54 protein-coding genes (1 of these 54 only partly in view) are annotated in these 56043 nt (G+C 66.6%); 16 read left to right on the forward strand and 38 right to left on the reverse strand.

Annotated features, from left to right (window positions below; genetic code table 11):
* The 5 genes in view from glyQ to CFB81_RS13905 are tightly spaced (at most 45 nt apart) and all read left to right on the forward strand, a layout consistent with a single transcriptional unit that may run on beyond the window.
* A protein-coding gene (gene glyQ / locus CFB81_RS13885; RefSeq protein ID WP_006488593.1) for a glycine--tRNA ligase subunit alpha crosses the window boundary here: on the forward strand, window positions 1–199 show its 3' portion. 806 nt of this gene lie to the left of the window's left edge; 199 of the gene's 1005 nt are visible here — the last part of the coding sequence; its start codon lies off the left edge, out of view; its stop codon occupies window positions 197–199.
* 22 nt (window positions 200–221) lie between these two features.
* Window positions 222–2321: a glycine--tRNA ligase subunit beta gene (glyS, locus tag CFB81_RS13890; RefSeq protein ID WP_069619610.1), complete on the forward strand. Its 2100-nt coding sequence runs from the start codon at window positions 222–224 to the stop codon at window positions 2319–2321.
* A 10-nt stretch (window positions 2322–2331) separates the two neighbouring features.
* The gene (gene gmhB, locus CFB81_RS13895) at window positions 2332–2895 is read left to right on the forward strand and encodes a D-glycero-beta-D-manno-heptose 1,7-bisphosphate 7-phosphatase (protein ID WP_069619609.1); all 564 of its coding nucleotides are present in this window, start codon (window positions 2332–2334) and stop codon (window positions 2893–2895) included.
* A gap of 43 nt (window positions 2896–2938) precedes the next feature.
* Window positions 2939–3703, forward strand: a complete 765-nt coding sequence (locus tag CFB81_RS13900) for a 1-acyl-sn-glycerol-3-phosphate acyltransferase (RefSeq protein ID WP_069619608.1) — start codon at window positions 2939–2941, stop codon at window positions 3701–3703.
* 45 nt (window positions 3704–3748) lie between these two features.
* Window positions 3749–4636, forward strand: coding sequence for a M48 family metallopeptidase (locus tag CFB81_RS13905; RefSeq protein ID WP_089435603.1), 888 nt, complete (start codon window positions 3749–3751; stop codon window positions 4634–4636).
* A gap of 108 nt (window positions 4637–4744) precedes the next feature.
* On the opposite strand, the gene gloA is transcribed toward CFB81_RS13905, so the two are convergent.
* A complete protein-coding gene (gene gloA, locus CFB81_RS13910) occupies window positions 4745–5128 on the reverse strand; it encodes a lactoylglutathione lyase (RefSeq protein WP_006477863.1) in 384 nt (127 codons plus the stop codon).
* 325 nt (window positions 5129–5453) lie between these two features.
* On the opposite strand from gloA, the gene CFB81_RS36885 reads away from it, so the two are divergent.
* Together CFB81_RS36885 and CFB81_RS13920 are read left to right on the forward strand one after the other, a co-directional pair.
* Entirely contained in the window at window positions 5454–5885 is a 432-nt protein-coding gene (locus CFB81_RS36885; RefSeq protein ID WP_089435604.1) for an STM2901 family protein, read from the forward strand.
* Window positions 5885–6238, forward strand: coding sequence for a DUF1493 family protein (locus tag CFB81_RS13920; RefSeq protein WP_089435605.1), 354 nt, complete (start codon window positions 5885–5887; stop codon window positions 6236–6238). The genes CFB81_RS36885 and CFB81_RS13920 overlap by 1 nt, the downstream gene beginning before the upstream one ends.
* Here the strand turns inward: CFB81_RS13920 and rsmA are convergent.
* Genes rsmA through CFB81_RS13940 form a run of 4 tightly spaced genes read right to left on the reverse strand, consistent with a single transcriptional unit; the run spans window position 6235 to window position 11875 of the window.
* Window positions 6235–7056, reverse strand: a complete 822-nt coding sequence (gene rsmA, locus CFB81_RS13925; RefSeq protein WP_089435606.1) for a 16S rRNA (adenine(1518)-N(6)/adenine(1519)-N(6))-dimethyltransferase RsmA — start codon at window positions 7054–7056, stop codon at window positions 6235–6237. The genes CFB81_RS13920 and rsmA overlap by 4 nt on opposite strands.
* Before the next feature lie 47 nt (window positions 7057–7103).
* Window positions 7104–8093 carry a 4-hydroxythreonine-4-phosphate dehydrogenase PdxA gene (gene pdxA / locus CFB81_RS13930; protein WP_089435607.1) on the reverse strand — a complete coding sequence of 330 codons (990 nt, stop codon included), beginning with the start codon at window positions 8091–8093 and terminating at the stop codon, window positions 7104–7106.
* Window positions 8094–8104: 11 nt separating this feature from the next.
* Window positions 8105–9463 carry a peptidylprolyl isomerase gene (locus tag CFB81_RS13935; RefSeq protein ID WP_089435608.1) on the reverse strand — a complete coding sequence of 453 codons (1359 nt, stop codon included), beginning with the start codon at window positions 9461–9463 and terminating at the stop codon, window positions 8105–8107.
* Window positions 9464–9514: 51 nt separating this feature from the next.
* On the reverse strand, window positions 9515–11875 hold the full coding sequence (locus CFB81_RS13940; protein ID WP_069619603.1) for an LPS-assembly protein LptD: 2361 nt from the start codon (window positions 11873–11875) through the stop codon (window positions 9515–9517).
* A 223-nt stretch (window positions 11876–12098) separates the two neighbouring features.
* On the opposite strand from CFB81_RS13940, the gene CFB81_RS13945 reads away from it, so the two are divergent.
* The gene (locus CFB81_RS13945; RefSeq protein ID WP_069619602.1) at window positions 12099–13148 is read left to right on the forward strand and encodes an aminoglycoside phosphotransferase family protein; all 1050 of its coding nucleotides are present in this window, start codon (window positions 12099–12101) and stop codon (window positions 13146–13148) included.
* 22 nt (window positions 13149–13170) lie between these two features.
* Window positions 13171–13893, forward strand: coding sequence for an N-acetylmuramate alpha-1-phosphate uridylyltransferase MurU (gene murU / locus CFB81_RS13950; RefSeq protein WP_089435609.1), 723 nt, complete (start codon window positions 13171–13173; stop codon window positions 13891–13893).
* 217 nt (window positions 13894–14110) lie between these two features.
* Here the strand turns inward: murU and CFB81_RS13955 are convergent, their stop codons facing one another.
* Window positions 14111–15982 (reverse strand): ABC transporter ATP-binding protein/permease, encoded by a 1872-nt coding sequence (locus tag CFB81_RS13955; RefSeq protein WP_089435610.1) that lies wholly within the window; start codon window positions 15980–15982, stop codon window positions 14111–14113.
* A gap of 173 nt (window positions 15983–16155) precedes the next feature.
* Between CFB81_RS13955 and CFB81_RS13965 the strand changes: the two genes are divergently transcribed.
* The gene (locus tag CFB81_RS13965) at window positions 16156–16551 is read left to right on the forward strand and encodes an acyl-CoA thioesterase (RefSeq protein WP_006485741.1); all 396 of its coding nucleotides are present in this window, start codon (window positions 16156–16158) and stop codon (window positions 16549–16551) included.
* Between the two features lie 39 nt (window positions 16552–16590).
* Here CFB81_RS13965 and CFB81_RS13970 read toward each other — a convergent pair whose 3' ends face one another.
* Entirely contained in the window at window positions 16591–17073 is a 483-nt protein-coding gene (locus CFB81_RS13970) for a nitrate reductase associated protein (protein WP_089435612.1), read from the reverse strand.
* A 119-nt stretch (window positions 17074–17192) separates the two neighbouring features.
* Here CFB81_RS13970 and fdhD point away from each other — a divergent pair, with 119 nt between their 5' ends.
* Window positions 17193–18017, forward strand: coding sequence for a formate dehydrogenase accessory sulfurtransferase FdhD (gene fdhD, locus CFB81_RS13975; RefSeq protein ID WP_069619629.1), 825 nt, complete (start codon window positions 17193–17195; stop codon window positions 18015–18017).
* Between the two features lie 51 nt (window positions 18018–18068).
* Here the strand turns inward: fdhD and CFB81_RS13980 are convergent, their stop codons facing one another.
* The 18 genes from CFB81_RS13980 to CFB81_RS14065 form a co-directional block, all read right to left on the reverse strand.
* Window positions 18069–18836, reverse strand: a complete 768-nt coding sequence (locus CFB81_RS13980) for an enoyl-CoA hydratase (RefSeq protein WP_089435614.1) — start codon at window positions 18834–18836, stop codon at window positions 18069–18071.
* Window positions 18837–18927: 91 nt separating this feature from the next.
* Complete coding sequence (locus CFB81_RS13985; protein WP_089435615.1) at window positions 18928–20127, reverse strand: acetyl-CoA C-acyltransferase; 1200 nt, start codon at window positions 20125–20127, stop codon at window positions 18928–18930.
* Window positions 20128–20149: 22 nt separating this feature from the next.
* Window positions 20150–22585, reverse strand: coding sequence for a 3-hydroxyacyl-CoA dehydrogenase/enoyl-CoA hydratase family protein (locus tag CFB81_RS13990; protein ID WP_089435616.1), 2436 nt, complete (start codon window positions 22583–22585; stop codon window positions 20150–20152).
* A 118-nt stretch (window positions 22586–22703) separates the two neighbouring features.
* Entirely contained in the window at window positions 22704–24491 is a 1788-nt protein-coding gene (locus tag CFB81_RS13995) for an acyl-CoA dehydrogenase C-terminal domain-containing protein (protein WP_069619596.1), read from the reverse strand.
* A gap of 56 nt (window positions 24492–24547) precedes the next feature.
* Window positions 24548–25147 carry a TetR/AcrR family transcriptional regulator gene (locus CFB81_RS14000; RefSeq protein WP_006477846.1) on the reverse strand — a complete coding sequence of 200 codons (600 nt, stop codon included), beginning with the start codon at window positions 25145–25147 and terminating at the stop codon, window positions 24548–24550.
* 200 nt (window positions 25148–25347) lie between these two features.
* A complete protein-coding gene (clsB, locus tag CFB81_RS14005; protein ID WP_069619595.1) occupies window positions 25348–26622 on the reverse strand; it encodes a cardiolipin synthase ClsB in 1275 nt (424 codons plus the stop codon).
* Entirely contained in the window at window positions 26619–27113 is a 495-nt protein-coding gene (nudB, locus tag CFB81_RS14010; protein ID WP_069619594.1) for a dihydroneopterin triphosphate diphosphatase, read from the reverse strand. Before nudB ends, clsB begins: the two co-directional genes overlap by 4 nt.
* Before the next feature lie 159 nt (window positions 27114–27272).
* Entirely contained in the window at window positions 27273–29075 is a 1803-nt protein-coding gene (gene aspS, locus CFB81_RS14015) for an aspartate--tRNA ligase (RefSeq protein WP_006477843.1), read from the reverse strand.
* 67 nt (window positions 29076–29142) lie between these two features.
* Entirely contained in the window at window positions 29143–29793 is a 651-nt protein-coding gene (locus CFB81_RS14020) for a DUF502 domain-containing protein (protein ID WP_006477842.1), read from the reverse strand.
* A 61-nt stretch (window positions 29794–29854) separates the two neighbouring features.
* A complete protein-coding gene (locus tag CFB81_RS14025) occupies window positions 29855–30208 on the reverse strand; it encodes an FmdB family zinc ribbon protein (protein ID WP_089435617.1) in 354 nt (117 codons plus the stop codon).
* Between the two features lie 96 nt (window positions 30209–30304).
* Window positions 30305–30931, reverse strand: a complete 627-nt coding sequence (locus CFB81_RS14030) for an SAM-dependent methyltransferase (RefSeq protein WP_089435618.1) — start codon at window positions 30929–30931, stop codon at window positions 30305–30307.
* Window positions 30932–30948: 17 nt separating this feature from the next.
* Complete coding sequence (gene ubiB / locus CFB81_RS14035; protein WP_089435619.1) at window positions 30949–32526, reverse strand: ubiquinone biosynthesis regulatory protein kinase UbiB; 1578 nt, start codon at window positions 32524–32526, stop codon at window positions 30949–30951.
* Between the two features lie 12 nt (window positions 32527–32538).
* Complete coding sequence (locus CFB81_RS14040) at window positions 32539–33165, reverse strand: SCP2 domain-containing protein (protein WP_006487883.1); 627 nt, start codon at window positions 33163–33165, stop codon at window positions 32539–32541.
* Between the two features lie 163 nt (window positions 33166–33328).
* Complete coding sequence (locus tag CFB81_RS14045) at window positions 33329–34363, reverse strand: Tim44 domain-containing protein (protein ID WP_069619591.1); 1035 nt, start codon at window positions 34361–34363, stop codon at window positions 33329–33331.
* A gap of 41 nt (window positions 34364–34404) precedes the next feature.
* Entirely contained in the window at window positions 34405–35136 is a 732-nt protein-coding gene (ubiE, locus tag CFB81_RS14050; RefSeq protein WP_006477837.1) for a bifunctional demethylmenaquinone methyltransferase/2-methoxy-6-polyprenyl-1,4-benzoquinol methylase UbiE, read from the reverse strand.
* 52 nt (window positions 35137–35188) lie between these two features.
* On the reverse strand, window positions 35189–35602 hold the full coding sequence (locus tag CFB81_RS14055) for a gamma-butyrobetaine hydroxylase-like domain-containing protein (protein WP_089435620.1): 414 nt from the start codon (window positions 35600–35602) through the stop codon (window positions 35189–35191).
* Window positions 35599–36042 (reverse strand): HIT family protein, encoded by a 444-nt coding sequence (locus CFB81_RS14060; RefSeq protein WP_011546191.1) that lies wholly within the window; start codon window positions 36040–36042, stop codon window positions 35599–35601. Before CFB81_RS14060 ends, CFB81_RS14055 begins: the two co-directional genes overlap by 4 nt.
* Before the next feature lie 85 nt (window positions 36043–36127).
* Complete coding sequence (locus CFB81_RS14065) at window positions 36128–40153, reverse strand: DUF3683 domain-containing protein (protein ID WP_089435621.1); 4026 nt, start codon at window positions 40151–40153, stop codon at window positions 36128–36130.
* 598 nt (window positions 40154–40751) lie between these two features.
* On the opposite strand from CFB81_RS14065, the gene ilvA reads away from it, so the two are divergent.
* Window positions 40752–42275 carry a threonine ammonia-lyase, biosynthetic gene (ilvA, locus tag CFB81_RS14075; protein WP_089435846.1) on the forward strand — a complete coding sequence of 508 codons (1524 nt, stop codon included), beginning with the start codon at window positions 40752–40754 and terminating at the stop codon, window positions 42273–42275.
* 12 nt (window positions 42276–42287) lie between these two features.
* Window positions 42288–43112, forward strand: coding sequence for an NADPH-dependent 7-cyano-7-deazaguanine reductase QueF (gene queF, locus CFB81_RS14080; protein WP_089435622.1), 825 nt, complete (start codon window positions 42288–42290; stop codon window positions 43110–43112).
* Between the two features lie 184 nt (window positions 43113–43296).
* On the opposite strand, the gene CFB81_RS35455 is transcribed toward queF, so the two are convergent.
* The 9 genes from CFB81_RS35455 to CFB81_RS14115 all read right to left on the reverse strand — a co-directional run bounded on the left by CFB81_RS35455 (window position 43297) and on the right by CFB81_RS14115 (window position 49234).
* Entirely contained in the window at window positions 43297–43512 is a 216-nt protein-coding gene (locus CFB81_RS35455) for a hypothetical protein (protein WP_124505017.1), read from the reverse strand.
* Window positions 43509–44219 (reverse strand): hypothetical protein, encoded by a 711-nt coding sequence (locus CFB81_RS14085; protein ID WP_143328593.1) that lies wholly within the window; start codon window positions 44217–44219, stop codon window positions 43509–43511. The genes CFB81_RS35455 and CFB81_RS14085 overlap by 4 nt, the downstream gene beginning before the upstream one ends.
* Window positions 44220–44373: 154 nt before the next feature.
* On the reverse strand, window positions 44374–44811 hold the full coding sequence (locus tag CFB81_RS35460) for a hypothetical protein (protein ID WP_143328594.1): 438 nt from the start codon (window positions 44809–44811) through the stop codon (window positions 44374–44376).
* A gap of 50 nt (window positions 44812–44861) precedes the next feature.
* Window positions 44862–45041 carry a hypothetical protein gene (locus CFB81_RS14090; RefSeq protein ID WP_143328595.1) on the reverse strand — a complete coding sequence of 60 codons (180 nt, stop codon included), beginning with the start codon at window positions 45039–45041 and terminating at the stop codon, window positions 44862–44864.
* Window positions 45042–45308: 267 nt separating this feature from the next.
* Window positions 45309–45662 (reverse strand): DUF1493 family protein, encoded by a 354-nt coding sequence (locus CFB81_RS14095; protein WP_089435625.1) that lies wholly within the window; start codon window positions 45660–45662, stop codon window positions 45309–45311.
* Window positions 45650–46096, reverse strand: coding sequence for an STM2901 family protein (locus CFB81_RS14100; protein WP_089435847.1), 447 nt, complete (start codon window positions 46094–46096; stop codon window positions 45650–45652). The genes CFB81_RS14095 and CFB81_RS14100 overlap by 13 nt, the downstream gene beginning before the upstream one ends.
* A gap of 250 nt (window positions 46097–46346) precedes the next feature.
* Entirely contained in the window at window positions 46347–46733 is a 387-nt protein-coding gene (locus CFB81_RS14105; RefSeq protein ID WP_050016655.1) for a RidA family protein, read from the reverse strand.
* A 78-nt stretch (window positions 46734–46811) separates the two neighbouring features.
* A complete protein-coding gene (locus CFB81_RS14110) occupies window positions 46812–48293 on the reverse strand; it encodes an amidohydrolase family protein (RefSeq protein ID WP_089435626.1) in 1482 nt (493 codons plus the stop codon).
* A 2-nt stretch (window positions 48294–48295) separates the two neighbouring features.
* The gene (locus tag CFB81_RS14115) at window positions 48296–49234 is read right to left on the reverse strand and encodes a MurR/RpiR family transcriptional regulator (protein ID WP_089435627.1); all 939 of its coding nucleotides are present in this window, start codon (window positions 49232–49234) and stop codon (window positions 48296–48298) included.
* A gap of 120 nt (window positions 49235–49354) precedes the next feature.
* Here CFB81_RS14115 and CFB81_RS14120 point away from each other — a divergent pair, with 120 nt between their 5' ends.
* Complete coding sequence (locus CFB81_RS14120) at window positions 49355–50635, forward strand: amino acid deaminase (protein ID WP_089435628.1); 1281 nt, start codon at window positions 49355–49357, stop codon at window positions 50633–50635.
* Between the two features lie 156 nt (window positions 50636–50791).
* Complete coding sequence (locus CFB81_RS14125) at window positions 50792–51373, forward strand: DJ-1/PfpI family protein (RefSeq protein WP_089435629.1); 582 nt, start codon at window positions 50792–50794, stop codon at window positions 51371–51373.
* A 68-nt stretch (window positions 51374–51441) separates the two neighbouring features.
* Here CFB81_RS14125 and CFB81_RS14130 read toward each other — a convergent pair whose 3' ends face one another.
* Together CFB81_RS14130 and CFB81_RS14135 are read right to left on the reverse strand one after the other, a co-directional pair.
* A complete protein-coding gene (locus tag CFB81_RS14130) occupies window positions 51442–51888 on the reverse strand; it encodes a MarR family winged helix-turn-helix transcriptional regulator (protein ID WP_069620876.1) in 447 nt (148 codons plus the stop codon).
* A 54-nt stretch (window positions 51889–51942) separates the two neighbouring features.
* Entirely contained in the window at window positions 51943–53538 is a 1596-nt protein-coding gene (locus tag CFB81_RS14135) for an MDR family MFS transporter (RefSeq protein ID WP_089435630.1), read from the reverse strand.
* Window positions 53539–53644: 106 nt separating this feature from the next.
* On the opposite strand from CFB81_RS14135, the gene CFB81_RS14140 reads away from it, so the two are divergent.
* Entirely contained in the window at window positions 53645–54487 is an 843-nt protein-coding gene (locus CFB81_RS14140) for an EcsC family protein (RefSeq protein ID WP_089435631.1), read from the forward strand.
* Here the strand turns inward: CFB81_RS14140 and CFB81_RS14145 are convergent.
* Entirely contained in the window at window positions 54457–55419 is a 963-nt protein-coding gene (locus CFB81_RS14145; RefSeq protein WP_089435632.1) for an alpha/beta hydrolase, read from the reverse strand. The two genes, CFB81_RS14140 and CFB81_RS14145, sit on opposite strands and share 31 nt — an antisense overlap.
* Before the next feature lie 89 nt (window positions 55420–55508).
* Window positions 55509–55943: a CHRD domain-containing protein gene (locus CFB81_RS14150; RefSeq protein WP_089435633.1), complete on the reverse strand. Its 435-nt coding sequence runs from the start codon at window positions 55941–55943 to the stop codon at window positions 55509–55511.
* Window positions 55944–56043 lie beyond the last annotated feature (100 nt).

Genomic DNA, 56043 nt, shown 5'->3' on the forward strand with positions numbered 1-56043 from the left:
GCGGGCAGCATACATCGGCCGCATCCGCGCGCTGTCGCGTCTCGTCGCGCAGGCTTACTACGACTCGCGCGAGAAGCTCGGCTTCCCGATGCTCGGCAACCCGCCGGGCGTGCCGGGCCTCACCACCGACGCCCAGGACGCCGCGCAGCCGGCATGGGCGCCGCCGCTCAAGGTCGAACGCAAGATCGATCAGGTCTGACGAGACGAGATTCAATCCAACCATGACGCACAATCATCCCGCCCCCCTGCTCGTCGAACTGCTGACCGAAGAGCTGCCGCCGAAGGCCCTCGCGCGCCTCGGCGACGCATTCGCCGAAGGTGTCGCACAACGCCTCGCCGCGCGCGACCTCGTCGAAGGCGAACTCGTGTTCGAGCGCTACGCGACGCCGCGCCGCCTCGCGGTCGTCGTGCAGAACGTGCGCGCCGTCGCACCCGACAAACAGGTCCGCGAAAAGGTCCTGCCCGTGTCGGTCGCGCTCGACGCCGAAGGCAAGCCGACGGCGCCGCTCGCGAAGAAGCTCGCGGCGCTCGGCCACCCGAACGCGTCGATCGCCGATCTCGAGCGCGCGCAGGACGGCAAGGCCGAAGCATTCTTCATCAACTACTCGGCGGCCGGCGCCACGCTCGCCGACGGCCTGCAGGCCGCGCTCGACGAAGCGCTCGCGAAGCTGCCGATCCCGAAATTCATGACGTATCAGCGCCCGGACGGCTCGGACGTGAAGTTCGTGCGCCCGGTGCATCGCCTGACGGTGCTGCACGACGACCGCGTCGTGCCCGTCACCGCGTTCGGCGTCGATGCCGGCGATACGACGCTCGGCCACCGCTTCCTGTCCGACGGCCTCGTCGCGATCCAGCATGCGCATGCATACGCGGACACGCTGCGCGACAAGGGCCGCGTGATCGCCCACTTCGCCGATCGCCGCGAAACGATCCGCACGCAACTGAACGAACATGCGAACGGCGACACGGTCGTGATGCCCGAATCGCTGCTCGACGAAGTCACGTCGCTGGTCGAATGGCCGGTCGTCTACCCGTGCCGCTTCGAGGACGAATTCCTGCAGGTGCCGCAGGAATGCCTGATCCTCACGATGCAGACGAACCAGAAGTATTTCGCGCTGACCGACGTCGCCGGCAAGCTGCGCTCGCGCTTCCTGATCGTGTCGAACATCGAGACGAAGACGCCGGGCGAGATCATCGAAGGCAACGAGCGCGTCGTGCGCCCGCGCCTCGCCGATGCGAAGTTCTTCTTCGAGCAGGACAAGAAGAAGCCGCTCGCCGAGCGCGTGCCGCAACTCGCGAACGTCGTCTATCACAACAAGCTCGGCTCGGCGCTCGCGCGCGTCGAGCGCCTCGAGGCGCTGGCCGGCGAGATCGCCCCGGCGATCGGCGCCGATACCGCGCACGCGAAGCGCGCCGCGCGTCTCGCGAAGGCCGACCTGCTGACCGACATGGTCGGCGAGTTCCCGGAGCTGCAGGGCACGATGGGCACGTACTACGCGCGCCACGACGGCGAAGCCGACGACGTCGCGCTCGCGTGCGCCGAGCACTACCAGCCGCGCTTCTCCGGCGACGCGCTGCCGACCACGCCGGTGTCGACCGCCGTCGCGCTCGCCGACAAGCTCGAAACGATCGTCGGCATCTGGGGCATCGGCCTCGCGCCGACCGGCGAGAAAGATCCGTTCGCGCTGCGCCGTCACGCGCTCGGCGTGCTGCGCCTGCTGCTCGAGAAGCAACTGCCGCTCGATCTCGTATCGCTGCTGCGCACGGCCCACGCACGCTTTGACGGCGTGCCGGGCGTCGCCGAATCCACCGACGCGATCTTCGCGTTCTTCATGGATCGCCTGCGCGGGCTGCTGCGTGAGCGCGGCTATTCGGCCGGCGAAATCGACGCGGTGCTGAGCCTGAACCCGACGCGCATCGACGATCTCGTCGCGCGCCTGGACGCGGTGCGCGAATTCACGCGCCTCGCGGAAGCGGAAGCGCTCGCGGCCGCGAACAAGCGGATCTCGAACATCCTGAAGAAATCGGAAGGCGGCGCGAACGGCGCGGTGCAGCCCACGCTGCTCGTCGAGGCGGCCGAGAAGGCGCTGCACGAACAGCTCGCGGCCGTCACGCCGCACGTGCAGTCGCAGCTCGAGGCGCGTGCGTACACGGGCGCGCTGTCGGCGCTCGCCGCGCTGCGCGCGCCGGTCGACACGTTCTTCAACGACGTGATGGTCAACGCGGAAGATCCGGCGCTGCGCGCGAACCGTCTCGCGCTGCTGTTCGCGCTGCACCAGCAGATGAACTGCGTCGCCGACATCTCGAAGCTCGCCGCATAAGGGCCGCACGATGCCGACCAGCCCCAACCGAAAGCTCGTCGTCCTCGACCGGGACGGCGTGATCAACGTCGATTCGGATGCGTTCATCAAGACGCCCGACGAATGGATCGCGCTGCCCGGCAGCTTCGAGGCGATCGCCCGGCTCAACCACGCGGGCTATCGCGTGGTCGTCTCGACCAACCAGTCCGGCATCGGTCGCGGGCTGTTCGACATGGCCGCGCTCAACGAGATGCACCTGAAAATGCATCGCGCGGCGGCCGCGGTCGGCGCGCGCATCGACGCGGTGTTCTTCTGCCCGCACACGGCGGAGGATCACTGCGACTGCCGCAAGCCGAAACCCGGCATGATGCAGATGATCGCCGAGCGCTTCGAGATCGATCCCGATCACACGCCGGTCGTCGGCGATTCGCTGCGCGACCTGCAGGCCGGTGTCGCGGTCGGCTTCCAGCCGCACCTCGTGCTGACCGGCAAGGGCAAGAAAACGCTCGCCGCGGGCAATCTGCCGGATGGCACGAAGGTCCATGACGACCTGCGCGCGTTCGCGCTCGACTTTCTTTCACACGAACACGAGTGATGCGGCTGCCGCGCGCATCCTCCCCAACACCAGACTCACGCCGATGCGCTTCGTCCGCTCCCTGCTGCTGCTGATCTACTTCATCGTGTACACGGTGCCGTACGCCACCGCGTGCTTCATCGCGTTCCCGTTCATGCGCCCCGACGCGCGCTACTGGATGGCGGCCGGCTGGTGCAAGTCGACGCTGTGGGTCGTGCGCTGGCTGAACGGCATCCGTTACCGGATCGAAGGGATGGAGAACCTGCCCGACGGCCCGGCCGTGCTGCTGTCGAAGCACCAGTCCGCGTGGGAGACGCTCGCGTTTCCGGCGCTGATGCCGAAGCCGCTGTGCTACGTGTTCAAGCGCGAGCTGCTGTACGTGCCGTTCTTCGGCTGGGCGCTCGGGCTGCTGCACATGGTCAACATCAACCGCAAGGAAGGCAAGAACGCGTTCAATTCGGTGATCCGCCAGGGCAAGAAGCGCCTGTCGGAAGGCGCATGGATGATCATGTTCCCCGAAGGCACGCGCACGCCGGTCGGCAAGCAGGGCAAGTACAAGACGGGCGGTGCGCGCTTCGCGATCGAAACCGGCACGCCGGTCGTGCCGATCGCGCACAATGCAGGTCGTGTGTGGCCGCGCAACTCGTTCACGAAATTCCCGGGCGTCGTCACGGTGTCGATCGGCAAGCCGATCGCGAGCGAAGGGCTGACGCCCGATGCATTGAACTCGCAGGTCGAAGCATGGATCGAAGCGGAAATGCGCCGCATCGATCCCGATGCGTATCGTCAGACGGGCAACGCCGGCACCCGCGATGCCGCACGCGCCTGACGCCCCGGATTGCAGCCGTTGCGTACGACAAAAAGAAGCGAACTGATGAAACAGCGTCCGCGGCCACGGCCTGCCGTCGTGGCCCTCGATCATCGCCAGATGGATCTGCCGCTCTTCGACGGGCCGGCCGCCGCGCCGTCGGCGCCTGCCGCCCCGCCGGCGCCGCCCGACGCCCTCCCCGCCGCGCCGCTCGACCCGGGCCCGGCGCCCGATCGCTCCCGCGTGCGCACGTTCGCGCTCGACAGCCGCGTGCTCGAATACCGGCTGAAGCGCTCGGCGCGCCGCACGATCGGCTTCACGATCGACGGCAGCGGGCTGTCCATCACCGCACCGCGCTGGGTCACGCTCGCCGACATCGAAGCGGCGATCGCCGAGAAACAACGCTGGATCTTCGCGAAGCTCGCGGAGTGGAAGACGCGCACCGAGCAGCGCGCGCTGCCGCAGATCGACTGGCGCGACGGCGCGCAGCTGCCGTATCTCGGCAAGACGGTGACGATCGCACTCGGCGCGGGCGCCGTCGCCTTCGACGCCGATGCGCTGCGGCTGTCGCTGCCGCTGCCCGTGCAGGCCGACATGCAGCAGATCAAGGATCGCGTGCAGGGCTGGCTGCAGGGCGAAGCGAAACGCATCTTCGGCGAACGCCTCGTCGTCTATGCGGAAAAGCTCGGCGTCACGTATTCGATGTATGCGCTGTCGTCGGCCGCGACGCGCTGGGGCAGTTGTTCGAGCGACGGCAAGATCCGCCTGAACTGGCGGCTGATCCATTTCCCGATGTCGATCATCGACTACGTCGTCGCGCACGAGCTGTCGCACCTGCGCGAGATGAACCACAGCCCGGCCTTCTGGCAGACCGTCGAATCGATCTTCCCCGAGTTCCGCGAAGCGCGGCACACGCTCAAGCATCACCCGCCCGAGTTGCTGCCGTCGCTTTGACGCGCACGGCTCCGCCATCAACGAAAAAGGGCGATGCGAGGTCACTCGCACCGCCCTTTTTCGCTGCCGCGGCGCACGCCGCACGCCGCAGCCCGGTTCATCCGGCGCTTACTTCTTCTGGATGAACTCGATCTTGTAGCCGTCCGGATCCTCGACGAACGCGATCACGGTCGTGCCGTGCTTCATCGGGCCTGCCTCGCGCGTGACCTTGCCGCCTTGCGCCTTGATCTTCTCGCAGGCCGCGTACGCATCGTCGACCGCCACGGCCAGATGGCCGAAGCCGTTGCCGAGATCGTAGGACGGCGTTTCCCAGTTGTGGGTCAGCTCGATCACGGTGCCCGTGCTCTCGTCTTCGTAGCCGACGAACGCGAGCGTGAACTTCCCTTCCGGATAATCCTCGCGACGCAACAGCTTCATGCCGAGCAATTCGGTGTAGAACTTGATCGAGCGGTCGAGATCGCCGACTCGCAGCATCGTATGCAGCAAACGCATGTGTTGTACTCCTGTGGGGACTTTCCAGAACCGGAAATTCTACCGGAGTCGCCGAAAATCCGCTGGCCGCGGGCCTCCGCGAGACGTGGCAGCCTTTTGGCCGCATGGGTGACGCGACAACTATCGGCTCGCGCGGGAAATAAGAAAAATACGAGGATTAATGCGAAATCCGCGGCACCGACGCGGAGAAAAACATATCGCATCAGCGATGTTATTCAGATAAATCCGCCAATATCGAGATATTTAAATATCTCAAAATAAATTAGATTGCCATCCTCAAAAACAATACATTATTATTGCAATCTCATTTCATTTTCATGCCGCCATGCAAAACACATATACATATGGGATACACAACAACCTCACACCTGCAGAACTATTCTTTTTGATCGCAGTCGATAAAACCATGGATGAGTTGGGAGTTAGTGATGCAGCAGGTGTTGCAATGATACTTGCGGGCTCACGGCTTCTCTCAACACGAGGCAAATTCGCTGGCGCAGTAAAGGGGACCTCGGTTGCGTCGAAGGTCTCTCGCTCACTATTGCCCTATGAGATAAAATATCGGATCTTACCGACGTTTACTTCATGGACCAGTGTAGCGCGATTACGAGTGAAGTTGACGAACCATATTGGTGTATTCGTCGGCCGAGCGATTCCGGGAGTCGGCTGGGCGATTACTGCCGTCGACGTTGCAATAATCGGGTATAAATCGGTTATGGAATACAACCGACGAGTAAAACGTGAGGATCGACTGTAATGGACGATGCGTGGCCCCAACTTCAGCAATTCATACGGGAAGTCCGCGCCGCCGGAGTATTCGGGCTGGACGATGAATTAACTCGCGATATGGATCTGTATCACGATCTCGATTGGGAACCACCCAAAATCGTCAACGTCATCCAGATGTGGGGCGAACGATTTCACGTCGACCTCAGCGACTTCAATATCGCCTACTACGTGCCATCCGCGAGTATGCGAAGGCGTGACGTAGTGCTGGCTGCGTTGAAGTCGCCGTTCAGCGCAAAGGCGCGAGAATCGCTAGGAGGGCGATCGCTCACACTGGGGATGTTGGAAGAAGCAATGAAGCGGGGGCGATGGGAACGGCGTTAACGACGCACCGCCGCCAGCGCCTGCGCCACACCGACATATTCGGCCACGCTCACATCCTCCGCACGGCGCGCGAGATCGAAGCCGAGCGCGTCGAAATCGATCGTCTCGCGGTAGTCGCCGAGCGTATTGCGCAGCATCTTGCGGCGCTGCGAGAACGCGGCGGTGACGATTTCGCCGAGCAGCGCCGGATCGACGTCCGGCAGTTCGTGCGGCTCGTACGGAATCATCCGGACGATCGCCGAATCGACCTTCGGCGGCGGCTGGAACGATTCCGGCGGCACGTCGAGCATCTTTTCCATCACGTAGCGGTATTGCAGCATCACCGACAGCCGCGAAAACGCCTTCGTGCCCGGCTCCGCGACCATCCGCTCGACGACCTCGTTCTGCAGCATGAAATGCTGGTCGATCACCGCATCGGCGAACGTCATCAGGTGAAACAGCAGCGGGCTGGAGATGTTGTACGGCAGGTTGCCGACGATCCGCAGCGACGGCTTGTCGCCGGGCATCGCGAGCGAACCGAAGTCGAACGCGAGCGCGTCGCCCGCGTGCAGCTCCAGCAGCGCGCCGAAGCGTTGCTGCAAGCGCCCGATCAGATCGCGGTCGAGCTCGACCGCGTGCAGCGGCGACTCCGGCGTCGCGAGCCGCTCGATCAGCGGCCCGGTCAGCGCGCCGAGCCCGGGGCCGATCTCGACCATCCGCTGGCCGCGCGCGGGGCCGATCGTCGCGACGATCGAGTCGATCACGCCGTGATCGACGAGGAAGTTCTGCCCGAAGCGCTTGCGCGCGAAATGGCCTTGGTGCTGTCTGCTGTTCGACATCGACTGAGTAAAACGAAAAATACGACGAATGGGGTAAACCGGCAGCGTCAGGCTGCGCGGCGATGGCGCGCCATCGTGACGGCCGTATCGAGCGCGGCGATCATGCTGCCCGGATCCGCGCGGCCCGTGCCGGCCAGATCGAGCGCGGTGCCATGATCGACCGACGTGCGGATGATCGGCAGTCCGAGCGTCACGTTGATGCCCTCGCCGAACGTCGCGTACTTCAGCACGGGCAGACCCTGGTCATGGAACATCGCGAGCACGCAATCGGCATCGGCCAGATGGCGCGGCTGGAACAACGTGTCGGCCGGATAGGGCCCGCGCGCGTCGATGTGTTGCGCGTTCGCGCGGGCCAGCGCCGGCGAGATCACGTCGATCTCCTCGCGGCCGAGATAACCGTTCTCGCCCGCGTGCGGGTTCAGGCCCGTCACGAGGATGCGCGGCGCGGCGAGACCGAAATCGCGCCGCAGGTCGCGGTCGATGATCGCGAGCGTCTCGACGAGCCCGTCGATCGTCAGCGCGGCCGATACGTCCTTCAGCGGCAGGTGCGTGGTCGCGAGCGCGACGCGCAGCGGCCGGTGGCCGGTGCCGGCCAGCATCATCACGACGCGCGGCGTATGCGTGCGTTCTGCCAGGTATTCGGTATGGCCGGTGAACGGCACGCCCGCATCGTTGATCGTGCTCTTCTGCAGCGGCGCGGTGACGATCGCGTCGTACCGGCCGGCCAGCGCGCCGTCGATCGCCGCGTCGAGCAGCCCGAGCACGTAGCGGCCGTTCGCCGCGTCCAGCTTGCCCGCCTGCGCGGGCGCCGCCAGCGCGTGATGCGCGACCGACACCTGCGCGCCGCCGGCCAGCGTGTCCGCATCGACGCCGACCGCGGCCGCCCGCGCGTCGAGCAGCGCGGCATCGCCGAGCACGGTGAAATGCGCGTCGGGCCAGCGCTGCGCGGCGTCACGCAGCGCCTGCACGGTCAGCTCCGGGCCGACCCCCGCGGGTTCGCCGGTCGTGATCGCGATCTGCAGCGCGGGCGTGCTCATCCGAGGCTCGCTCAGTTCGCCGGGCCGACGCCGCCGATCTTGTACTGCACGTACGACGAATCGCGCAGCTCGCGCAGCCAGTCGGCATACGCCTGCTCGGCCTTGCGCTGGCCGATCGCCTGACGGGCGATGTCCATCTGCTGCTGCACCGACCCTTCCGCTTCGCGACGGCTCAGCACCTGGATCAGGTGATAGCCGTATTCGGTACGAATCGGCTGGCTGATCTGGCCGTCCTGCAGGTTGTTCATCGCGCGCTCGAATTCCGGCACGGTCTCGCCCGGGCTGATCCAGCCGAGATCGCCGCCTTGCGACGCGGAACCGTCCTGCGAGTAGGTGCGCGCGAATTTCGCGAAATCGCCGCCGGCCTCGACCTGCTTGCGGATGTCGGCCAGTTGTTGACGCGCCTGGCCTTCCGACTTGCCTTCGCCGACGCGCAGCAGGATGTGGCGCACGTGCGTCTGGACGATCTTCGGCGCCGCGGCGCTCGCGCCCTGGCTCTGGCGGCGATCGACGAGGCGCACGATCTCGAAGCCGTCCGGCACGCGGATCAGCGTCGGGTTGACCTGGCCCGGGCGCAGCTTCGACGCGGCGTCGACGACGTCGGGCGGCAGCGCGCTCGGCGACTTGAAACCGAGATCACCGCCCTTCTTCGCGTCGTTCGCTTCGGAGTTGTTCTTCGCGAGGCGCTCGAAATCGGCGCCCGACTTCGCCTGCTGCAGCAGCGCTTCGGCCTTCTTCTGCGCGGCTTCGATGTCGGCCTGCGGCGCGTTGGTGGGCGCCTTGATGAAGATGTGCTGGAAGCGCAGGTCCTGCTGCTGCGATGCGTTCGGCCCGCGCTGGCTCGCGATGTAGTTCGCGACCTCGGCGTCCGACACCGTGATCTTGCCGTCGACCTCGCGCTCGCGCAGCTTCGACAGCATCAGCTCGGTGCGCGCGTCGCTCGTGAAGATGCTCCAGGGCACGCCCTGCGCCTCGAGGCGCGCGCGGTACTGGTCGAGCGTCATCCCGTTCGCCTGCGCGAGACGCTGCAGCGTGGCCTGCACGGTCGCGTCGTCGATGCGGATTCCGTCGTCCTTGGCCTTCTGCACCTGGATACGTTCGAGCACCATCTGGTTCAGCACCTGCGCGCGCAACTGGTCGGCCGGCGGCACCGGTGCGTTCTGCTGCTGCAGGCGGCGTGCGATCAGGCCGGCGCGCTGGTCGAGTTCGCGGCCCGTGATCACGTCGTTGTTGACCACGGCGACGACTTCGTCGGCGAGCTGCGCACCTTGCGAACCGAGTGCCTGCGCCGCGGCCGGCGCGGCGGCGAGCAGCGCGGCGGACGCGGCGAGGCTGGACACGACTGCCGCGAAACGAAGGGTTTTCTTCATTGCCACTGAAACTCCATTGAAATCGTGCTGACCGGTGCAGACATGCCGGCGTTACTCGTAGTTGCTGAAGCGGGACATCGGCGGCGGCGGCGGCGGCAACGGCGTGTAGCCCGGCACCCCGGCGCGGAATGCGGACACGAGGCCGTTGTCGATGGTCGACAAGCCCTTGAGCGTCAGCTGCATCATGAAGCGCGTCGACGAGTTCTGCTGTCCCGACGAATTGATGCCGTTCGCGGCCCGCTGCACCCCGACCCCGAGCGCCCAGCAATCCGCGTCGTATTGTAAGCCGACCAGACCGTCGACCACGCGATCCCCGGCGAAGTCGTAGTTGAACCGGCCGATCGCATACAGGCGGCGCGTGAGCGGCCACTGCGCGGACACCAGGAACTGGTTGATCGGCTGGTTGTCGAGCGTGGTGTTCACGCGCGTATAGCGGTAGCCGACGTTGATCACGCGGCGCTCGCCCGGGCTGTAGCCGAAACCGATGCTCGACTTCACGAGCTGGTTGTTGTTCTGGTTGTACTGGAACGCCGTTTCCGACATGAAGCCCGAGCCGAGCTTCAGCGCGGCGCCGACGATCAGGTCCGAGTGGCGCGCCAGCACGGCGCTCTGCCCGGGGTTCAGCGTGACGCGCTGATCGGCGAAGTAGTACTGCTGCGCGATCACGAAGCGCGCGCGCTCGTCGCCGGTGCGCGGATCGATGAAGCGCGAGGTCAGCCCGGCCGTGATCCGGTTCGCATCGGCGATCCGGTCGTTACCGACGAACGTGTTCGGCTGGTAGATCTCCGCGAGGCCGAAGTCCGATTCCGCAGTGTCGAACAGCGGTGCGTTCGACTGATCGCGATACGGCGTGTACACGTAGTACAGGCGCGGCTCGAGGGTCTGGATGAAGTCCTGGCCGAACAGGCGCACCGAACGGTCGAAGATCAGGCCCGAATCGAAGCTCACGGTCGGGATCGACTCGGTGAAGCGCTTCGGGCTGTTCGGCGTGGCGGACGACAGGTAGTTCAGGTCGTACGACGCCAGGTGGTACTGGACCTTCGGCACCGCGAAGTAGCCGGGGCCGTACACGCCGTACGAGATGTACGGGTTGAAGACGATCCGGTCGCCCTGGGTCGCATCGGCGGTCGTGATGCGGAACCGCGAATAATCGGCTTCCGCGCCGAAGTCGAAGCCGCCGACGTTGTACTTCGTGTACTTCACGTTCAACTGCGGCTCGCGGCTGTACGGCGCGATCGACGGCGGCAGCGTCTGCCAGTGCTGGTAGCGCGCGAGCACCGACCACGGGCCGTTGTTGTACGTGAGGCCGGCCTCCTGCTGGTACAGCGTCTGCGTGCCGTTGATGAACTGGTTCGCCGACCCGAGGTCTTCCGGATACGTGTTGTCCGAGACCTTGTTGAAGTAGACGTAGCCGCCGAAGCCGCCGCCGAAGTTCTGCTGGTGCTGCCAGTAGATCGCGTAGCGGTTGCGATGCGCGAGCCGGTCATCCGGCAGGTAATTGGCCGTAAACGTGCCCGAATACGACGGCGACAGATAGCGGAACGTCGCTTCGGTCATCACGCCGCGCCGCGAGATGATGCGCGGCGTGAGCGTCAGGTCGCGGTTCGGCGCGATGTTGAAGTAGTACGGCAGCGACAGCTCGAAGCCGTTGTTCGAGTTCACCGAGAACGTCGGCGGCAGCAGGCCGCTGCGCCGCTCGCCCGACAGCGGGAACGTCATCCACGGGCTCGCGAAGATCGGCACGCCCTGGAAGAACAGCACGCCGTTGCGCGCGGTGCCCTCGTCGGCGCCCGTATCGAAGTCGAAGCGGCTGCCCTTGATGTACCACGCGGGGTTCGTCGAGCACTGGCACGCGGTGTACGTGCCGTTGACGAACACCGAGCGCTCGTTGTCGACCATGTCGACACGCTCCGCGCTGCCCGACCCGCCTGTCACGTTGAAGTGATACTTCGGCGCGGTCATGAAGCCCTGGTTCGCCTCGATCTTCAGGTGCGCCTCGGGGCCGGCGAACGACGTGCCGCCATTGACCACCTTGACCTGGCCGTACGCATCGGCCATGTCGGTATCCTGATCGTAGTGGATCGCGTCGGCCTTCACGACGGCGTCGCCGCGCCGCAGCTCGGCCGAACCCTTCGCGGCGAGATCCTGCTCGGCGGTGCCGCTCGTATGGTCGGCGATCACGAAGGCGGCCGGCTTCGCACCGTCCTTCAGCGGATGATCCTCGAGCTGGGGCGCGAGACGCAGATCCCACGGAGAGTCGAGCGGCTGCGGCTGCGCAGCCGCGCCCGACAGCTGCGCGTACGACACGGCCGGCACGAGGCCGGGCACGGCCAGGAGCGCGAGCGCGAGCCGCCGTTTGCGCGGCGCCCCGTCACCGGGGAAAACATTCGGGAATAGCGGTTTGGGCGGCATCTATCGTTTGGCGAATCGCCCCTTGTCAACCGCGCCTGCACGGCACCTTCGCGCGCGGCGGGCCGCGCCGTCGAGCCGCGACTGCGGCTCTTCGCAAACCGGGGAGGCGATCGGGCGGACGGCGCGACAGGCGGCGGGCCTGCACGGCGGAAGCTGACGCGGGGCGCGTCAAAAAAGTCGTGGGGTATTATATGGCAAGACGTTCCCCCCTCCGCCGAGTTTCATGACGCCCCCATCCGCCGCATCCCAGCCCGACGCCCGCCTCGACGCGCTCACCGCGTGGCTGAACCCGCTCGCCGAGCGCTACGCTCTCGATCTGTCGACCCTCGCGCCCGCGTCGTCGGACGCCAGTTTCCGCCGCTATTTCCGGGTCGCGTCGGCCACGAGCCCCGGCGGCACGCTGATCGCGGTCGATGCGCCGCCGCCCGAGAAGTGCCGCGAGTTCGTCCAGGTCGCGCAGCTGCTCGCCGCGGCCGGCGACCACGTGCCGGACGTGCTGGCCCACGATTTCGACGCGGGCTTCATGCTCGTGACCGACCTCGGCCGCACGTCCTACATCTCGGTGCTCGATCCGGCCGATCCGGTCGCGGCCCGCCCGCTGATGCGCGCGGCGCTCGACGCGCTGATCCGCTTCCAGCTCACGTCGAAGCCCGACGTGCTGCCGCCGTTCGACGAGGCGTTCCTGCGCCGCGAAATGGAGCTGCTGCCCGAATGGTTCGTCGGCCGCCATCTCGGCAAGCCCGTCACCGACGCGATGCGCGGCACGCTCGACCGCACGTTCGCGCTGCTGGTCGCGAGCGCGCACGCGCAGCCGCAAGGCTTCATGCTGCGCGATTTCATGCCGCGCAACCTGATGGTCTGCGAGCCGAACCCGGGCGTGCTCGACTTCCAGGACGCCGTCTACGGGCCGCTGACGTACGACGTCGTGTCGCTGCTGCGCGACGCATTCATCAGCTGGGACGAAGAGTTCGAGCTCGACTGCTTCGCGTACTACTGGGAAAAGGCGAAGAAGGCCGGCCTGCCGGTCGACCCGGATTTCGGCGAGTTCTACCGCCAGCTCGAATGGATGGGACTGCAGCGCCACATCAAGATCCTCGGCCTGTTCGCGCGCATCAACTACCGCGACGGCAAGCCTCACTACCTGAACGACCTGCCGCGCTTCCTCGCGTATGCACGCAAGGTCGCGCTGCGCTATCGCCCGCTCGTACCGTTCGCGAAGCTGCTCGACGAGCTCGAGGGCAACGCGCCGGCCGACGTCGGCTATACGTTCTGACCGTCCTCGCACCCAGTCGACCATGAGCACACCCCTGACCACGGCGATGATCTTCGCCGCCGGACGCGGCGAACGGATGCGTCCGCTGACCGACACCTGCCCGAAGCCGCTACTCGAAGCCGGCGGCAAGCCGTTGATCGTGTGGCAGATCGAGGCGCTCGCGCGCGCGGGCATCGACACGATCGTGATCAACCACGCGTGGCTCGGCGAGCAGATCGAGGCCGCGCTCGGCGACGGTGCGCGCTGGGGCGTGCGACTCGCGTATTCGGCCGAGGGCGACGCGCTGGAAACCGCCGGCGGCATCGCGCAGGCGCTGCCGCTCATCGAGCGCGACGGGCAGCCGACGGTGTTCGCGGCGGTCAGCGGCGACGTGTACTGCGCGTTCGACTACCGGACGCTCGCGCCGCGCGCCGCCCGGATGGCCGGGCTCGACACGCCGGCGATGCACCTCGTGATGGTGCCGAACCCGCCGTTCCATCCGGCCGGCGACTTCGCGCTCGGCGACGACGGCCGTCTCGCGCTCGACGGCGCCGCGCGCTTCACGTTCGGCAACATCGGCCTGTACGACACGCGGATGTTCCGCGACCTCGCGCCCGGCACGCGGCGCGCGCTGACGCCGTACTATCGCGCGGCGATCGAAGCCGGCCGCGCGAGCGGCGAACTGTACGAAGGGATCTGGGAGAACGTCGGTACGCCCGCGCAGCTCGGCGAACTCGACGCACGGCTGCGCGCCGCCGCGGGCTGATCGTTGCGCGGCCGAGCGCCGGTTCGTCGGGTAGCCGGCGCGGTGCGCCGATGGCCTGACGGCCGATGAATGCCCGGCCGAGCCGGGATCACGTGCCGCGAACGTCCGCCGGTTCACCCGACGGTGACCCCGCCACGCCGCCCGTCGCCGAGCGGGCAGCCGAACGGACGGGCAACCATCCGCTCCCGCCGCGCGCCGCGTTGCGCGACACCCGTGCTCACGCGGCCTCGGCCTCTTCGCCGCCCGCCGCCGCGCGCTGCTGCTGCAGCGCCCACATCTGCGCATACAGCCCGTCCGCGCGCACGAGTTCGTCGTGCGTGCCGCGCTCGACGATCCGCCCGTGGTCCATCACGAGGATCTGCTGCGCATGCACGACCGTCGACAGCCGGTGCGCGATCACGAGCGTCGTGCGATGCCGCGCGATCTGATCCAGCTCGTGCTGGATCGCGCGTTCCGAGCGGGAATCGAGCGCCGACGTCGCTTCGTCGAACAGCAGCACCGGCGGATCCTTCAGCAGCGTGCGCGCGATCGCGACGCGCTGCTTCTCGCCGCCCGACAGCTTCAGCCCGCGCTCGCCCACCGGCGTGTCATAGCCCTTCGGCAACCCTTCGATGAAATCGTGGATGTGCGCGGCGCGCGCGGCCGCGACCACCTCGTCGCGGGTCGCCGTCGGCCGGCCGTACGCGATGTTGTAGTAGATCGAGTCGTTGAACAGCACGGTGTCCTGCGGCACGATCCCGATCGACGCGCGCAGCGATTCCTGCGTGACGTCGCGAATGTCCTGCCCGTCGATCCGGATCGCGCCGCCCGCCTGCCGGTCGAGATCGTAGAAGCGGAACAGCAGCCGCGACAGCGTCGATTTCCCCGAACCGCTGTGACCGACCACCGCGGTCGTCGTGCCGGCATCGATCGTAAACGTCACGTCGTGCAGGATCTGCCGCGACGGCTCGTACGCGAAGTTCACGTGCTCGAAGCGCACCTGCGCGCCGGCCACCGCGAGCGGCGGCGCATCGGGCCGGTCGGCCACTTCCTTCGGCGCCGACAGCAGCCCGAACATCCGGTCCATGTCGGTCAGGCTCTGCTTCAGCTCGCGATAGACGACGCCGAGGAAGTTCAGCGGAATGTAGAGCTGCAGCATGAACGTGTTGATCAGCACGAGATCGCCGAGCGTCAGCTTGCCCGCGAGCACGCCCTGCGTCGCGCGCCACAGGATGAACACGAGCCCCGCGCCGATGATCGCCTGCTGGCCGAAGTTCAGCACCGACAGCGAGTTCTGAGAGCGGATCGCGGCCTTCCGGTAGCGCTTCAGGTTCTCGTCGTAGCGCTGCGCCTCCCACGCCTCGTTGCCGAAGTACTTCACCGTCTCGTAGTTGATCAGCGAGTCGATCGCGCGCGAATTCGCGCGCGAATCGAGCTCGTTCATCGTGCGGCGGAAGTGCGTGCGCCAGTTGGTGACCTTCACGGTGAACACGATGTACGTGACCAGCGCCGCGAACGTCACGTACGCGTAGTAGGCCTCGTACTTGACCACGAAGAAGCCGAGCACGAGCCCGACCTCGACGAGCGTCGGCAGGATGCTGTACAGCGAGTACGAAATCAGTTGCTGGATGCCGCGCGTGCCGCGCTCGATGTCGCGCGACATGCCGCCCGTCTGCCGCTCGAGATGGAAGCGCAGCGACAGCCCGTGCAGATGCCGGAACACCTGCAGCGCGAGCTGGCGCACCGCGCTCTCGGTGACCTTCGAGAACAGGATTTCGCGCAATTCGGTAAAGAGCGACGTCGACAGCCGCACGAGCGCATACGCGACGACCAGCAGCCCGACGCCGCCCGCGAGCACGATCCCGGCCGACTGCTCGGCACGGCCGAGCGCGGTGAGCTGCTGCACGGCGGACAGGTGATCGACGATGCGCTTCATCACGACCGGCACGCCGAGGTTCGCGACCTTCGCGCCGATCAGGCAGCCGAGCGCGAGCGCGACGCGCCATTTGTAGGTGGTCAGGTACGGCAGCAGCGACCGGATGGTCTGCCAGTCGTTGCGAGGCCCGGTCGAAGCCGGCGCGGGCTCGCCGGAAGCGGGAAATCGGCGCATGGGGAAAGGTCCTGCGGCGATGCCGGGCGCGCGTATCGGCGGCCGGCTCGCGCGCTTTCTCGTACAATTTGCGAACGTTGTATTGTCGCAGAAGCCGCTTCGCGCCGCTGCCGGCGGACTCGCCGGCCCGCCTGCGCGCGGCGGCTCGTTTATTACAGGATGAAAGCCCCGCCATGACCGATTCGACCCTCGAACTCCCGCAGAAGCAGCCCGCGCTGCGCGTCGTCCCGCAACCGCACGACGCGAACGTTCACGGCGACGTGTTCGGCGGCTGGATCATGTCGCAGGTCGACATCGCCGGCTCGATTCCCGCGAGCCAGCGCGCGAACGGCCGCGTCGCGACGGTCGCGGTCAATTCGTTCGTGTTCAAGCAGCCGGTATTCGTCGGCGATCTGCTGAGCTTCTACGCCACCATCATGCGCACCGGCAACACGTCGATCACGGTCGACGTCGAGGTGTACGCGCAGCGCATGCGCCTGATGGGCGAAGTCGTGAAAGTCACCGAAGCGACGCTCACCTACGTCGCGACCGGCCCGGACCGCAAGCCGCGGCAACTGCCGCCGCTCTGACGGCGGGCAAGCGCCGGGTCGCGGCGCGGCATGCGGCCGTCAGTGCGTGGCCGTCAGCCCGAATTCCCGCATCGCGGGCACGAAATCGTGATTCAGCGTCGGTTTGCGCGACAGCTTGACCAGCACGTAGCGCTGGAACGGCGCGAGCCGCTGCCACTGCGCGAGCGCGGGCGCCGGCAGCCCGGCCAGCGCGCTCTGCTGCACCAGCGACTCCGGCACCGTGTCGACGGCGCGCCAGGCCGGCTGCTCGTCGGGCTGGAACCATGAAGGCTCCAGATCGGCGTGCGTGCGCAGCATTTCGAACAGCGCGTGATCGAAGTTGGGCTCGATCGCGGTGTCGTCGTCGGCCGGAAAGCGCGCGAGCAGCTTGCGGTCCTCGAGCGGCAGCAGTTGCCACTGTTCGAGCGAAATCCGCAGGCCGAAGCGATCGAGATTGAAACGCACGATCATCGGGATGTACGTGAAGTTTTCCGACGAATCGTGTTCGAAGTTGAAGAGCAACGGAGCGTCGCTGAGTCCCATGGTCGTTACCTGACGTGGCGGATGCCGGCGCGGCCGGCTTGCCTGGGGTATTTTAGAACCTCTGCGCGCGGACGGCGGCACGATCGTCGCCGGCCGTACCTCGAATCAACGGAGTGCTCGTGAATCCGACCCAATCAGATGAACCGCGCGGCGCGATCGAGCTGCCCGTGAGCCGCACGCGCGGCGGCGCGGTCGAAACCGCGCACGACTTCGTCGGCCAGGAATGGCCGGTCGCACTCGTCTTCAACGGCATCTCGCATGCGGTGATGATGTGCACGCCATGCGACCTCGAAGCGTTCGCGGTCGGCTTCGCGATCTCGGAAGGGATCGTCGCGCGCGGCAGCGACATCAAGGACATCGAGGTGATCCTGCACGCCGACGCGCCGCTGCCGCATGCGGAAGTCCATCTGGAAGTCGTCCAGCAGGCGTTCGCCGCGCTGAAGGACCGGCGCCGCGCGCTCGCGGGGCGCACGGGCTGCGGCGTCTGCGGCATCGAAAGCATCGACCTGCTCGACCTCGCGCCCGAACGCGTGCCCGACACCGGTTTTCTCGCGCGCCTCGCACCCGACGCGCTGGCGCGCGCCGCGCATGCGCTGCCGGCGCATCAGGCGCTCACGAAACTGACCGGCGGGCTGCATGCGGCCGCGTGGTGCGATGCAACAGGCGCGATCCGCACGGCATTCGAGGACGTCGGGCGCCACAACGCGCTCGACAAGCTGATCGGCTCGCTCGTGCTGGCCCGCGCCGATACCACCGACGGCTTCGTGTTCCTGTCGAGCCGCGCGAGCTACGAGCTCGTGCGCAAGGCGGCGCGGGTCGGCATCCCGCTGGTCGCGACCATTTCCGCGCCGTCGTCGCTCGCGATCGAAATCGCGAAGGCGGCCGGCTTGCGGCTCGTCAGCTTCTGCCGCGAAACCGGCCACGTCGACTACGGCACGGCCTGATCGCGATCGGGCCCGCGCACCGGCAATCCATCGCCGGCGCGGCCTGCGCCGTCAGTCGAACTGACGGAAATCCGGCTTGCGCTTCTCGAAGAACGCCGTCATCGCCTCGCGCGCTTCGGGCGCGCGCAGCATCGCCGAGAAGTGGCGCGCTTCCTCGGCCATCCGCGCGGGCGTCGCCACGCCGCCCGTATCCTTGAGCAGCGCCTTCGTCACACGCAGCGATGCCGCCGGCAGCGCCGCCAGCTTCGCCGCCTGCTTCGCCGCGAACGCGTCGAGCTCGGCCGCCGGCAGCACGCGGTTGACGATGCCGATCCGGTGCGCTTCCAGCGCGTCGAACGCCTCGCCCAGCAGCAGCTTCTCGGCGGCGACCTGATGACCTGCCAGCCGCGGCAGCAGTGCGCTCGACGCGGCTTCCGGGCACAGCCCGAGCTGCACGAACGGCAGCGAGAACGTCGCGGTGTCGGCCGCATAGACCAGATCGCAGTGCAGCAGCATCGTCACGCCGACGCCCACCGCAATGCCGGGCACCGCCGCCACGACCGGCTTGCTCGCGCTGCTGATCCGCGCCAGAAACTGGAAGACCGATGCGGTGTCGTCCTGCGGCGGCGACTTCAGGAAATCCTCGAGATCGTTGCCCGAGCTGAAATTGCCGTCGCTGCCGCGCAGCAGGATCACGCGCGTCGCCTTGTCTTCCTGCGCGTCGGCGAGCGCATCGGCCATCGTCTGGTACATCGCCGCCGTCAGCGCATTCTTCCTCGCCGGGCGCGCGATCGTGATCGTCATCACGCCGTCGGCGCGTTCCACTTGAATGTCGGCCACAACCGTCTCCTTTGACTGTCTCTACCGGAATGAAAAAACGGTGCGCGAGCTCGTGGCCCGCGCACCGTCGTCGCTTTTCGTCGCGTCCCGCTTACAGGCGTTCGATGATGCCCGCGGCGCCCATGCCGGTGCCGACGCACATCGTGACCATCCCGTACTTCAGGTTGCGGCGGCGCAGGCCGTGCACGACGGTCGCCGCGCGGATCGCGCCGGTCGCGCCGAGCGGGTGGCCCAGTGCGATCGCGCCGCCCATCGGGTTGACCTTGGACGGATCGAGGCCGAGATCGCGCATCACCGCCAGCGATTGCGCGGCGAACGCTTCGTTCAGCTCGATCCAGTCGAGATCGTCCTGCTTCAGGCCGGCGGCCTTCAGCGCGGCCGGAATCGCTTCCTTCGGGCCGATCCCCATGATTTCCGGCGGCACGCCGCGCACCGCGAAGCTCACGAAGCGCGCGAGCGGCGTCAGGTTGAATTCCTTCAGCACCTTCTCCGACACGACGAGCAGCGCGCCCGCGCCGTCGGACGTCTGCGAGCTGTTGCCGGCCGTGACGGAGCCCTTGTTCGCGAACACCGTGCGCAGCTTCGCGAGGCCTTCGAGCGACGTATCCGCGCGCGGACCTTCGTCGAGCTTGATCTCGCGCGTCTTCACGTCGACTTCGCCGGTCGCGAGGTTCGGGAAACGCTCGGTGATCGTGTACGCAGCGATTTCGTCGCCGAATTCGCCGGCCTGCTGCGCGGCGAGCGCCTTGCGGTGCGATTCGACCGAGAACGCGTCCTGGTCGTCGCGGCTCACCTTCCACTGCTCGGCGACGCGCTCGGCCGTCAACCCCATCCCGTACGCAATGCCGAAGTCTTCGCTGCGATCGAAGATGTGCGGCGACATCGACGGCTTGTTGCCCATCATCGGCACCATGCTCATCGATTCGCAGCCGCCGGCGAGGATCGCGTCCGATTCGCCGACGCGGATGCGGTCGGCCGCCATCGCGAGCGCGGTGATGCCCGACGCGCAGAAACGGTTGACCGTCACGCCGCCGACCGTCTGCGGCAGGCCCGCGAGCAGCGCGCCCATGCGCGCGACGTTCAGGCCCTGCTCGGCTTCCGGAATCGCGCAGCCGATGATCGCGTCCTCGATCACCTTCGTGTCGAGACCCGGCACCTGCGCGACCGCCGACTTGATCGCGTGAACCAGCAGCTCGTCGGGACGCGTGTTCTTGAAGACACCGCGCGGGGCCTTGCCGATCGGGGTGCGGCTGGCGGCGACGATGTATGCGTCTTGCAATTGTTTGCTCATTTCAGACTCCTTGTCTGCTCGCTCAGTTACGCACCGGCTTGCCGGTCTGCAACATGCCCATGATCCGTTCCTGCGTCTTCTGCGTGCCGAGCAGCTCGACGAACGCGCGGCGCTCCAGCGCCAGCAGCCATTCTTCGTCGACGAGGCTGCCGGCTTCGACGTCGCCGCCGCACACGGCTTCGGCGATGCGGCTCGCGATCAGGTAGTCGTGGTCGCTGATGAAGCGGCCGTCACGCATGTTGACGAGCGATGCCTTGATCGTCGCGATCGCCGAGCGGCCCGCGACCGGCACGTCCTTCGCGCGCAGCGGCGCGCGGTAGCCGGTATCGGCCAGCGCACGCGCTTCCTTCTTCGCGGTGTCGAGCAGTTCGAACACGTTGAAGACGATCGTGTCGGACGGCTTCACGTAGCCCATCGCACGTGCGTCGTGCGCGGACGCCGACACCTTCGCCATCGCCGCGTTCTCGAACGACTTCGTGACGAACTTCAGGATGTCGGTGGTCGCGTTCGCGGCCGTCGCGGCGTCCGCCGCACGCAGCGCCGCTTCCTTCAGGCCGCCGCCGGCCGGCACGAGGCCGACGCCCACTTCGACGAGACCGATGTAGCTCTCGACGTGCACGACACGCTTCGCGCTGTGCAGCATCAGCTCGCACCCGCCGCCGAGCGCGATGCCCGACACGGCCGCGACGACCGGCACGTTCGCGTACTTCACGCGCAGCATGCCTTCCTGGAACTTCTTCACGAACGGCTCGATGCCCTTCGCGCCGCCCATCATGAACGCGGGCATCGCCTCTTCGAGGTTCGCGCCGGCCGAGAACGGGCCGCCCGGCGTGCCGAGCTTCAGCGACGTCGGCTGCCAGATCACCACGCCCTTGTAGTCCTTCTCCGCGAGTTCGATCGCCTGCACGAGGCCGTCGATCACGCTCGGTCCGATCGTGTTCATCTTCGACTTGAACGACACGATCACGACGTCGTCTTCACCGGCACGATCGTCGACCCACGCACGCACCGCGTCGGTCTCGAACAGCGTCTTGCCGTACGTCTTCGGATCGGCGCCGGTTTCGCCGATGAGCGGCGCGCGGAACACCTGCTTGCCGTACACGGCCAGGTCCGAACGCGGCACGAAGCGCTTCGATGCCGGCGCCCACGAGCCTTCGGCCGTGTGCACGCCGCCCTTCTCGGCGACCGGGCCTTCGAGCACCCACGACGGCAGCGGCACGTTCGCGAGCGCCTTGCCGGCCGCGATGTCTTCCTGCACCCACTCGGCGACCTGCTTCCAGCCGGCGGCCTGCCAGCCTTCGAACGGGCCTTCGTTCCAGCCGAAGCCCCAGCGGATCGCGAGGTCCACGTCGCGCGCGTTGTCGGCGATCGACTCCAGATGCAAGCCGATGTAGTGGAACACGTCGCGGAAAATCGACCACAGGAACTGCGCGTGCGGATGATCCGTCTCGCGCAGCAGCTTCAGGCGTTCCGCCGGCGGGCGCTTCAGGATGCGACCGACCGTTTCGTCCGCCTTCGCACCGGAATCGACGTAGGCGCCCGTCTTCGCGTCGAGCACCTTGATCGCCTTGCCTTCCTTCTTGTAGAACCCACCGCCCGTCTTCTGGCCGAGCGCGCCCTGCTTCACCAGTTCGGCCAGCACGGCGGGCGTCTGGTAGACCGGGAAGAACGGATCGTCGGCGAGGTTGTCCTGCATCGTCTTGATCACGTGCGCCATCGTGTCGAGGCCGACCACGTCCGCGGTGCGGAACGTCGCCGACTTCGCGCGGCCGAGGCGGCTGCCCGTCAGGTCGTCGACTTCGTCGAAGCGCAGGCCGAACTTCGCGGCCTCGGTGATCACCGCGAGGATCGAGAAGATGCCGACGCGGTTCGCGATGAAGTTCGGCGTGTCCTTCGCGCGCACGACGCCCTTGCCGACGACGCTCGTCAGGAAGGTTTCGAGCTGGTCGAGGATTTCCGGGCGCGTATGCGCGGTCGGGATCAGCTCGACGAGGTGCATGTAGCGCGGCGGGTTGAAGAAGTGCACGCCGCAGAAGCGCGACTTCAGCTCGTCCGAGAATCCTTCCGACAGCTTCGTGATCGACAGCCCTGACGTGTTGGTCGCGAAGATCGCGTGCGAAGCGATGTGCGGTGCGACCTTCTTGTACAGGTCGTGCTTCCAGTCCATCCGCTCGGCGATCGCCTCGATCACGACGTCGCATTCGGCGAGCTTCGCGATGTCGTCTTCGTAGTTCGCCGCTTCGAGGTACTTCGCATCGTCCTTCACGCCGAACGGCGCGGGCGACAGCTTCTTCAGGTTCTCGATCGCCTTCAGCGCGATCGCATTTTTCGGGCCTTCCTTGGCCGGCAGGTCGAACAGCAGCACCGGCACGCGCGCGTTGACGAGGTGCGCGGCGATCTGCGCGCCCATCACGCCGGCGCCCAGCACGGCGACCTTGCGAATCAGGAAATTGCTCACGGGATGTCTCCGGATAGTGTCGTGCAGCGCGGAATGTGAGGGCTGCACGGCGAAGTGAGTACCAGGAACCGTTGCGTTCGGGCGGCGCGGCGCGCGGCGCGCACCGCCCGGACTCGCGTCAGAACAGCGATTCGTCGACTTCCATCAGCGTCTTCGAACCGGCGCGCGCGGCGCGGATCGTCGATGCCGTTTCGGGCAGCAGACGCGCGAAGTAGAAGCGGGCGGTGGCGAGCTTCGACTTGTAGAAAGGATCGCCCGACGCTTCCTTGTCGAGTGCGAGGCGCGCCATGCGCGCCCAGAAGTACGAGAACACCAGATGGCCGACGGTGCGCAGGTACGGCACGGCGGCAGCGCCGACTTCGTCCGGGTTCTGCATTGCCTTCATGCCGATTTCCATCGTCAGCTTCTGCACCTTTTCACCGATGTCGGCGAGCGGGTTGATGAACTCGGCCATTTCGGGCTTCACGCCTTCGGCTTCCGCGAATTCGGTCACGAGCTTGCCGAACTTCTTCAGCTTCGCGCCCATGTCGCCGAGCACCTTGCGGCCCAGCAGGTCCAGCGACTGGATCGAGTTCGTGCCTTCGTAGATCATGTTGATCCGTGCGTCGCGCACGTACTGCTCCATGCCCCACTCGGAGATGAAGCCGTGGCCGCCGTAGATCTGCATCGCGTGGTTCGTGCACTCGAACGCGTTGTCGGTCAGGAACGCCTTGATGATCGGCGTGAGCAGCGCGACGAGGTCGGCCGCTTCCTTGCGCACGGCTTCGTCGGCGTGCGACAGTTCCTTGTCGATCTGCAGCGCGGACCAGTACGTGAATGCACGCGCGCCTTCCGCGTAAGCCTTCTGCGTGAGCAGCATGCGGCGCACGTCCGGGTGCACGATGATCGGGTCGGCCGGCTTGTCCGGTGCCTTCGGGCCCGTCAGCGAGCGCATCTGCAGGCGCTCCTTCGCGTACGTCAGCGAGTTCTGGTACGCGACTTCCGTGAGGCCGAGGCCCTGCATGCCGACGCCGAGGCGCGCGGCATTCATCATCACGAACATCGCGTTCAAGCCCTTGTTCGGCTCGCCGACCATCCAGCCCTTCGCGCCGTCGAGGTTCATCACGCACGTCGAGTTGCCGTGGATGCCCATCTTGTGCTCGATCGAGCCGCACTTGATCCCGTTGCGCTCGCCCGGCTCGCCCGACGCGTCCGGAATGAACTTCGGCACGATGAACAGCGAGATCCCCTTCGTGCCCTGCGGCGCGTCCGGCAGGCGCGCGAGCACGAGGTGGACGATGTTCTTCGACATGTCGTGCTCACCGCTCGAGATGAAGATCTTCGTGCCGCTGATCGAGTACGAGCCGTCGCCGTTCGGTTCGGCCTTGGTGCGCAGGATGCCGAGGTCGGTGCCGCAGTGCGGCTCGGTCAGGCACATCGTGCCCGTCCATTCGCCCGACACGAGCTTCGGCAGGTATTGCTGCTGCAGTTCCGGCGCGCCGTGCGCGTGCAGGCATTCATACGCGCCGTGCGACAGGCCCGGATACATCGTCCATGCCTGGTTCGCCGAGTTCAGCATTTCGTAGAGCGCGTTGTTCACGAACGCGGGCAGGCCCTGGCCGCCGTAGTCCGGATCGCAGCCGAGCGCCGGCCAGCCGGCCTCGACGTACTGCTGGTAGGCTTCCTTGAAGCCGGTCGGTGTCTTCACGACGCCGTCGCCTTCATACGTGCAGCCTTCGCGGTCACCGACCTGGTTCAGCGGGAACAGTACCTCGGAGCAGAACTTGCCCGCTTCCTCGAGGACCTGGTTGATCGTGTCGGCGTCGAGGTCCGCATGCTTGGGCATTTGCTTGACTTCGGCTTCGACGTTCAGAAGCTCGTGCAACACGAATTGCATGTCGCGCAGCGGCGCGGCGTACTGTCCCATGACTCTCTCCAAAGGTGGGCAACGGCTCGAGCTCGTGGCGGGCGGGTCACGCGCCGCTAACGGCTCTCGCTCTGATACGAAACAATCGTCTTTTCCAGCGCGGCCCACGTAAGGCGCACGGCGTCCGGCGAATGCAGGAAGCGTGCGTCGTGATGCAGGCCGAGCGTGAAGCTGTACAGCTCGAAGAGCATCAGTTCCGGATCCGTATCCGCGCGCAGATGCCCTTCTTCCATCGCCTGCGAAATGGCGCGCAGCAACGCGGCACGCCAGGCGGTCACGCTCGCGATCAACTGCTCGCGCACGGGGCTGTCCGGCCGGTCGTCGTACTCCACTGCGCCGCTGATGTAGATGCACCCGGTCGTCACCTCCTGGATGCGCTTCTCGATCCAGCGCGCCAGCATCGCCCGAAGACGCGGCAGACCGCGCGACTCGCGCAGGCTCGGAAAGAACACCTCGTTTTCGAAACGATGGTGGTACTCGCGGACGACCTCGACCTGCAGGTCTTCGCGCGATCCGAAGTGCGCGAACACGCCGCTCTTGCTCATCTGCATGCGCTCGGCCAGCAGGCCGATCGTCAGCCCCTCCAGCCCGTCACGGCTGGCGAGGTCCAAAGCAGCTTCGAGTATCGCGGCACGCGTCTGTTCGCCTTTTCGCATAGCTATTTCTGTAACCGTTCGGGGGTTCGAATAAAATCGAACGGCCGTACTATTATTGAGTGCGGCCGCTCGCGAAACAAGGAAATTATTAGAAACCGGTGTCTAACCGAGCCGCTATTTTGCGCGATTCCGGCGGGACCGGAGCGGCTTTTCCGCACGAACGTGCGGACAGATTTTTTAAAGCGAATACTTAGTCTGCGTCAGTCGTAACCGCCGACCGTCAGCGCCTTCATCACGAGGCGGTACGTGTTGTACGCAAGCCAGTTCAGCAGCCGCTCGACGCGCGGGCGCGCCGCGTAGTGCGCGGCGTCGATCTCCCGGCCTTCGGCGAACGCGGTGGCGATCGCGTCGCGCAACTGGTTCGTCACTGCATCGTAGCGCACCAGCACGACGTTCGCTTCATTGTTCAGCATCAGGCTCAGCGCGTCCAGATTCGACGAGCCGACCGTCGCCCAGTTGTCGTCGATCACGGCGACCTTGCCGTGCAGGATCGTCTTGTCATATTCGGCGACGCGCACGCCCGCGCGCAACAGCGAGTGATACAGGAACGGTACGGCCGTATCGAGCGCCGTGAACTCCTTGCGGCCGATCAGCACCTGCACGTCCACGCCGCGCCGTGCCGCCCCCGTCAGCGCGCGGCGGAGCTTGCGGCCCGGCATGAAATACGGATTCGCGAGCAGGATCCGCTGGCGCGCCTGGCCGATCGCCGCGAGATAGGCCTTCTCGATCGCGCGGCGGTTCACGACGTTGTCGCGCGCGACGAATGCAACGCTCGGCTCGGTCACGACCCGCAGCGCGCCGGCCTTGATCCATCGGTGGCTGCGCATCCAGCGCCGGAACATCTCCGGGAACGCTTCGCCGCCATGCAGCCCGGCCGCGTACTGCGCATACGGCTTGTGGCCGAACCGGATCCGGTGCCACTGCAGCTCGAACGCGGCGCGCACGTCGGACACCGCCGGTCCCGCCATCTCGACCGCGAAATCCCAGCGCGGGAACGGCAGCGTCGCGCTACCCTGCGTGTAGTCGTCGACGATGTTGATGCCGCCGCAGAACGCGACCGCGTGATCGATCACCGCGAGCTTGCGGTGCGTGCGCGAGAAGCCGAAGCGGCCGAACAGGAAGCGGTTGTAGATGCAGTGCTCGACGCCGGCCCCGGCCCATGTGTCGAACAGCGGCAGGCGGGCGGTGCCGATGCCGTCGGTGATCACGCGCACGCGCACGCCGCGCTGCGTCGCGCGGATCAGCGCGTCCGACACCGGGCGGCCGGCCGCATCGTCGCAGAAGATGTAGGTTTCGAGCATCACCTGCTCGCGCGCCGCATCGATCCGTTCGATCAGCGCCTGGAAGAATTCCGCGCCGGTTTCGCACAGCCGCACGGTATTGCCGGCCGTAAACGCGAGCCGCGACGCGGAGCCGCGCTCCTGCAGGAACATCTGCCGCAATTGCGCGAAGCGCTTGCGGGTCTCCGCATTCATGCGGACGAGCCGTGCGGCGCACGCGCGAGGGCCACGCGCGCGGGCAATTGCAGGATCGCCTCGGCATTCGATGGCGAGAAGCAGCGCGCGGCCGCCTCGCGGAACGGCAGCCAAGCATGGTCGACGTGCTCGCGCGGCGACAGCGTCACGTCGACGCGATGCGGCACGCACAGGCCGAACCAGTGCTCGACGTTGCGCGTGACGCCCGGCGCATAGCGGTGCAGGTATTGCGGATAGATCGTGTATTCGATCCGATGATGCCAGTCGACGAGCGCGGTGGCCGGCACGGCCGGCGTGCCGACCGCGATGCCGGTTTCCTCGGCCACCTCGCGCGCGGCGGTGAGCGCGAGCGGCTCGTCGAGCGCGTCCTTCGAGCCGGTGACCGATTGCCAGAAATCGGGCTGGTCGGCACGCTTGATCACGAGCACATCGAGATCGGGCGTGTAGATCACGACGAGAACGGATTCGGGGATTTTCGGCGGCTTCGTCATCTTTGTTTCATGCGGCGCAGGGCCGTGCGCGGGGCCTGTGCCCGAACGTGCGGCAAGTGCTGCGACTGTACCGCAAAAAATGAAAAAGGCGCATCGCTGCGCCTTTTTCATGGGCGTCGTGTGGGCGTGACCGCGCGCACACGACCTGCGAGAAGCGCGTTACGCCTTCGGCTGCTCCGGCTGACGCAGACGGATGTGCAGCTCGCGCAGCTGACGTTCGTCGACCGGGCTCGGCGCCTGCGTGAGCAGATCCTGCGCGCGCTGCGTCTTCGGGAACGCGATCACGTCGCGGATCGAATCGGCGCCGGCCATCATCGTGACGATGCGGTCGAGACCGAATGCGATACCGCCGTGCGGCGGCGCGCCGTACTGCAGCGCGTCCAGCAGGAAGCCGAACTTCAGTTGCGCCTCTTCCGCGCCGATCTTCAGCGCGCGGAACACCTTGCTCTGCACTTCCTCGCGGTGAATACGCACCGAGCCGCCGCCGATTTCCCAGCCGTTCAGCACCATGTCGTACGCCTTCGCGAGGCAGCGGCCCGGGTCGGTCTCGAGGTACTCGAGGTGCTCGTCCTTCGGGCTCGTGAACGGATGGTGCGCGGCGACGTAGCGCGCGTCTTCGTCGTCGTATTCGAACATCGGGAAGTCGACGACCCACAGCGGCTTCCAGCCGGCCTGGACGAGGCCGTTCGCCTTGCCGAATTCCGAATGGCCGATTTTCAGGCGCAGCGCGCCGAGGCTGTCGTTGACGACCTTCGCGCGATCGGCCGCGAAGAAGATGATGTCGCCGTCTTCAGCGCCGGTGCGCTCGAGGATCGCCGCGATCGATGCGTCGTGCAGGTTCTTGACGATCGGGCTTTGCAGGCCGTCGCGGCCCTTCGCCTTCTCGTTGACCTTGATCCATGCGAGGCCCTTCGCGCCGTAGATGCGCACGAATTCCGTGTAGCCGTCGATGTCGCCGCGCGACAGCTCGCCGCCCTTCGGCACGCGCAGCGCCGCGACCCGGCCGTCCTTCGCGTTGGCCGGCGTGCTGAACACCTTGAAGTCGACGTCCTTCATCGCGTCGGTCAGCTCGGTGAATTCGAGCTGCACGCGCAGGTCCGGCTTGTCCGAACCGAAACGCGCCATCGCTTCCGAGTACGGCATCACCGGGAATTTCGCGTCGAGTTCGACGTCGATCGTCGTCTTGAAGATGTGACGGATCATGTCTTCGAACAGGTCGCGGATTTCCTGCTCGCCGAGGAACGACGTTTCGCAGTCGATCTGCGTGAATTCCGGCTGACGGTCGGCGCGCAGATCCTCGTCGCGGAAGCACTTGGTGATCTGGTAGTAACGGTCGAAGTTTGCGACCATCAGCAGCTGCTTGAACAGCTGCGGCGACTGCGGCAGCGCGAAGAACTGGCCCGCGTTCACGCGCGACGGCACGAGGTAGTCGCGCGCGCCTTCCGGCGTGCTCTTCGTCAGCATCGGCGTTTCGATGTCGATGAAGCCCTGCTCGTCGAGATACTTGCGCGCCTCGATCGCGACGCGGTAGCGCAGGCGCAGGTTGTGCTGCATCTGCGGGCGGCGCAGGTCGAGCACGCGGTGCGTGAGGCGCGTCGTTTCCGACAGGTTGTCGTCGTCGAGCTGGAACGGCGGCGTGACCGACGCGTTCAGCACGTTCAATTCGTGGCACAGCACTTCGATCTTGCCGCTCTTCAGGCCGGCGTTGACCGTGCCTTCCGGACGGTTGCGCACGAGGCCCTTGATCTGCACGCAGAACTCGTTGCGCACGCCTTCGGCGGTCGCGAACATTTCCGCGCGATCCGGGTCGCACACCACCTGCACAAGGCCTTCACGATCGCGCAGGTCGATGAAGATCACACCGCCGTGATCGCGGCGGCGCTGCACCCAGCCGCACAGCGACACGGTTTGGCCCAGCAGGTGTTCGGTCACGAGACCGCAGTATTCAGTACGCATCGACATGATGTTTGCTTTCGTTCGGTTTGATCAACGGGCGCCGCAACGCGCGGCCCGGGCGATGATTCTTTACTTACAGCGGCGGCTCGACGGGACGGCGGGCGGGCGCCGGAGCCGGCGCCGAAGGCGCCACGACGCCCATCGAGACGATGTACTTGAGCGCAGCATCGACCGACATGTCGAGTTCGATGACTTCACTCTTCGGCAGCATCAGGAAGAAGCCCGACGTCGGGTTCGGCGTCGTGGGCACGTACACGCTCACGTACTCTTCCGTCAGATGGTTGACCACGTCGCCGCCGGGCGTGCCGGTCAGAAACGCGATCGTATACGAGCCGCGGCGCGGGTATTCGATCAGCAGCGCCTTGCGGAACGCATTGCCGCTGCTCGACAGCAGCGTGTCCGACACCTGCTTGACGCTCGTGTAGATCGGCCCGACGACCGGGATGTGACGCACGACCGCGTTCCACCACGTGACGAGCTTCTGGCCGATGAAGTTCTGCGTGGCCAGCCCGACGACGAAGATGAACGCGAGCGTCAGCACCGCGCCGATCCCCGGCAGATGGAAGCCGAGCATCCGCTCGGGCTGCCACGATTCGGGCAGCAGGAGCAGCGTCTGGTCCATCGTGCCGATGATGAGGCCGAGCACCCACAGCGTGATCGCGAGCGGGACGAGAACCAGCAAGCCGGTCAGGAACACCGTTTTCAGGGTCGTCTTTTTCATCATCTGCCGTCAATGAACCGCGCCGGAAGCGCGGGTTGGTCGCGACCCGGCCGGGCCGCGACGGTCAACTGCCGGCGGCGGGCGTCGCGGCCGGAGCCGGCGCGGCGCTCGTCGCCGTGGTGCTGCCCGAACTGCTCGCCGCAGCCGGCGCGGCCGCGGTGGGTGCGGCTTCCGTCGCGGGTGCCGCCGGCGCCGCGTCGCCCGACGCCGTCGCCGGTGCGCTGGCGCCGCCCGAGCCGCCGCGGAAATCGGTGACATACCACCCCGAGCCCTTCAGCTGGAAACCGGCGGCGGTCACCTGTTTGCGAAAAGCATCCTTCCCGCATTCAGGGCATTGCGACAGCGGCGCGTCGCTCATCTTCTGGAGCACGTCCTTCGCGAAACCGCACGCTTCGCATCGATAGGCGTAGATCGGCATGATATTTTTTCCCGCAGAAACTGGAAACGGCTTGCAAAACCTTGAATTATAGCCGAAACCCCGGCGCGCTCCGGCAACGGCCGCGACGCCCGCGCATCAGCGGCGACGCCACGTGAGCCAGCGCTCGTGCCCGTCGAACACGGCCAGCGAATCGGTCACGGGCAAATCCTCGACCAGCTCGAAGTGCGGCGCGAGCAGCGCGTCGAGTTCCGCCCGCTCGATCCCGAACGGCGGCCCCTTCGGCTTCGCCACCACGAAGAAATAGCCGGCCAGCAACCCGCCCGCGGGCAGCAGCTCGGCCATCCGCGCCGCATAGCCCGCACGCAGGCTCGGCGGCAACGCGCACAGGAACGCACGCTCGTACACCCACTGCACGTCGAACGGCGGCCGGTACGTGAAGAAATCGGCCTGCTCGACGACGTCCGCGTGCGCGCCGAGCTGCGCCTTCGCCGCGGCGACCGCCTGCGCGGCGAAATCGATCGCACGCACCGGCCAGCCGGCCTGCGCAAGCCAGCCGGCCTCCTGCGCACTGCCGCAGCCGGGAATCAGCACCGCACACGAATCGCGCCGCTGCGCGAATGCGCGAAACCCGTCCGGCACGCCGCCGAATTCCCACGGCGTCACGCCGCGTGCGAAACGCTCGTCCCAGAACGATGCGCTGCCGGGGTCGCGCGTCGCGAAATCGGCGGCGCCCGGCACGGACGGTTGTTTCGGTTCGGACATCGCGCGGCTCCTTTCGATCAAGCGCCGTACGCGAGCGCGAGCAGCACGCGCGCGACGAGCGCCCCGACGCCGACGGCCAGGCCGAAGATCAGCAACGCCTGCAGCAGCCGGTTCGTCCGTTTCTGCTCGACGAGGACCTGACGCATCAGCTCCTCGCTCGCGGCACGCGGCGCGTCGTGGCGCGCGGCCATCGCATGGTGGATGAGGCGCGGCAGTTGCGGCAGCGTCTTGCTCCACTGCGGCGCCTCGACCTTGAACCGCTCGTACCAGCCGCGCAGGCCGATCTGCTCGGTCATCCAGCGCTCGAGATACGGCTTCGCGGTCTTCCACAGGTCGAGTTCGGGATCGAGCGAACGGCCGAGCCCCTCGACGTTCAGCATCGTCTTCTGCAGCAGCACGAGTTGCGGCTGGATCTCGACATTGAAGCGGCGCGACGTCGAGAACAGACGCATCAGCACCTGGCCGAGCGAAATGTCCTTCAGCGCGCGATCGAAATACGGCTCGCACACCGCGCGGATCGCGCTTTCGAGTTCCTCGACGCGCGTCTCCGGCGGCACCCAGCCCGATTCGAGGTGCAGCGTCGCGACGCGGTGGTAGTCGCGCTTGAAGAACGCGAGGAAGTTCTGCGCGAGGTAGTTCTTGTCGAAATCGGACAGCGCGCCGACGATCCCGAAATCGAGCGCGATATATCGGCCGAACGTGTTCGGGTCGAGGCTCACCTGGATGTTGCCGGGGTGCATATCCGCATGGAAGAAACCGTCGCGGAACACCTGCGTGAAGAAGATCTCGACGCCTTCGCGCGCGAGCTTCTTGATGTCGACGTCGGCCGAGCGCAGCGTCTCGACCTGGCTGATCGGCACGCCGGTCATGCGCTCCATCACGAGCACCTGCGACGTCGAGAAATCCCAGAACATCTCGGGCACGAGCAGCAGGTCGAGGCCCGCGAAGTTGCGGCGCAGCTGGCTGCCGTTCGCGGCCTCGCGCATCAGGTCGAGCTCGTCGTGCAGGTACTTGTCGAATTCGGCGACGACCTCGCGCGGCTTCAGGCGCCGGCCGTCGGCCCACATGCGCTCGGTCCACGTCGCGATGTCGCGCATCAGCGCGAGGTCGGAATCGATCACCGGCAGCATGTTCGGCCGCAGCACCTTGACGGCGACCGCCTTGCCCGCGTGCACGCCCTGCTTCAGCTTCGCGAAATGCACCTGCGCGATCGATGCGCTCGCGATCGGCTCGCGCTCGAATTCGTCGAACAGTTCGTCGACCGGCGCGCCGAGCGACTTCTCGATGATCGCGATCGCGACGGCCGAATCGAACGGCGGCACCTGGTCCTGCAGCTTCGCGAGTTCGTTCGCGAAATCGACCGACAGCAGGTCGCGGCGCGTCGACAGCACCTGGCCGAACTTCACGAAGATCGGGCCGAGGCTTTCGAGCGCGTGGCGCAGCCGCACGGCGGGCGGATCGGAGTAGCGGCGGCCGATCGTCGTGATCCGCAGCAGCAGCTTCACGCGCCGGTCGTCGATCCGGGACAGCATCACTTCGTCGAGACCAAAGCGGATGACGGTGTAGACAATCTTGATGAAACGGAAAATGCGCATGCCCTGCGGCCCTCAGTGCGCGCCGCGCGGGCCGGAACCCGTGCGCGCGCCGATTTTTTGTTCGAGTCGCTCGACCCGCTTTTCGACCCGCGCGAGCGCATCGCGTGCGCGCGCCAGTTCGGCGTCGAAGCCGCCGAGCGACGCGCGCCGGACGACTTGCGGGTTCTCGTCGAGCCAGTATTCGGCGACGGAGTCGAGCACGTTGCGGCCGGTGCGGCGCGCGCGCGCGCCGGCGTCGCGCACGACCGTCGCGATCCGGTACGCCGCCGCGTCGCCGACCAGCTTCGCGAGATCTTCTTCCGGTTCCCAGCGCAGATGCTCGGCCAGCTTCGCGATCTGCGTCGCGAATTCCGCGTCGCCCTCGATCTTCACGTGCTTCATCACGGCCGCCTGGCCGCCCTGCAGGAACGCGGCGACCGTATCGCCGGCAAGCGCGATCGATACGTCGACCTGTTGCGCATCGTGCGCGTCGACAGCCGACAGATAGCCGTCGGGCTGCACCAGCAGCGTGAGCGTGACGGGAGGCACGTCGATCCGGGCAGTCTTGCCCGCGTAGGGAATCAGGCGGTCGCGCGCCCACGATTCGCGCGCGAGCAGGTGATTGACGGCAGCAGCAAAAGGCTTGGCGGCAAAGGTCATCGGGCTGGGAAAGAAAAACCCGCGCAGGCCGGGCGCCCACGCGGGTTTCTATTGTAACGTCGGATCGATGGCGGACCGTGCCTGACCGTACACGCGGGCGGCAAGCGGTCGCAGTGCGGCGGCCGTCGCCCGGGTGCCCGGCGGCACGGGCCGCCGGCCACGCTCAATGCGTGTTGATCTGCTGGATACCCGCGAGCAGCCAGCCCTGACTGCCCGACTTCGACAGGTTCCAGACCTCGTCGAACGGCGCAGCCGACGTATTCGCCGCTTCGCGGATCAGGCCGTGGAAGCGCACGCTCGCCGACTGCTCGATGCCGCGATCCTCGATCGCGACCAGTTCCGCGTCGAGCTGCACGACGTCGGTCTGGTTCGCGTCGTTGCCTCGGGAATCGAGGTCGATCTTGATCTCGGCGAACATTTCGGGCGTCGTGAACTCGCGGATGTCGGCCAGGTTGCCCTGATCCCACGCCGCCTGCAGGCGCACGAAGTAGACCTTCGCGCTGCGCAGGAACGCTTCGGTGTCGAAGCCGGCCGGCACCTGGAGCGGCGCAGCCGCCATCGCGCCTGCCGCGCCGGCGGCCGCCGCGCCGCCGCCGAACACGCCCTGCGCTTCGTTCGCATAGCTGCTGCCGCTGCCCGCGTAGTTACCGCCGGTGTTGCCCTGCTGGAACGACGGGCTTTGCGAATAGCCGCCCGAGGACGACGACGCGCCGCCGACCGAATACGCCGGCTCCTGCGGGCGACGGCGGTTCATGAACTTGCGGACCAGCCAGATGCCGACCATCGCGAGCAACGCGATCACGATGACGTTCGCCATCATGCTCGCGAAGGCGCCGCCGAGACCGAAGTGCGACAGCAGCGCCGCGATGCCGAGACCGGCCGCGAGACCGGCGATCGGCCCGAGCCAGCGCGAGCGGTTGGGCTGCGCGGCCGGCGTGGGCGCGGCCGGGTTCGTACGCTGCGCCTGCGACGGTGCGGCCTGCTGCATCGGCTGCTGCGCGGGCGGCGTGGCCTGGCGCTGCGTGACGGTGGAGCTCTGGCGGCCGATGCTGCGCCCGCCACCCATGCGCTTCGCTTCGGCGTCGAGCGATGCGAACGTGCCGGCCGTGAGCAGGCCGACCATCAGCAGCGTGCCGACCCGTCGAGCCCACGGCTTCGACGGCTTGCTACGGTTGAACAACGAACGCGATTCAGACATCAGCTTCTCCGAATGTAAGACGAATGTAGGGAAAGAACCCCTTAGTACTTGGTCCCTAGGTGTAAAGCTACCACGCCACCTGACAAATTGTAATATTTGACGGCATCGAGGCCCGCTTGTTCCATCATCGTCTTCAGCGTGTCCTGATCGGGGTGCATCCGGATAGATTCAGCAAGATACCGATAACTTTCAGCATCTTTCGCGAACTTGTCGCCAAGCCACGGTAATACTTTGAAAGAATACAGGTCGTACGCTTTTTTCAGCGGATCCCAGACTTTCGAGAATTCCAGCACCATCACGCGGCCGCCGGGCTTCGTCACGCGACGCATTTCGGCGAGCGCGGCATCCTTGTGCGTCATATTGCGCAACCCGAATGCGACCGTGACCACGTCGAAGTAGTTGTCCGGAAACGGGATTTTTTCGGCATCGCACAGCAGCGACGGCGTCACGACGCCCTTGTCGAGCAGGCGGTCACGGCCGACGCGCAGCATCGATTCGTTGATGTCGGTATGCCAGACCTCGCCCGTCGGCCCGGCCGCCTTCGCGAACGACTTGGTGAGGTCGCCGGTGCCGGCCGCGATGTCGAGCACCTTGAAGCCGGGACGCACGTTCGCCTGCGCGATCGTGAACGCCTTCCACGCGCGGTGCATGCCCGCCGACATCAGGTCGTTCATCAGATCGTAGTTGCTCGCGACCGAATGAAACACGCCCGCCACTTTCTTCGCTTTTTCGTTTTCCTCGACGCTTTCGAAGCCGAAGTGGGTTTTGCTCATCGCGTTGATCCTCAGTAAATGGCAAGACGGCGCCGAGCGGGCGCCGTCGATTTCAGTGGCAGTGGCCGTGCGGCGCTGCGGCCGCCTGCATCGGGGCGTCGCGCTCGATGCCCGCCGCCTTCAGTTTGTCGAAATAGTCGCGCCACAGCGCGTCCTGCTGCGTCGCCAGCTCGTACAGCAGGTCCCACGAGTAGATGCCGGTCGAATGGCCGTCGGAGAACGTCGGCTGCAGCGCGTAGTTGCCGACGCCTTCGAGCGCGGTGATCGTCACTTCGCGCTTGCCGGTCTGCAGCGTCTCCTGGCCGGGCCCGTGGCCGCGCACCTCGGCCGACGGCGAATAGACGCGCATCAGCTCGAATGGAATCCGGAAGTTCTCGCCGTTCGGGTACTGCAATTCGAGCACGCGCGACACCGCGTGCACGACGACGCCGGACGGAATCGGCGTCGTGGAAGTCAAACCGCTCATGCTTGCCTCGAATCGGTCATGCGTTGAATTTCCTCGCGCACCGCATTGTGCAGCAGCGAGGCCTGCGCCGCGCGCGAGCGCAGCAGCGCCTCGGACACGCTGCGCTGGCGCGGCGCCCACACGGGCTGCGGGAAATGGGCATCGTTGGAAAAGCGCGGAATCACGTGCCAGTGCACGTGCGGCACCATGTTGCCGAGGCTCGCGAGATTCACCTTGTTCGGTTGCATCACGCGGCGCACGGCCCGCTCGACCGCGTAGACCACGCGCATCAGATGTGCCCGCTCGGGCTCGCCGAGATCGGAGAACTCGGCCACGTGCGCACCCCAGATCACCCGGCAGAAGCCCGGGTAGTCGTGCTCGCCCGTGGCCAGCACGACGCGCAGCGCATCGTCCTGCCAGAGCACCTCGCCGCCGTCTTCACGGCAAAACACGCATTCCATCGTCGCTCCCATGTGGACGGACGCCGGCACGGCTGCGCCGGCGCCCGCTCAGTCCCGGCCCGGTCGGGCGGTCGTCATGCCCGCATTAGACCAGCACGCGCTCGATCCCGCCATGGTTGGCCCGTGCGACATAATCGGCCATCCAGTTCTCGCCGAGCACCTGACGCGCGATCTCGACCACGATGTAGTCGGCCTCCAGGTTCGCGTCCTCGTTGTAGCGCGACAGCCCCTGCAGGCACGACGGGCAGCTCGTCAGGATCTTCACGTCCGGGCCGTTCGCTCCCGCGGCCGCCGGCGCCGCCGCATCGCCCGCCACCACCGGAATCGCACGCAGCTTCGCCGCCCCCTTGCGGATCTCCTCCTCCTTGCGGAAGCGCACCTGCGTCGACACGTCCGGCCGCGTGACCGCCAGCGTGCCCGACTCGCCGCAGCAGCGATCGTTCTTCTCGATCCTGTAGCCGTCTTTCTCCGCGCCCATCAGCTCGTTGACCAGCTTCACCGGGTCGATCGTCTTGATCGGCGTGTGGCACGGGTCGTGATACATGTAGCGCGTGCCCGTCACCCCGTCGAGCTTCATCCCCTTCTCGAGCAGGAACTCGTGGATGTCGATGATCCGGCAGCCCGGGAAGATCTTGTCGAATTCGTAACCCGCGAGCTGGTCGTAGCAGGTGCCGCACGACACCACCACCGTCTTGATGTCCAGGTAGTTCAGCGTGTTCGCGACCCGGTGGAACAGCACGCGGTTGTCCGTCACGATCTTCTCGGCCTTGTCGTACTGCCCCGAGCCGCGCTGCGGATAGCCGCAGCACAGGTAGCCCGGCGGCAGCACCGTCTGCACGCCCGCCTCCCACAGCATCGCCTGCGTCGCCAGCCCCACCTGCGAGAACAGCCGCTCCGAGCCGCAGCCCGGGAAGTAGAACACCGCTTCCGAATCGACCGTCGTCGACTTCGGGTTGCGGATGATCGGCACGATCTTGTTGTCCTCGATGTCCAGCAGCGCCCGCGCCGTCTTCTTCGGCAGGTTGCCCGGCATCTTCTTGTTCACGAAGTGGATCACCTGCTCGACCGCCGGCGGCTTGCCCGTCGTCGCCGGCGGGTGCTGCGTCTGCTTCGTCACGACCTTCTTCAGCATGTCGTTCGCGAAGCGCTGCACCTTGTAGCCCACGCCCATCATCACGCCGCGCGCGAGGTTGATCGTCTGCGGATTGGTCGCGTTCAGGAAGAACATCCCCGCCGCATTGCCGGCGTTGAACTTCTTCTTGCCCATCTTGCGCAACAGGTTGCGCATGTTCATCGTCACGTCGCCGAAGTCGATCTTCACCGGGCACGGCGTCGCGCACTTGTGGCACACCGTGCAGTGGTCGGCCACGTCGTTGAACTCGTCCCAGTGCTTGATCGACACGCCGCGGTGCGTCTGCTCCTCGTACAGGAACGCCTCGACCAGCAGCGACGTCGCCAGGATCTTGTTGCGCGGGCTGTACAGCAGGTTCGCGCGCGGCACGTGCGTCGCGCACACCGGCTTGCACTTGCCGCAGCGCAGGCAGTCCTTCACCGAATCGGCGATCGCCCCGATGTCGGACTGCTGCATGATCAGCGATTCGTAGCCCATCAGCCCGAAGCTCGGCGTGTACGCGTTGCGCAGATCGGCGCCGTCGAGCAGCTTGCCCTTGTTGAAGCGGCCGTTCGGGTCCACGCGCTGCTTGTACGCGCGGAATTCGGCGATCTCGTCCTCGGTCAGGAATTCGAGCTTCGTGATGCCGATCCCGTGTTCGCCGGAAATCACGCCGTCGAGCGAGCGCGCCAGCGTCATGATGCGGGCCACCGACGCGTGCGCGTCCTGCAGCATCTCGTAGTTGTCGGAGTTGACCGGGATGTTCGTATGGACGTTGCCGTCGCCCGCGTGCATGTGCAGCGCGACGAACACGCGCCCGCGCAGCACGCGCTTGTGGATCGCCTGCGCTTCGTCGAGGATCGGCTTGAACGCGCCGCCGTTGAAGATCGCGCGCAGCTCCGCGCGGATCTCCTGCTTCCACGAAATCCGCACCGTGCGGTCCTGCGTGATGTGGAACACGGTCGCGCCCGGCTGCTCGTCCGCGCGATCGGCGAACTTCTCCGCAAGCGCCTCGTAGCCGAGCTGCACCAGGTAGTGCTGCGCCTCGCGCAGCGGCTGGTCGAGCCGGTCGCGCACGAATTCCCAGCGTGCCCGCACGCGCTTGAGCAGCTCCAGCGCCTGCTGCACGCGGTCTTCCAGCAGTTCGGCGCTCGGGATCTCGTTCGCGTCGTCGGTCTTGCCGAGCGGCAGGTTGCCGCCCTTGAAGAACGCTTCGAGCGCGTCGACCAGCTGCAGCTTGTTCTTCAGCGACAGCTCGATGTTGATCCGCTCGATGCCGTCGGTGTACTCGCCCATCCGGTTCAGCGGGATCACCACGTCCTCGTTGATCTTGAACGCGTTCGTGTGCTTGGCGATCGCCGCCGTGCGGCTGCGGTCGAGCCAGAAGCGCTTGCGCGCCTCCGCGCTGACCGCGACGAAGCCTTCGCCGCTCTTGCCGTTCGCCATCCGGATCACCTCGGACGTCGCGTGCGCGACCGCATCCGCATCGTCGCCGACGATGTCGCCGATCAGCACCATCTTCGGGAAGGCATTGCGCTTGCTCTTGGTCGCGTAGCCGACCGCGCGCAGGTAGCGCTCGTCGAGGTGCTCGAGGCCCGCGAGGATCGCGCCGCCCTGCTTCGACGTCTCGAACAGGTAGTCCTTGATCTCGACGATGCTCGGGATCGCCTCGCGCGCCTGGCCGAAGAATTCGAGGCACACGGTGCGCGTGTGCGCGGGCATCTTGTGCAGCACCCAGCGCGCGGACGTGATAAGCCCGTCGCAGCCTTCCTTCTGCACGCCCGGCAGGCCGGCGAGGAACTTGTCGGTCACGTCCTTGCCGAGCCCTTCCTTGCGGAACCGGCGGCCCTCGATCTCGAGCATCTCCGTCTTGAGCAGCTTCTCGCCGGGCGCGTACGCGCCGTCGAACCACTTCAGCTCGAAGCGCGCGACCGCGATGTCGTGGATCTTGCCCTGGTTGTGCTCGTGGCGCGTGACTTCGAGCCAGTTGCCGTCCGGGTCGACCATTCGCCACCATGCGAGGTTGTCGAGCGCGGTGCCCCACAGCACGGCCTTCTTGCCGCCCGCGTTCATCGCGACGTTGCCGCCGATGCACGACGCGTCGAGCGAGGTCGGATCGACCGCGAACACGTAGCCGGCCGCTTCGGCCGCCTCGGTGACGCGGCGCGTGACGACGCCCGCGCCGGAGAAGATCGTCGGCACCTTGTGCGCGACGCCCGGCAGCTCGGTCAGCTCGACCGCGCCGAGCTGTTCGAGCTTCTCGGTGTTGATCACCGCGGAGAACGGCGTGAGCGGCACCGCGCCGCCCGTGTAGCCGGTGCCGCCGCCGCGCGGGATCACGGTCAGGCCGAGCTCGAAGCACGCCTTGATCAGCGCGGCGATCTCGGCTTCGGTGTCCGGCGTCAGCACGACGAACGGGTATTCGACGCGCCAGTCGGTCGCGTCCGTCACGTGCGACACGCGCGACAGCCCGTCGAAGCGGATGTTGTCCTTCTGCGTGCAGCGGCCGAGCGCCTTGGTCGCGCGGCGGCGCAGCTCGGCCATCTTGTCGAATTCGTCGGCGAATTCGTTGACCGCGCGCTGCGCGGCGCTCTCGAGCATCTCGACGCGCGATGCGCGTTCGCGGCCGGCGTCGTCGCGGTGCGCGGTGAGATCGGCGCTGCGGCGCTTGCCGATTTCGGTCAGGCGGTGGTTCAGCGCCTCGATCAGCAGCGCACGGCGTTTCGGATTGTCGAGCAGGTCGTCCTGCAGATACGGGTTGCGACGCACGACCCAGATGTCGCCGAGCACCTCATACAGCATCCGCGCCGAGCGGCCTGTGCGGCGCTCGGCGCGCAGTTCGTCGAGCACCGCCCACGCCTCTTCGCCGAGCAGGCGGATCACGATCTCGCGATCCGAGAAGGACGTGTAGTTATAGGGAATCTCGCGCAAGCGGGGCGCGGGGTCGGCGGCGACGGCGGCGGCCGCGCCATGCGGATCGAAAACTTGTGGTGCGTTCATGTTCGGACGACTCGGAGGGCCGATATCCCGTGCACGGGCGTCGGCAAGCGCGTGGGCGCAATCTTGGGGAAATCTGTTCTGTTACCAGGCGCGCGGCTGTCCTTCATGGGGCCGGAGCGGGCGACTCGCCCCTCCTGGCCGGCGACAGGGCCTGGCGGCACTCGGAACCATCAGCACGATCGCGCGCGGCGCGCATGCCGTTCGGCCGCGGGGCTGGCTGCGCGCGGCGTCGGCTTCAACGGTGCGATCCGAGGGTGCCTCTGCATCTTCCGAATCCTTGATTCAAAACGGAATTCTAACCCATGATCGGGCCGCCCGTGACACGCCGGACAGGTCGTGGGGCTATCGCCGCGCGCCGCGCCGGGCGGGGTTCGGCGCGGTTTCGTCCGACCATTCGCCGTCCGTCCGGTCGGTAACCGTGCGGTTAAATCGGTCAAGCGCGCCGGTAAAAAGCGGCGCCCGGCGGCGCGAATGCCCCGCCCGCACGCGCACGCGACCGCTCACGACCGCCCGGCCGGCATGCCGCTTGCGTGCGGGCGGACCCTTGGCGCTATCATTGACCCTTTACCGTCTGCATCCGCACTGCACGCGAGCGTCCATGGCATCCCACGATTACCTGAAGAAAATCCTCACCGCGCGCGTCTACGACGTCGCGATCGAGACGGAACTCGAACCGGCCCGCAACCTGTCGGCCCGGCTGCGCAACGCCGTTTACCTGAAGCGCGAGGACAACCAGCCGGTGTTCTCGTTCAAGCTGCGCGGCGCGTACAACAAGATGGCGCACATTCCGGCGGACGCGCTCGCGCGCGGCGTGATTACCGCGTCGGCCGGCAACCACGCGCAGGGCGTCGCGTTCTCGGCGGCCCGGATGGGCATCAAGGCCGTGATCGTCGTGCCGGTCACGACGCCGCAGGTGAAGGTCGATGCGGTGCGCGCGCACGGCGGCCCGAGCGTCGAGGTGATCCAGGCGGGCGAATCGTACAGCGATGCGTACGCGCATGCGGTCAAGGTGCAGCAGGAGCGCGACCTCACGTTCGTCCATCCGTTCGACGATCCGTACGTGATCGCCGGCCAGGGCACGATCGCGATGGAGATCCTGCGCCAGCACCAGGGCCCGATCCACGCGATCTTCGTGCCGATCGGCGGCGGCGGGCTCGCGTCCGGCGTCGCCGCGTACGTGAAGGCGGTGCGCCCGGAGATCAAGGTAATCGGCGTGCAGGCCGAGGATTCGTGCGCGATGGCGCAGTCGCTGGACGCGGGCGAGCGTATCGAGCTGAGCGAAGTCGGCCTGTTCGCGGACGGCACCGCGGTGAAGCTCGTCGGCGAGGAAACCTTCCGGCTGTGTCGCGAATTCCTCGACGGCGTCGTGACGGTCAACACCGACGCGCTGTGCGCGGCGATCAAGGACGTGTTCCAGGACACGCGCAGCGTGCTCGAGCCGTCCGGCGCGCTCGCGGTCGCGGGCGCGAAGCTGTACGCGGAACGCGAAGGCATCGAGAATCAGACGCTCGTCGCGGTCACGTCCGGCGCGAACATGAATTTCGACCGGATGCGCTTCGTCGCCGAACGCGCGGAGGTCGGTGAGGCGCGCGAAGCCGTGTTCGCGGTCACGATCCCCGAGGAGCGCGGCAGCTTCAAGCGCTTCTGCTCGCTCGTCGGCGACCGCAACGTCACCGAGTTCAATTACCGGATCGCCGATGCGCAATCCGCGCACATCTTCGTCGGCGTGCAGATCAAGCGCCGCGGCGAATCGGCGGAGATCGCCGCGAACTTCGAGTCGCACGGCTTCAAGAGCGTCGACCTGACGCACGACGAGCTGTCGAAGGAACACATCCGCTACATGGTCGGCGGCCGCTCGCCGCTCGCGCTCGACGAGCGCCTGTTCCGCTTCGAATTCCCGGAACGGCCGGGCGCGCTGATGAAGTTCCTGTCGTCAATGGCGCCGGACTGGAACATCAGCCTGTTCCACTACCGCAACCAGGGCGCGGACTACAGCTCGATCCTCGTCGGGCTGCAGGTGCCGCAGGCCGATCGCGCCGAATTCGAACGCTTCCTCGCGGCGCTCGGCTATCCGTATGTCGAAGAGAGCGCCAACCCGGCTTACCGCCTCTTCCTGTCGTAAAGGCGTCACACGATGAATCCCGAACATTCCCCGCTCGGCAAGGCCACCGTCTACGCGGCGCAGTACGACGCGTCGCTGCTGTTTCCGATCCCGCGCGCCGGCGCGCGCGAGCAGCTCGGCATCACGGCGGCGCTGCCGTTCTTCGGCACCGACATCTGGAACGCATACGAGTTGTCGTGGCTCAACGCGCGCGGCAAGCCGCAGGTCGCGATCGCGACGTTCTACGTGCCGGCCGAATCGCCGAACATCGTCGAATCGAAGTCGTTCAAGCTGTATCTCGGTTCGTTCGCGCAGTCGAAGTTCGACTCGGCCGACGCGGTGCGCGACGTGCTGAAGCGCGACGTATCGGCCGCGTGCGGCGCGAGCGTATCGGTGCAGCTGGTGTCGGCGCACGATTTCAGCAAGCTGGAGATGGACGAGCTCGACGGGCTGTCGCTCGACCGGCTCGATCTCGACACCGACGTGTACGAACCCGATCCGTCGCTGCTGTCGGCCGCCGAGGATGAAGCGCCGGTCGAGGAGACGCTCGTGTCCGACCTGCTGCGCTCGAACTGCCCGGTCACGGGGCAACCCGACTGGGGCAGCGTGCAGATCCACTACGTCGGGCCGCAGATCGACCACGCGGGCCTGCTGCGCTACATCATCTCGTTCCGCAATCACACGGGCTTTCACGAGCAGTGCGTCGAGCGGATCTTTCTCGACATCCTGCATGCGTGCAAACCGGTGAAGCTCGCCGTGTATGCGCGCTATACGCGCCGCGGCGGGCTCGACATCAACCCGTTCCGCACGAACTACAACCAACCGATGCCGGATAACGCGCGGACGGCGCGGCAGTGAACGACCCGGCGGGCCGCGTGAGCAGCCGTCGGCACGCGGCTAAAGTTTGGGCCGCTCGCCGAACGCGGCTGGGAAGCCGTTCTTGATGTAGTCGGTCAGATGAGTCAGCGTCGCCTGATGCGCGTACAGGTCGGCCAGACGATGAAGTGACGCTGTCGGGAATTTTGCAGCCCGCGGACGCCGACTACTTGCGGAAGAAGCGCCGCCGCGGGCGCCAATCGATGCCGTGGCCTTCCAGTATGCGCCGCAGCCGACGAACTTCACTCCCCAGGGCCACCAGCATGGTGGCCGTTGCAACGGGCATCACCCATTCCCCCGCATATCGAAACGTTGCCCATGCAATGCCTGCGACAACGGCACCGCAAACCAGAAGCGCGATCCGATCTGCGATCCAGTTCATGCTGCAACCTGCTGCGCGAGACCCATCACGCCATAGTGGTGCCGAGGCGTCCCGAAGGCAAACACCTCCGGGTGCGAAGCCAGATGCCGCACCAGCGCGCCATCGACCCTGATCCCATGTTTGGAAAGCGCATTGACGGCCGATCGCGAAGCGTTGACACCATTGGAACACGAAAGCGAATGGCCCGACGCAACCAGCAAACTGCCGATCGCCGCACCGACGTACCACGATGCATATAGCGACCCCGCGTACACCAGCACATCGCTCAGTACACCTGCACCGATCAATTCACCAATCGTAACCCGTGATCCAAACGTCTTGACCGCGGTTGCGATCGCACCAATGGTCGTCAGCGCTTGTTGCTGCGTCGAAAACAGGCTCGCGGGAACCGGCAACCCCAATGCATCCATGTTTTCCTTGAACGTCAAATAGAAGCCCCGGCAGTAAGCCATCTCAAATTCCTCTTTCTCGGCAAATGGATATTCCAATATACAGAATAAACAGGGGAATTTTATTGAGATTAAATTTTTCGAGAACCCCCGAAATCTCCGATGCATTTCGCGTATGCCCACCGATTCTGCTTCCAGCCGGACTTCGACATCACCCAATTTCTTATTTATTTTGTTATAAATTGCAAACTGAAGCGCTCGAAGACTGCCCCCTCGTTCCTCGCAGCCGACACGCCGGTTGCCCCGGATCAGCCTCATCGACAGCACGCGTAGCAACCCGACCTTTCACGGCAACTCGGCCAATCGCCCGGTAGCCCGCCTCCATTCGACGGCTGGACGGTGCAGCATCGCGATGCGCAATCGATTCACACTTGAGGTCGTGCGGTTTTCGAAGTGCGGAACGTGCGTTTATCTAATTCGGCGCAAACACGTCGGCCCGGCACTTCGGACAATACAGGTAGATTGTTCGACCATCGCGCAGGGAAATGAAGCCTCGCCTTGCCTGGTCTATCCTCCATTTCGCCGCGCCACCACCCGCAAGACGCGCTTCGCCTTCGGCATAGCAACGCGCGGCATCCAGGTCATGGCTGTACGCCCGTTCTGTCACGCGGTTCGCACGCTTGAAAAACGTGCTGACATCCGCCCGCCGAAGAACGAACGTGCGACACATATCCGCCGTTTCGTCCCCGCTGATATCGGCCGACCACGCACCGTTCCTGACGATTTCGACTGACTCCGGCACGACAATGGGTACCGCGCTGCCAGGCGCTAATCTATTGGACAGCGTGCCCGCAAGCGCACCGTGGGCGGTCAAGAGCGCCAGAGTCAAAACTGCGATCCAGACGACCATTGCCCCCGGCCGCCCGCGTGCGGTTCTTCCGCAAGCCGCGACGTACACTGTCACCCGTCCCGCGCCGGCAAGCCGCCAAAGGTGCGTGCAAAGTTACTCTCGATATAGGCCAGCACACGCGTCAGCGCGTCCTGGTCTTCGTACAAATCGACAAGCGCATCCCCATCGAGCGAATCCGGATCGATGCGCTCGATCTGTTCAAGCCGCAGACGGATGGCTTCCATCAGCACGGCCCATTCGCCCGTCAGCAATGGTACGGCGATGTCGGCTGGAATCTCCGATTGGTCACCTTGAGTCGTTTCAATTCACCTTTTGACAATAAGCAGCCCTTTCCCGCAGCAAACCGATGAATTTGGAAAACGGTATGTTGCCGGGAGGCGCCAACATGTAATGTCCCTCATGATACGGGCGCGCGTCTTTAACCAAACATAGCCAAAGGGTAATCGCGTATTGCACGGAATCCGCCAGACACCGCGCTTGTTCGAATATCCGATCTTTCACGGCAGCGCGACCAATCGCGCGGCGTCCCATCTCCTTTCTCCGGCTGCACGATGCAGCATTGCGAGCGTAATCGGTTCCCGTTTGAAGTCGTGCGGCTTTCGGAGCACCCATCGCAGGAATAGCGAATAGAGCAACCCTTCGCCTTCCATTAGGAAATATCTGGGGAAATCGAAATCGCCCGTATCCACGGCAAACCGTTCAAAAAAGTGCCCCATGAAGTCGTTGGCTTCGTCACCGGTTTGACCGAGGTCTTCCCAGAGCCGAGTGCCAGCGGCGAGCGGCTTCGATGGGCCGAACCCTACCTCCGACCTGACACAGGCCACGATCTCGTCCCAACTCACGTTTTCCATCCGAACACCCTATCCTCGCGTTTGACTAGGCTGTTGTACCTGGAGACCGTGCCGTGAACGATCGCGAACACGTCACGCGCAAGGAGCGCCCAACCCACGCCGGGAACGGCACGTCCGACGAACACGCCGAGCTTCCGGGTCAGGATGATCCGAAACGACTTGATACTCTGCAGCGTCACGGTGGGTAAAACCTTCCTGTTCAACTGGTAGCGGAAAATCGATCGAGCCATCACGGATGCGACAGAGGTTCCTTTCGTCGCGCCGCCGAATTTTTGCCTCGTCGGCAAAACGGGCCAGCCCGCCGGAATCAGGATCACCGCTTCGACATCGTCGATCCCGGCCCGTGCACACGTCTCTTCTACAGCCACGAAAAAGAAAAGCTCGGCGGGAGTGAGATCCGAATGAACACCGTAGCGGTATGTATTGCCCGTCATGGTGCGACTTCGCGAATCGTTGATCGGGAAGACGACCATACCCAGCAATCCGCTTAGTCTGCTCGTTCGAATTGCATGATGCTCGTTGCGAATTACGTGCCCATCACCGCCGTCACCCGCCAGACGGACCTGTCGTCTCGCGCTCTCATCGACAGGGTTCTATTCAAGGTGTAAAAATTCAGTGCCAACGCAACAAGGCCGGTGCACGTCCATGCACCGGCCTCGTTGTACAGCTTCCGCGCTCGCCGCGTTACTTCACCGGCGGCTTGTAAGCGATGCAATCGACCTCGACCTTGCAGTCGATGACCATGCTCGACTGCACGCACGCGCGCGCCGGCGGGTTCTCGCCGAAGTACGACACGAACACCTTGTTGAACGACGCGAAATCGCGTGCGTCGTCGAGCCACACACCGCAGCGCACGACGTGCTCGAGGCCGTAGCCGGCTTCCTTCAGGATCGCGATCACGTTCTCGATCGTCTGCTTCGACTGCGTGACGATCCCGCCTTCGACGACCTCGCCGTTCACCATCGGCGTCTGGCCCGACACGTACAGCCAGCCGTCGGCCTCGACCGCACGTGCAAACGGCATCACCTGGCCGCCGGTCCCCTTCGCTTCGCCCACGCCATATCGCTTCATCGTTTCACTCCTCACATTTCGGTTACGGATGCGCGCGCCGGCTTGGGCACGCGCGGAAGATCGGCACACCCGCCGCGTTCAGAACGCCGCATCGGCACTCGCCGGCACACGCCCGCCGCGCGCGACGAAACCGCCGGCGCGCTCGCCGGTCGGCTGGCCGTTTTCGTAGGTCAGCACGCCGTTCACCCACACCGCGTCGATCCCGTGCGCAGGCTGTTGCGGCTTCTCGAACGTCGCCGCGTCGATCACACTCGCCGGATCGAACAACACGAGATCCGCGTGGTAGCCGACATGCACTTCGCCGCGCTTCGCGATCCCGTAGCGGCGCGCGGACAGCGACGTCATCTTGCGGATCGCCTCCTCGAGCGGCAGCAGGTTCGTGTCGCGCACGTAATGACCGAGCACGCGCGGGAACGCGCCCCACAGCCGCGGGTGCGGCAGCGGATCGTTCGGCAGGCCGTCCGAGCCGACCATCGTCGCCGGGTGCGACAGGATCCGGCGCACGTCGTCCTCGGACATGTTGTGGTACACGGCGCCCGCGGGGCGGATGCGCTGCGCGGCTTCCTGCTCGGTCACGCCCCAGTCGGCCGCGATCGCCTTCAGCAGCTTGCCCGCGACTTCCGGATGCGGCTCCGACCACGTGATCGTGATGTCGATGTCGCCCGTCACCTGCTTCAGGTCGAGCGTCGACGAACTGCGACTGTACGGATAGCAGTCGCAGCCGACCGGCTGGTAGCGGCGCGCGCCTTCGAGCGACGCGAGCACCTCGGCGCTGCGCCCCCAGTTCGAGGGGCCCGCGCACTTCAGGTGCGAGATCACGACCGGCACCTGCGCGTGGCGGCCGACACGATAGGCCTCGTCCATCGCATCGAGGATCGCGTCGAACTCGGTGCGCATGTGCGTCGTGTACAGCGCGCCAGCCTTGGCGAGCGGCTCGGCGAGCGCCATCACTTCCTCGGCCGGCGCCGCGAACGCAGAGCCGTACGCAAGGCCCGACGACAGGCCGAGCGCGCCGTTCGCGAGCGCCTCTTCGAGCTGCGCGCGCATGCCGGCGATCTCGCCGTCGGTCGCCGCGCGGTCGAGGCGGTCCATCTGGTTGTTGCGCAGCGCCGTATGGCCGACGAGCGCTGCGACGTTCACGGCCGGGCGCGCATCGTTCACGGCCGCGACGTAAGCGGCGAAGGTCGGGTACCGGAACGCGCCGCGCTCGCCCAGCAGGTTCATCGGATCGGGCGGATCGCCCGCGAGCGTCACCGGCGATGCGCTGATCCCGCAGTTGCCGACGATCACGGTCGTCACGCCCTGCGAGATCTTCGGGATCATCTCCGGCGCACGGATCACGTGCGTGTCGTCGTGCGTGTGCACGTCGACGAAACCCGGCGCGAGCGCACGGCCGTTCGCGTCGACGACGTTCTCGGCGAGCCAGTTCGACAGGTTGCCGATCGCCGCGATCAGGCCGTTGCGGATCGCGACGTCGCGCGTGACGGGCGGCGCGCCGGTGCCGTCGTACAGTTGCGCGCCGACGATCAGCGTATCGGCCGCTTCGGGATGCGAATGCATGGTCAGTCTCCTACCGGTTGACGGTCTCCGCCGCCGCGGTGCGCATCGAGCGCGTGTTTGATGCGGCGCAGCGATTCCCGGCCCGCATCGCCGAGCCGCAACGCGACGCCGGTGACGAGCACGTCGATCGCCATCATCATCGCGTAGCGCGAGGTCGACGGCTTGTAGATGAAATCGGTTTCGAACGCGACGACGGGAATCAGGTGGTCGGCGAGCTTCGCGAGCGGCGACGCCGGCGCGGTGATCGCGATCAGCTTCGCGCCGTAGCGCTTCGCGAGCCGGCAGCTTTCGAGCAGCTCGGGCACGCGCCCGCTCACCGACAACGCGACGACGACGGTGTCGCCCGACAGCGTCGCGGCCACCATCCGCTGCAGCAGGCTGTCCTGGTAGCTCGCGACCGGCCGGCCGAAACGCACGAGCCGGAAGCGCAGCTCGTCGGCGAGTGCGGTCGAGCCGCCGCCTTGCCCGTACACGTAGGTCATCTTCGCGCCGGCGAGCAGGTCGGCCGCCGCGTCGAACGACGTGTTGCGCAGCAACTGGTGGTTGTGCGCGAGCGCCACGCGAATCTCGTCGTAGACCATCGATGCGGGGTTCGCGTCGTCGGCCGGCGCGTCGTCGGACGGCACCAGGAAGCGCTGGCCGACGGCCGCCGCCTGCGCGACGAGCACCTTCAGTTCGCGCACGTCGCGGCAGCCGACGGCCTTCGCGAAACGCGTGACCGTCGCGACGCTGACCTCCGCGTCGCGCGCAAGCGCGCCGATGCTCGCATGCGCGGCGCGCGCGAGGTCGGCGAGGATGAACGCGGCGACCTTGCGCTCGGCTTCGCGCAACTCGGGCGCGCACTCGGCGATTCGCGCGACGATGTCGAGGACCGGGGCGGCGGCCTGAGCCGGATGCGGCTCGGCGGCAGTCGGAGCGGACGGGGAGGCGGGCGTATTCATCGACGGAAAAGGGTGCGGGACTGGATTGTTATTAAATAACATCACCGCGCCGATGCTACTTTCTGTACCATCTGCATGTCAACTTCAGTGCAATGCATAGTGATGATGGAGCGGGATGACATGAAAGTTACAAACTATCAGGAAGCGACGATCGATCCGTTCGGCAAGGGCCTGGGCAATGTGCCGAGCGCGAGCGTGCCGCTCGGCGACGCCGGCCGGCTCGAATGGAACCTGCTCGCGGAAGACGTCAGCCTGCCGGCCGCCGTGCTTTACGAGGATCGCGTCGAGCACAACCTGAACTGGATGCAGGCGTTCGTGCAGAAATACGGCGTCAAGTTCGCGCCGCACGGCAAGACGACGATGGCGCCGCAACTGTTCCGCCGCCAGCTCGACGCCGGCGCGTGGGGCATCACGCTCGCGACCGCGCACCAGACGCAGGCTGCGTATCACGGCGGCGTGCGGCGCGTGCTGCTCGCGAACCAGCTGGTCGGCCGCCAGAACATGACGATCATCGCGGGGCTGCTGTCCGATCCCGATTTCGAATTCTTCTGTCTCGTCGATTCCGCGGAGAGCGTCGACCAGCTCGGCCGGTTCTTCGGCGATGCGAAGAAATCGCTGAACGTGCTGATCGAGCTCGGCGTGCCGGGCGGCCGCGCGGGCGTGCGCGATGCCGCGCAGCGCGAGGCCGTGCTGGCCGCGATCGCGCGCTATCCGGACACGCTGAAGCTGGCCGGCATCGAGCTCTATGAAGGCGTGCTGAAAGAGGAAGGCGAGATCCGCGCGTTCCTGCAGCAGGCGGTCGCCCTCACGCGCGAGCTGGCCGAAGCCGGCCGCTTCGCGCGCACGCCGGCGATCCTGTCCGGCGCCGGTTCGGCGTGGTACGACGTGGTCGCGGAAGAATTCAGGAAGGCGTCCGACGCGGGCTTCGCGGAAGTCGTGCTGCGTCCGGGCTGCTACCTGACGCACGATGTCGGCATCTACAAGAAGGCGCAGACCGACGTGTTCGCGCGCAACCCGATCGCCCGCTCGATGGGCGAAGGGCTGCTGCCGGCGCTGCAGCTGTGGGCGTACGTGCAGTCGGTGCCGGAAGCCGACCGCGCAATCGTCGCGCTCGGCAAGCGCGACGCCGCGTTCGACGCGGGCCTGCCCGAGCCGGCGCGCCATTTCCGCCCGGGCCGCGACACCGCGCCGCGCGACGTCGCCGCCGCCGAAGGCTGGGCCGTCACCGGGATGATGGACCAGCACGCTTACCTGCAGATCCCGCCGGGCGCGGACGTGAAGGTTGGCGACATGGTCGCGTTCGACATCTCGCACCCGTGCCTGACGTTCGACAAGTGGCGCCAGGTGCTCGTGCTCGATCCGCAGTTCCGCGTGACGGAAGTCGTCGAAACCTTCTTCTGACGCACGCCGCGCGCGGCACCGCCCTGCCGCTCGCGGGGGCGGCCGTCACGCGCGGTTCAATCCGCCGGAGTACACTGCGCTTTCGTCCTCGGGCCCGGTCGCGGCCGTCATGCACGGCGCGACCGGGCCTTCAACGCTGCTTCACTGGAGAAAGCCATGGCCGCGAAGAAGATCCTGTTCCTGACCGGCGATTTCGCCGAAGACTACGAAACGATGGTGCCGTTCCAGGCGCTGCAGGCCGTCGGCCACCACGTCGATGCAGTCTGCCCGGGCAAGCGCGCGGGCGACAAGATCAAGACCGCGATCCACGATTTCGAGGGCGACCAGACCTACACCGAGAAGCCCGGCCACCACTTCACGCTGAACGCGGCGTTCGACGACGTCGATGCGGCGCGCTACGACGCGCTCGCGATCGCGGGCGGCCGTGCGCCCGAATACCTGCGACTCGATCCGAAGGTGATTTCGCTCGTGCGCGAATTCGCCGAAGCCGGCAAGCCGATCGCGGCGATCTGCCACGCGGCGCAACTGCTCGCGGCCGCCGACGTGATCCGCGGCAAGCGCATTTCGGCGTACCCGGCCTGCGCGCCGGAGGTGAAGCTCGCGGGCGGCGAGTACGCGGACATCCCGGTCGACGCGGCCGTAACCGACGCGCCGTTCGTCACCGCGCCCGCCTGGCCCGCGCATCCGGCCTGGCTCGCGCAGTTTCTCGCGCTGCTCGGCACGCGCATCGAGCTGTAAATCTGCGCCCAATCAGGGTGAAATGAAGCGATGGCCGGCGGCGCTGACACGCCGCCCGGCCGTGCGCATCAACGCGCGACCGGCGTCGACCCGACGTCCGCGATCCGCGATTCCAGCATCGCGAGCGCGCCCGACAGCGCATTCAGCACGTCGTCCGGCAGCTGCGCCATCGTCTGTTCGAGAAACGCCTTGCGGCGCGGCAGGCACGCGTCGAACGCCGCGCGGCCTGCGTCCGTCAGCGTGACATTGGTCACGCGGTTGTCGCGCGCGTCCGATTCGCGCTCGATCCAGCCGAGCGCGTCGAGCGACTTCAACTGGCGCGTGAGCGCGCCCGGATCGATGCGCAGCACTTCGACGAGCTTCTTCTGCGACGCATGCCCGTCCATCGTGTGCAGCGCGACCATGATGCGCCAGCGCGGCATCGGCTGCCCGACGTGCGCCTCGAACGCGGTCATGAACGCGCGATACGTGCGTCCGAATTGCTGCAAGATCGCGACGCGGTCCTGTTCTTCCATGCGCTGATTTCGTTCCGGTGAATCGTTGAGTCGTCGAATCGCTCGCCCGATCGGTCAATCGGCCGCGACGTGCGGTTCGATCTTGCGCCGCAGCGCGATCGGCGGCACGCGACGGCACTGCCACACCGACACCACGGCGACGACCGCCGCCATCGCGACGCCCAGGTGAATCGCGCCGACCAGCGATTCGCGGGCCGCTTCCAGCAGCAGCGCGCCATTATGCCCGGCACGCGTCAACTCCGCGACGAGACCGCCCTGCGCCGCGCGATCGATCAGGATCTGCGGATCGGCGAGCCGCGCGTGCCACTGCATCGCCTGGTCGGCCGACAGCGCATTGCGCACGCCGCTCGAATACATCTGATTGACCAGCGTGCCCGTCAGCGCGGTGCCGAGCATCCCGCCGACCATCCGCAGCGACTGCAGCAGCGCGGTCGCGATGCCGAGGTGCTCGCGGCCGGCCGTCTGCTGCGCGAACACGGTGAGGTTCGGCAGCACGAAGCCGAGCCCGATGCCGCCCGCGACCATCAGCGCCATCAGCATCCAGGTCGGCGTCGCGTGAGTCGACACGACGATGCCCGCGCACGCGATGGCGAACAGCACGAAGCCGACGTGCAGCATCGTGTTCGGGTTGCGAATGCGCGTGATGACGCGACCGTTCATGATGCTGCCGATCGTGATGAACACGACGAGCGGCGTGATCACGAGCCCCGCCTCCTTCGGCGACATCCCGAAGCCGCCCTGGAACAGCAGCGGCGCGTAGAACAGCAGCGAGAACATCGAGAAACCGGCGAGGATCGCGAGCACGAACAGCGCGGACAGCGCGCGGTTGCCGAACATGTCGAACGGCAGAATCGGCTGCGCGCAGCGCTTCTCCCAGTGCCACAGGCCGATGCCCGCCGCGACCGCGACGACGAGCAGCAGCGACGCCCAGCTCGCGACGCCGTACTTCGGCAGCCATTCGACGAACAGCTGCAGCGCGCCGAGCGACAGCGCGATCAGGAGCGCGCCCGGCCAGTCGAGCCGCATCTTGCGATCGTGCTCGACGTGGCGCAGGTGCGGCAGGTAGCGCCACACGAAGATCAACGACAGGATGCCGATCGGCAGGTTCACGTAGAACACCGAACGCCAGCCGAACGACTGGGTCAGGAAGCCGCCGAGCGACGGCCCGACCGCGTTCGCGATACCGAACGCGGAGCTCATCAGCACCTGCCAGCGCAACCGCACGACGGAATCGGGGAACAGGTCGGGAATGCATGCGAACGCGGTGCCGACCAGCATCCCGCCACCGATTCCCTGCAGCCCGCGCGCGAGCACGAGGGACAGCATGTCGTTGGCCATTCCGCACAGCACCGACGCGCCGGTGAACACGACGATCGATGCGATCACGAACGGCTTGCGTCCGTAATAGTCGCCGAGCCGGCCGAAGATCGGCACCGTGATCACGGAACTGAGCAGGTACGAGGTCGCGACCCATGCATACAGGTCGAAGCCGCGAAGTTCGGCGACGATGGTCGGCAGCGCGGTGCCGACGACCGTCTGGTCCAGCGCGACCAGCATGGTGACGAACGAGATCCCGATCATCGCGAGCAGCGATTCGCGGAACGGCAGGACTTGCCCGCTCGAATGGTGGGCGGCAGTATGGACGGCCATTTTTTGTCGATACAACGTTTGCCGGGTCAAATAATCTCAAAATTCTAGCATGCCGGAGTAATCTAGGCCGGCGAGGGTTCAGGGCCCGTTCACGCCAAGGAGAGAGATGGAACCGATTTCAATTTCCCCCGCCACGACGCTGTCGGCCGAGGATCGGGACGCGCTGCGCCGCGCGAAGCAGGTGCTGGAAAGCCCGTCGCTGACGATGAAGCTGACGGGCGTGCTCGGCGCGCCGGTCGAGAAAATGATCGCGCGCCTGCCGGACTTCGCGACGGGCAAGATCAACGATGCGACGCAGCTCGCGCTGCGCAAGTGCCTGAACATCGCGCTGCGCACGCTCGGCAAGCCGCAGGCGCCGGACGCCGAGCCCGAGAAGCCGAGCAACCTGCTGCACAAGCTCGCGGTCGCGACGACGGGCGCGGCGGGCGGCGCGTTCGGCTTTCTCGCGCTGCCGGTCGAGCTGCCGGTGACGACCACGCTGATCTTCCGCTCGGTGTGCGACATCGCGCGCAGCGAAGGCGAAGACCTGACGTCGGTCGATACGCAGCTGCAATGCCTGGCCGTGCTCGGCATGGGGGGCAACCCGGACAAGCAGGAAGAGGACGCCGATCTCGGCTATTTCGTGCTGCGCGGCGCGCTCGCGCAAGCGATCTCGAAGGCGTCGTCGGACATCACGACCAAAGGTATCGCCGCGCACAGCTCGGCGGCCGTGTTCAAGCTCGTGCAGACGGTGGCGTCGCGCTTCTCGGTGCAAGTGACCGAGCAGATGGCCGCGAAGTCGATCCCGGCGATCGGCGCCGTGCTCGGCGCGACCGTCAACACGCTGTTCATCGATCACTTCCAGCAGATGGCGCACGGCCACTTCACCGTGCGCCGGCTCGAACGCAAGTACGGTTCGGTGGCCGTCAAGGCTGCCTATCAGACGATCGACGCCTCGCCCGCACGCTGAACCGCGCGCTCGACCGCGACGCGGCGCACGAACGCGGCCGCGCGGTCGAGCGCGTCGCGCGCTTCCGGGACCATCGGCGCGTACAGCTGCCACACGTGCGGCATGTCGGGCCACACCTCGATTTCCACCTGAACGCCGGCCGCCTTCGCCTTGTCGGCGACGCGGCGCGAATCGTCGAGCAGCACTTCGGTGCTGCCGACCTGGATGTGCAGCGGCGGCAAGCCCGCGAAGTCCGCATGGAGCGGCGACGCGTACGGATGCGTCGCCGGCGCGTCGCCGAGATACAGCTTCGCGGCCTTCGGCAGCGCCGCGGCCGCGAACATGGGGTCGCGGCCGTCGTTGCTGCGCATCGTGTCGCCGGTGCCGGCCAGGTCCGTCCACGGCGAGAACAGGATCGCGCCGGCCGGCAGCGGCTCGCCGCGATCGCGCAGCGCGACGAGCGTCGCGAGCGCGAGGCCGCCGCCCGCCGAATCGCCGCCGAACACGATCGACTCGGGCGGCGTGCCGAGCGCCAGCAGTTGCCGGTACGCGGCGAGCGCATCGACGAGCGCGGCCGGGAAGCGGTTTTCGGGCGCGAGCCGGTAGTCGAGCGAGAAGGAACGCACGCCCGCGCGCTTCGTCAGCCCGAACACCAGCGGCCGGTGGGTCTTCGTCGAACAGAAGTAGTAACCGCCGCCATGGAAATACAGCAGCGTGCGGGCGGGCCCGCGCGCCGCGCCCGAATCGGTGCGCTCGAGCCATTCGCCGCGCAGCGGCGCGTCGCCCGGGCCGTAGCACTGGCGCAGCCGGTAGCCCGACGGCGGGCGGCGCGGCACGATCATCCGCAAGTCGGTAAAGCGCCGGGCACGCGCGGGGTCGAGCACCTCGCGCGTGGTTTCGGGACGAAACTGCCAGCGCAGCAGCCAGCAGGCGAACTTGCTTTGCCAACTCATCGGACGCACTCCGTCATCGCAGTGTGACGATGGTACGTGCGAACGCTCCCGCGTCGCTCGACGGGTGCCTCTACATCAAACGCCGGCGCTCAGTTCGCCGGCATCATCTGGCCGCGGATCTCGCCCGCCGGGTGTTCCTTCGTATGAATGTTGAAGTACCACTTGCCGCCCATCAGATCGGTGACCTGCTCGTCGGTGAGCGCCTTCGAACCCTTGATCGGGCTCGCCAGCTCGTCCTTCGGGATCGGCACCTGCACGCCGGCGTTCTGGCCGACCGGCGCGGGCCCGTGGAAATGCGCGGCCGTGGCCGGCCCCGTGAGGTGTTCGTAAGTGACCGTCCACTGCAGCATGCGGGTGGCCGTGTCGTAGGTGGCGGCGACGGCGCCCGAGCCCTTGGTCGCCGTCGGCGGCACTTCGCTCGACGGCTGCAGACTGGCGGACAAGCGCACCGTTTCGGCAGCGGCGCTGCCGGCGGCCAGCACGCCCGCGAATAACGCGACCTGGAGCAAACGCAGCTTGAGCATGGATTCTCCTTGTACGACGTGGTACGCCGCCCGGGCGGCGGCGCGTCACTGGATGGTAGTCGATTGCGGTCGATCCGGGCAGCCTGCCGAAACCTGGAAG

The organism is Burkholderia sp. AU28863 (genome assembly GCF_002223195.1).
Taxonomy (GTDB): domain Bacteria; phylum Pseudomonadota; class Gammaproteobacteria; order Burkholderiales; family Burkholderiaceae; genus Burkholderia; species Burkholderia sola.

Excerpts from the sequence above, each read along its gene's own strand:
- CFB81_RS13940 (WP_069619603.1), bottom strand. The coding sequence starts at position 11,875 with ATGCCGCCCAAACCGCTATTCCCGAATGTTTTCCCCGGTGACGGGGCG.
- CFB81_RS14085 (WP_143328593.1), bottom strand. The coding sequence starts at position 44,219 with ATGAGGCTGATCCGGGGCAACCGGCGTGTCGGCTGCGAGGAACGAGGG.
- CFB81_RS13985 (WP_089435615.1), bottom strand. The coding sequence starts at position 20,127 with ATGAGCAAACAATTGCAAGACGCATACATCGTCGCCGCCAGCCGCACC.
- CFB81_RS14135 (WP_089435630.1), bottom strand. The coding sequence starts at position 53,538 with ATGGCCGTCCATACTGCCGCCCACCATTCGAGCGGGCAAGTCCTGCCG.
- CFB81_RS14045 (WP_069619591.1), bottom strand. The coding sequence starts at position 34,363 with ATGTCTGAATCGCGTTCGTTGTTCAACCGTAGCAAGCCGTCGAAGCCG.
- CFB81_RS14100 (WP_089435847.1), bottom strand. The coding sequence starts at position 46,096 with ATGACGGGCAATACATACCGCTACGGTGTTCATTCGGATCTCACTCCC.
- CFB81_RS14025 (WP_089435617.1), bottom strand. The coding sequence starts at position 30,208 with ATGCCGATCTACGCCTATCGATGCGAAGCGTGCGGTTTCGCGAAGGAC.
- ubiE (WP_006477837.1), bottom strand. The coding sequence starts at position 35,136 with ATGAGCAAAACCCACTTCGGCTTCGAAAGCGTCGAGGAAAACGAAAAA.
- CFB81_RS13900 (WP_069619608.1), top strand. The coding sequence starts at position 2,939 with ATGCGCTTCGTCCGCTCCCTGCTGCTGCTGATCTACTTCATCGTGTAC.
- CFB81_RS13955 (WP_089435610.1), bottom strand. The coding sequence starts at position 15,982 with ATGCGCCGATTTCCCGCTTCCGGCGAGCCCGCGCCGGCTTCGACCGGG.
- ubiB (WP_089435619.1), bottom strand. The coding sequence starts at position 32,526 with ATGCGCATTTTCCGTTTCATCAAGATTGTCTACACCGTCATCCGCTTT.
- aspS (WP_006477843.1), bottom strand. The coding sequence starts at position 29,075 with ATGTCGATGCGTACTGAATACTGCGGTCTCGTGACCGAACACCTGCTG.
- CFB81_RS14055 (WP_089435620.1), bottom strand. The coding sequence starts at position 35,602 with ATGAGCGGTTTGACTTCCACGACGCCGATTCCGTCCGGCGTCGTCGTG.
- ilvA (WP_089435846.1), top strand. The coding sequence starts at position 40,752 with ATGGCATCCCACGATTACCTGAAGAAAATCCTCACCGCGCGCGTCTAC.
- CFB81_RS14115 (WP_089435627.1), bottom strand. The coding sequence starts at position 49,234 with ATGAATACGCCCGCCTCCCCGTCCGCTCCGACTGCCGCCGAGCCGCAT.
- CFB81_RS14130 (WP_069620876.1), bottom strand. The coding sequence starts at position 51,888 with ATGGAAGAACAGGACCGCGTCGCGATCTTGCAGCAATTCGGACGCACG.
- CFB81_RS13965 (WP_006485741.1), top strand. The coding sequence starts at position 16,156 with ATGACCGATTCGACCCTCGAACTCCCGCAGAAGCAGCCCGCGCTGCGC.
- CFB81_RS35455 (WP_124505017.1), bottom strand. The coding sequence starts at position 43,512 with ATGAACTGGATCGCAGATCGGATCGCGCTTCTGGTTTGCGGTGCCGTT.
- CFB81_RS14000 (WP_006477846.1), bottom strand. The coding sequence starts at position 25,147 with ATGCGAAAAGGCGAACAGACGCGTGCCGCGATACTCGAAGCTGCTTTG.
- CFB81_RS14110 (WP_089435626.1), bottom strand. The coding sequence starts at position 48,293 with ATGCATTCGCATCCCGAAGCGGCCGATACGCTGATCGTCGGCGCGCAA.
- clsB (WP_069619595.1), bottom strand. The coding sequence starts at position 26,622 with ATGAATGCGGAGACCCGCAAGCGCTTCGCGCAATTGCGGCAGATGTTC.
- queF (WP_089435622.1), top strand. The coding sequence starts at position 42,288 with ATGAATCCCGAACATTCCCCGCTCGGCAAGGCCACCGTCTACGCGGCG.
- gmhB (WP_069619609.1), top strand. The coding sequence starts at position 2,332 with ATGCCGACCAGCCCCAACCGAAAGCTCGTCGTCCTCGACCGGGACGGC.
- CFB81_RS14105 (WP_050016655.1), bottom strand. The coding sequence starts at position 46,733 with ATGAAGCGATATGGCGTGGGCGAAGCGAAGGGGACCGGCGGCCAGGTG.
- CFB81_RS13935 (WP_089435608.1), bottom strand. The coding sequence starts at position 9,463 with ATGAAGAAAACCCTTCGTTTCGCGGCAGTCGTGTCCAGCCTCGCCGCG.
- CFB81_RS13995 (WP_069619596.1), bottom strand. The coding sequence starts at position 24,491 with ATGGGACAGTACGCCGCGCCGCTGCGCGACATGCAATTCGTGTTGCAC.
- pdxA (WP_089435607.1), bottom strand. The coding sequence starts at position 8,093 with ATGAGCACGCCCGCGCTGCAGATCGCGATCACGACCGGCGAACCCGCG.
- CFB81_RS14145 (WP_089435632.1), bottom strand. The coding sequence starts at position 55,419 with ATGAGTTGGCAAAGCAAGTTCGCCTGCTGGCTGCTGCGCTGGCAGTTT.
- glyS (WP_069619610.1), top strand. The coding sequence starts at position 222 with ATGACGCACAATCATCCCGCCCCCCTGCTCGTCGAACTGCTGACCGAA.
- CFB81_RS14125 (WP_089435629.1), top strand. The coding sequence starts at position 50,792 with ATGGCCGCGAAGAAGATCCTGTTCCTGACCGGCGATTTCGCCGAAGAC.
- rsmA (WP_089435606.1), bottom strand. The coding sequence starts at position 7,056 with ATGTCGAACAGCAGACAGCACCAAGGCCATTTCGCGCGCAAGCGCTTC.
- CFB81_RS13920 (WP_089435605.1), top strand. The coding sequence starts at position 5,885 with ATGGACGATGCGTGGCCCCAACTTCAGCAATTCATACGGGAAGTCCGC.
- CFB81_RS13970 (WP_089435612.1), bottom strand. The coding sequence starts at position 17,073 with ATGGGACTCAGCGACGCTCCGTTGCTCTTCAACTTCGAACACGATTCG.
- murU (WP_089435609.1), top strand. The coding sequence starts at position 13,171 with ATGAGCACACCCCTGACCACGGCGATGATCTTCGCCGCCGGACGCGGC.
- CFB81_RS13945 (WP_069619602.1), top strand. The coding sequence starts at position 12,099 with ATGACGCCCCCATCCGCCGCATCCCAGCCCGACGCCCGCCTCGACGCG.
- CFB81_RS14030 (WP_089435618.1), bottom strand. The coding sequence starts at position 30,931 with ATGTCCGAACCGAAACAACCGTCCGTGCCGGGCGCCGCCGATTTCGCG.
- CFB81_RS14060 (WP_011546191.1), bottom strand. The coding sequence starts at position 36,042 with ATGGAATGCGTGTTTTGCCGTGAAGACGGCGGCGAGGTGCTCTGGCAG.
- CFB81_RS14140 (WP_089435631.1), top strand. The coding sequence starts at position 53,645 with ATGGAACCGATTTCAATTTCCCCCGCCACGACGCTGTCGGCCGAGGAT.
- CFB81_RS14065 (WP_089435621.1), bottom strand. The coding sequence starts at position 40,153 with ATGAACGCACCACAAGTTTTCGATCCGCATGGCGCGGCCGCCGCCGTC.
- CFB81_RS14095 (WP_089435625.1), bottom strand. The coding sequence starts at position 45,662 with ATGGAAAACGTGAGTTGGGACGAGATCGTGGCCTGTGTCAGGTCGGAG.
- CFB81_RS14040 (WP_006487883.1), bottom strand. The coding sequence starts at position 33,165 with ATGACCTTTGCCGCCAAGCCTTTTGCTGCTGCCGTCAATCACCTGCTC.
- CFB81_RS36885 (WP_089435604.1), top strand. The coding sequence starts at position 5,454 with ATGCAAAACACATATACATATGGGATACACAACAACCTCACACCTGCA.
- CFB81_RS13905 (WP_089435603.1), top strand. The coding sequence starts at position 3,749 with ATGAAACAGCGTCCGCGGCCACGGCCTGCCGTCGTGGCCCTCGATCAT.
- nudB (WP_069619594.1), bottom strand. The coding sequence starts at position 27,113 with ATGACGAAGCCGCCGAAAATCCCCGAATCCGTTCTCGTCGTGATCTAC.
- CFB81_RS35460 (WP_143328594.1), bottom strand. The coding sequence starts at position 44,811 with ATGGTCGTCTGGATCGCAGTTTTGACTCTGGCGCTCTTGACCGCCCAC.
- gloA (WP_006477863.1), bottom strand. The coding sequence starts at position 5,128 with ATGCGTTTGCTGCATACGATGCTGCGAGTCGGCGATCTCGACCGCTCG.
- CFB81_RS14020 (WP_006477842.1), bottom strand. The coding sequence starts at position 29,793 with ATGATGAAAAAGACGACCCTGAAAACGGTGTTCCTGACCGGCTTGCTG.
- CFB81_RS14150 (WP_089435633.1), bottom strand. The coding sequence starts at position 55,943 with ATGCTCAAGCTGCGTTTGCTCCAGGTCGCGTTATTCGCGGGCGTGCTG.
- CFB81_RS14120 (WP_089435628.1), top strand. The coding sequence starts at position 49,355 with ATGAAAGTTACAAACTATCAGGAAGCGACGATCGATCCGTTCGGCAAG.